The sequence below is a fragment of the Zunongwangia sp. HGR-M22 genome (assembly GCF_027594425.1).
Classification (GTDB): Bacteria; Bacteroidota; Bacteroidia; order Flavobacteriales; family Flavobacteriaceae; genus Zunongwangia.
In genome coordinates this window covers 2,294,457-2,352,127 of the sequence record NZ_CP115159.1, presented here as the reverse complement: position 1 = coordinate 2,352,127, position 57,671 = coordinate 2,294,457, and the positions used below count along the sequence as shown (strand labels likewise).

Below are 57,671 nucleotides of genomic sequence, written 5' to 3'. Positions count from 1 at the left end.
CGATAGTCCGGGCTATTTACTGGGTCAGCTCACATTGTTATGGCAACGCCAACAAAAAAAAGTGCTGGACCCTTTGAACTTAACCTCTACACAATTTGTTTTATTGGCCGCATTAGGTTGGCTTTCAAAAAAAAACAGCGCCGTAACACAAGTTGATATTGCCAATCAAAGCAATACAGATAGAATGATGGTTTCTAAAGTGCTAAGAACCTTAGAAAAAAAGGAATTTATAACTAGAACAGAACACCCTTCTGATACCCGGGCCAAAGTGATTCACCTGACAGCTGCAGGAGCAGAAATCCTTCAAAAGGCATTGACCGTTATTGAGAATATCGATATAGAATTCTTTTCTGTTTTAGGGGATCATTTGCCGCCATTTAATGAATATATGTCTAAATTGATCGAACTGAATAAAGAGGATTAACAACAAGATGATTTAGAAGTTAACTTCATTTACAAAAATGGTGTGATAGCTTTAGTGGTAAAGAAAAATAACTCTATTTTGTACAGAAAAGGATTAACATTGAAATACATAATTGCAAAGTGGTTAAACTTGATGACATTTTAAGAGAGAATTTTGGGCCTTTAACCCAAGAGGAAATAGAAATCCTCTCGGCTTATTTTCACGAGGAAAAACTCAACAAAGGTGAATTCTTTACAGAAACCAACAAATTTTGCAAAAAGCTAAGTATTTTAAAAACGGGGCTACTTAGAATTTATAGACTTTCAAATGGCCAAGAAATCACCCAATGGATTGCTACCCCGGCTTATTTGGTAACTGAAATTTCAAGTTTCTTTTTTGATGAGCCTAGCAGGTACGATATTCAGGCGTTAACCCCTGTAGCATTACTGACCATTGATAAAACAAACTATTCAAAATTAAGTAAAGAACTTCCTATGTGGAAAAACATTGAAGCCCGTTTTATTGCTAAATGTTTTATGACCTTAGAAGACAGGGTTTTTTCACACCTCTCAATGACGGCGGAAGAAAGATACAATCTGTACTTCAACAACAATAAGTATTTATTCAACCAGGTCCCATTGCAATATATTGCTTCTTTTCTGGGAATGACACCAGAAACGTTTAGTAGAATACGAAAGAGGCAAGCTGAAAACTCTTGATATATGTCAAGCGTTTAACGTGGTAAACTACTGAACTTTGTTTCAAAATAAGTAATGAGAAAAGAAATAAAAACAGAGATTACCATAAACGCGAATCCACAAAAAGTATGGGAAGTTTTAACAGAACTTGATCAATATCCTAAATGGAATCCGTTTATGAAAGAAATTTATGGGATATTGAGAGTCGGTGAAAGGTTGAAAGTTATAATCCAACCTGAAGGATCTTCAAAAATGACATTTAAACCTATAATCTTAGCCCTTGAAGAAAATAAAACTTTAAAGTGGATGGGTAAATTGGTGGTTACCGGTCTTTTTGATGGTACCCATCTATTCCATCTCATTGATAATGGAAATGGGACTACTACATTTAAACAGAGTGAAGTTTTTAAAGGTATCTTGGTTGGTTTATTCAATTTGGCAAACACCAAGACCGGATTTGACCGTATGAATATCGAACTTAAAAAGCGATGTGAGACAAAAGATCGAATTGCTGTTTAGGGTTAATTAATCATTCAATACTACATTACGGTGTTTCAATCCCCAATCAATAATATAGGTTATAATTTCCTTTATCGATTTTCCGTGTTCGGTTAATCCATACTCAACTGCTATGGGGGAAGAGGTGAGCACCTTTCTCTCTACAATCTTTATCTCCTCCATATATCTTAATTCCTTGGTGAGGGTTGAGGAAGTTATTCTATTCAGACTCAATTTCAATTCATTAAACCTTCTTGGCTTGTCGCAAAGTTTAGCAAGGATTTGTCCTCGCCATTTTCCACCAATAATCTCCAATACATCAGCTAAGACAATAGCACCTTGTTCCTTGGTTTTTACTTCCATATATCTGTTGCGGTATCTTTTTTAATACCTGTATTAATTTACTATTAAGTAGTAAACTAATACTTAATATTTAGGTTTGCAAAGAATAAATTAAAAAATGTATTCCCGTTATGAAACTGTCAGAAGAAGCTAAAAAAACTTTAGAATTTGGAAAACAAAATGGTTTGGATAAAATCCATTTGTATCCTCCTTCCCAAACAAGAGAAATGATGAAACATGCCTTCGATGAGCAAAATAAAACGAAGGTAGAAAACGTAATTGATGAAAATATTGGACTGGATAACATTCCCGTGAGGATTTATGTACCCCAGGGCAGAGAAATATTTCCGGTGATTTCCTATTTCCATGGAGGAGGCTTTACCTTAATGAGTTTAGATAGCCACGATGAGATTTGTAGAAAAATATGTAATTCTTCGAAAGCAATCATAATGTCTGTTGGATATCGTTTAGCACCGGAAAATCCATATCCTGCTGGACCTCTGGATTGTCTGAACGCAACTAAATGGATGATTGAAAATGCCCATAAGTATAACGGGAATGCTGAAAAATTAGCGCTTGCCGGAGACAGTGCTGGTGGTTATATGGCATTTTGGGTGGCACAACGATTATCAAAACAAGGCATAGATTTAAAGGCACAATTTGCAACGTATCCGGTGACGGATCATTACAGTGCAAATCATAATTCTTGGGAAGAAAATAAAGACGGTTATTTATTGACCGCAGAAATGATGAAATGGTTTTGGGACAATTTCACCACTGATTCCGATCAAATTGAAGAAGCTTCCCCTCTTCGATCTGAAGATTTTTCAGGACAGCCTCCGACAATGATTTTTACCTGCCATTTTGATCCTCTAAGGGATGAGGGGAAAGCATATGCCATTAAGTTGATTGAATCGGGTGTGGAAACTCATTATAAAAATTTCCCAAACATTCACGGCTTTTTCGGAACCAATGAAATGGGTATGGAAGCGATGGAAATGGCTTGCAAATTTTTGCACGATAAATTATATAGTTAGGTTATGAAAAAGGTGATTTTTAATGAATACGGAGGAGTGGAGGTATTACAATTGGTAGAATCAGAAATTCCCATCCTTGAAAAAAATACGATTTTGATAAAGGTCAAAGCTGTTTCTATAAATCCTTTAGATTGGAAAATACGAAATGGAGAAATGAAAATTATGACTGGCTCAAAATTGCCGAAAGGGGTAGGGATCGATTTTTCTGGGGTAGTTGAAACTTTAAATATTGCTACTACAAAATTCAAAAAAGGAGACGAGATTTTTGGATCATTAAATGCAATGCAGGGAGGAGCATTAGCCGAATATCTTTTAGTTCGCGAAGATGATATCCATTTAAAACCATCAAACTTAACGTTTGAAGAAGCAGCGGCCATTCCCATTGTTGGATCTGCTGCCCTCCAAATTTTTGATAAATTAATAAAACTTAAGAGCGATTCGGAAATACTGATCAATGGTGCCTCAGGGGGCATAGGAATGTTCGCAGTTCAGATGGCAAAGAGGTTGGGAGCAAATGTCACAGCTGTTTCAAGCAGTAAAGGGATTGCGCTATTAGAAAAATGGCAAGTTGATCACATTGTAGATTATACACAAAATAATATCCTGGATAAGGAACAACGGTTTGATGTGGTCATCGACTTTTCAGATAAACTTCCTTTTGATAAGGCAAAGATTTTGATGAAGCCCAAGTCAATATACATCAATACAATTCCTAGTCCTGTACAGATGATTTCTTCTTTTTTCCACAATATTTTTTCCCGAAAAAAAATAAAAATACTTTTTTCAAAACCAACACCGGGTTACTTAAGGCAGTTAGCTTCATTTACAGAACAAGGAATGGATGTTGTGATTGGAAAGAAATATCCAATATCAGACTATAAGCTGGCTTACGCTGAAGTCCCTAACCATAGCATTTTAGGGAAAGCCGTTTTTATACTTGAATAACGTGTTGAAAGCTTTCTTGAAGTAGTTGGAATAAAAGTTTCGCTATAGATTGTTGTTCACCTAAACTCATCCGATAGAAAGGAAGGTCATTTTCTAATTCAATTGAAGGAATTTCGGAAGGCACTAGGGGAACTATTGGTCTTGTTTTTAAACAGTTTACTAAAGGAAGCAGGGTATTCAAACCCGAATTGATAGGCAATCTCACTTACACTTAGATCTGTAGAGGATAATTTTTCTTTTGCCTTCTCAATGAGTTTATGATGTATGTGCTGTTGAGTACTCTGGCCACTACTCGTTTTTAGCACACCACTTAAGTAATTAGGGGAAAGATTTAAATCATTGGCAATTTGACTAACGGTCGGAATCCCATTCGCTAAAATCTCGGGGTTATTAAAATAGTAATTTAAACGTTCTTCCAATCGGGTGAGGATTTGGTGATTGGTGATTTTCCGGGTAATAAATTGTCTTTCGTAATAACGTTCAGCAAAGTTCAATAAAAGCTCAATCTGGGAAATGATGATGTTCTGACTGAATTTATCAATATTAGCTTGATATTCTTTTTGAATGTTCTGAAAAAGTTCCGCCAAATTGTGTTCTTCTTTTTCTGATAAAAACAGGGCCTCGTTAACAGCGTAACCGAAGAAGTCATACTTCTTAATGGATGATGCTAATGCGGTGTTCCATAAAAAATCTGGGTGGATCAATAATAACCACCCAGAAGCATTTGCTTTTACATTTTGATTTATTTGAATATTCAGGGTTTGTTGAGGTGCCACAAAAGACAAAACCCCTTCGTCAAAATCGTAATTTTGCTGTCCGTAATTGAACTTTCCGCTTACATTTCGTTTTAAACCAATGGAATAAAAATCCTGTACCCATTTAATTTCATTTACATCTGATGGATAGATCACTTTACTATAATCTACCAGGCTAATTAATGGGTGCTCTGGTTTGGGTAAGTTACTATAGCTGTGAAACTCACTCAGAGATTTAAATCGAACTATTTTTTTCATTCTTTAAATTTAGTAATTAAATTTCTTTGTAAAGAACCATTCCTGCGTGATACAAAACTCCGTCTTTAAATTCGCCATCAGCGGTAAACCCGGTATCGTCTTTATAATCAATATGATTTCCTGTAACCCAATATTTGCCTTGGTAGGCACTTTTTCGGTTTCCCCTGGCTTCATCATATCGGTTATTGGGCAATAACTCGTGGCGAATAGTGCCATCTTCGGTGACCCACATTCCAATATATTCCTTGGTTGCTTCTATGGTTTCTTGTTGCATACCTATTCGATAAATCCTGTTGACGTTCCTAGATCCCGGTTTTCTTCCATCGCTTTTTGAATGGTTTCAATTTTGAGATTTGCATAATGGTAGGCATCTTCTCCCATAAAGAAATGTACAGGTGGGTTTTCTTGTTGGCTTAAAGCAATAAATACTTCTGCTGCTTTTTCGGGGTCGTTGGGCTGATTCCCATTAATGTCGTTTAAATGAGCCTGTTCCATTTCCCGAGCAGCTTTATACTCTTCAATGGGATTTGCCGGCGTTTGAACCGAGCCTTCTGATAAAAAATTTGTTCTGAAATAACCCGGATATACCAAAGTGGTGTTCACGCCAAATGGTTTCATTTCTTCAGCTAAAGCTTCCGTAAACCCAGTAACTGCAAACTTTGTAGAGCAATAAATTCCAAAACCTGCAAAATTTCCCGTGTAACCACCTATAGAAGATATGTTAAAAAGATGACCAGATTTTTGTTGACGTAAGTATGCAGAAGCATTTCTAATAACATTGAGATAACCAAAAACATTCACCTTAAAATTACGTTCTACTTCCTTTTCGGAAAGTTCTTCCAACGTTCCAATTTGACTATAGCCTGCATTATTAACCAGAACGTCAATTTTACCAAAATGACCGATGCTAGCCTCTATAGCTTTCTTAACGTTTTGGTTATTGGTCAAATCCATTTCGATGGGGAAGAAACTTTCATTTTCTTCTCCAATTGCTGCAATCAGGGAATTTTTACTTCTTGAAGTTGCCGCTACCCTAAAACCTTGAGCGAGTAATTTTTTTGTAAGCGTCAATCCCAATCCTTTAGACGCTCCTGTAACAAACCATACTTTTTTCGTATTCATTTTCCTTAGATTTTAATTAGGAGACAAAGTTGGTTTAATAGAAAACCATTTACTTTTCCATATCTAAGAAGAGCATAGCAAAATCTACTTTTGGCTTAAACGGTACGTAATAAAGAAAAAGGCACTACCGCTGATTTTAAATAAGTGTCTGGATGTGCTAATACTTTAAGACACCGCTGGCATATAGAATAAATGAAGCAGGCAATCAAAAAACTTTGTAATTAATTATCGTCTTGTGAATACGGCAGGTAATGAATTGACTAAAAGTATGGCCTCTCGCTAAGCATTATTGATAATAGACTTTTTTAGTGGCTATCTTTCCTAATGCTAAAATTTTGTATCAGTCCGGCTTAAATGCGTATGGGTAAAACGATCTTTGTACTTTAAACCTATACCAAACATCCTGTCCATTGCTGAATGGCCCAATAAAATAATCCCTGCCAAAGTGATTACAGATTCATTCAGCCATAACCCAATACTAAAAGTAATAATGGCCACCAGTTTATGATGAAAAAAATTATAGATCCAGGCACCTGTTCTTGGATTCATCACATAACCAATCATAGAAATATCGGGTAGTAGAAGACAGGCAGGAAAAACCCACCAAGCATAGTCCAGTTGATTGAATAAAATAATAGAAAGAAGGAATATCCCTACCTCTTCAAGTTTTAAAAGAGTACGCATCGGTTTTGTCATTCGTATTGTATTTGATTATTGAGAAACAAAGGTCTTCAACTTTAATTTTGAAACTCTTGACTTTTATCAAGAGTTTCAAAATACATTTAACATCACTAATAATTTATTTGCCAGTAATTTCCTATTTGCTTGGCCGCTATCTTTATTAAAATAGATTTTAGTTAAAGTATAAATGAGTGATAGATGATACTAAGAAGTCCTAATTCATTAATAACTACCTAAGTTTTAAAAAATTATTTTCGGGCATACGTGGTATAGCCACCGTCCACTATTAATTCAGTTCCCATAATAAAACTAGCCTCCTCAGAAGCCAGGAACAACACCGTATTCGCAACTTCATCAGCGTTTCCTATTCTTTTTAATGCCGTTACCGAAGCCAGATAATCTTTAGCATCTTCACTAGGCATTACGCTGTCAAGACCTTCGGTTTGGATAGGACCGGGGCTAACAATATTGACCCTAATTTTTCTTTCTGCCAACTCGTTTGAGGCAACCTGAGCAATTTTATTAAGTGCTCCTTTGGTAGCCGAATAAACGGTTGACCCCAGTTGAGCGGCTGTTGCCACTGTTGATGAGGTAAATAGTACAGAGCCTCCATTCTTAATATTGGGCAGCAATTTTTGCAACGTGAAAAAACTTCCTTTTACATTGGTGTTGAATTGTGCGTCAAAATCGGCTTCCGTTACCTGGTCAATTGAGCTGAAAACGGCTGTTCCTGCATTTAAATAAAGAACATCAATGTTGATGTTATGCTCCTCAATGGCTTTTTGTAATACTTCAATCCCTGCTAAATTAGAGGTGTCTGAAACTACTGTTGTCAGTTTCGAGCTGTTAATAGTAGAAGAAGCTTTTTGAAGATTAGCAGCATTTCTTCCGGTAATCCATACATTGGCACCGTTTTTAATAAAGGCTTTTGCAGTGGAGAATCCTATGCCGGTACTTCCACCAGTGATCACTACGTTTTTGTTTTCGAAATTCATTTTTTAATATATTTTAAATTGAATCTCAAATGTAAACTGGTTTTATTTATTTTCGTTACTTTGTAACAAAAAGTAACAGTAACCTTGAAGTAACAAAGTAACCTATGATGGAGTGTAAAGAACGTAAGCAAGATGAGTACAAGAAGGAAATGATGGCGGTGCAAGACACCTTGGATGTACTAAAAGGAAAATGGAAAATAATTATTCTATCATCCATATGTTTTTACAATCAAAGACGATTTTCAGATATTTTAAATGATATAAATGGGATTTCCAATAAAATGTTGAGCAAAGAATTAAAGGAGCTTGAAATAAATCAGTTAATCAAAAGAACAGTGATAGATACGCATCCTGTAACCATTCATTACCAGCTAACCGAGCACGGGAAAACACTAAGAACAATAATAGATAATATGACCGATTGGGGAATTAGACATAGAAAAAAGATTATTGGGAATTAAATTTGCTTTAACAAGCTTTACTTTACTCTTAGATTTTTTTTTAAAACCTCCGAGTAAGAATGTCAAATATTGACCCCAATTTAAATGCTACTTTGCTTAGTGTGTAATGATAAATATGGAAAAATAAAGGACTATTTGCAGCAAGAAAGCCTTTTTAGATTATAAATAATTATGGTTTAAGCTGGGAAGTATTCAATTTGAATTCCTAAAACTTTCACGGAAAACCGAAGGGGACATTTTTGTTTTTTGTTTAAACAGTTTGCTGAACGACTGCGGATGTTCAAATCCAAGTCTATAAGCCACTTCGCTCACGCTTAACTCAGTCGTAGAAAGTTTCTCCTTGGCCTTTTCAATTAATTTATGATGTATATGTTCCTGCGTAGATTTTCCTGTGACATTCTTTAGTAAGCCGGTTAAATACTTAGGGGATAAGTTGATTTGATTGGCGACCTTTTGAACAGTAGGAAGCCCTTCTACAGATAATATATCTTCAGCAAAGTAATGATTCAATAAATTTTCGAGCCTGGAAAGTATTTGATGGTTTGTTTTTCGCCGGATGAGAAACTGCCTGTTATAATATCGCTCGGCATAGGAAAAAAGCAAATCTAATTGTGCAATAATAATTTTATGACTGTATTGGTCAATATTACCGTGATATTCCAGTTGGATGATTTTAAGGATTTTGGTTATCGAAACTTCTTCTTTTTTAGATAGAAATAAAGCTTCGTTGATGGCATAATCAAAATATTCATAATTGTGAATGCTGTTGGCCAATTTCGTTTTCCAAAGAAAATCAGGATGTAACATCAACATCCAGCCCGTGGGTTTTTCGTTGGTAGCGTTTTTTATGCCGAATACCTGTTCGGGGGCCATAAAAAGCATCACACCATCATCAAAATCATATTCCTGTTGTCCGTATTTTAATTTTGCTTTTGGGTGTCTTTTTAGCGCGATGGTATAGAAGCCGGAAACCAATCTATCGGGCTCGTTTTTATGTAATTTAATGTCATCAAAATTAATCACACTTATCAAGGGATGTTCCGGTGCCGGTAATCCCCTGAATGTATGATATTCGCTGATAGTGTTAAATCGATATGGCGATTTTTTGACCATTGCTAAAATTAATCATTATATTAAAACTCTTTGGCAAATTCTTGGGCAAAGTCCTTTAACTTTTTGTTTCCAAAGGTATGAGGTCTCTTGTTTTCAAAATCTTCTTGAAGCAATCCAGATTCCAATGCGGCATACATTTCGATAAGACCTTCTGCAATTTCAGGGTTCATTCCGGCTTTTTTAAGTGCATTCATAACAGTTTCATCATCCACTATCTGCCATTTTAAATTTGGTTTTCCAATGGCTTTTCCCAATATGTTCGCTGTTTCCTCCCCGTTAAGTTCATCGCTTACTATATAACGGACTTTTTCGTTGTTGTTGAAGGAGCTTAGTTCTTCTGCAACTGCTTTAGCGATATCTTCAGGCGCGACCCAGGGAATAGCGTGAGTGCCGTAATTTGCATAAATGGCGCTCTGTGCTTTGATGCTTTCAACATATCCGTATAGATTGTAGTAGAAAGAAGTAGGCCGTATATGTGTCAATGAAATGTGTGAAGGCAGGGCGTTAAGTATTTTTTCAACATAATGGGCACCTTTTAGAATTCCGTTTCCTTTTTCTAAATGGGCACCAAAAGTGCTTAGGTTTACCACTCTTTTTATCTCCGTGCCGGAAATTGCTTTTGCATAGTTTTCTCCAAGGCGCTTGTAATAAGCTATGAGGTCTAAATCGTGATCAAAATAATTATTGGGGGGAACCATTGTGAAAACAGCATCGGCATCTTTAAAATGTGTTTTTAAAAAGTCGACATCCGCTAAGCTACCAATGGCAGGGGTAGCTCCAAGTGCTATGATTTCGCTTGTTCTTTCTGTAGAACTACTTATAACCTTTACCTCGTTATTTGCCGCGAGAAGGATCTCGGTCAAGGGTCTTCCAATGTGGCCTAATGAACCCGTTACTATGATTTTCATAATTTTTTAATTTTAAATTATATAACAAAGTTCTGCATAAGTGTCTTTACTGAAATAACCAAATTTCAGCTTGTTGTAGCCAAAAGGTAGGATCAGCCAATGGTGTTATTCATTAGTTTGCTTTTCACCACTTTTATTACAAACGTCTTTGGCGTAACTGAAATTTGCGTTTCTCATTTCAGAAAAAAATAAAATCATCAGCTGCATTATTATTCTTCTCATAAAACTTCGAAATTAATTATCGTCTTTTGAATACGGCAGGTAACGAATTGACTAAAAGTATGGACTCTCGCTAACCATTATTGATAATAGACTTTTTTAGGGGCTACCTTTTTTATTCACTTTTTCTTTAAAGCTTGTCGCCCATTGATTCATATGATCAAGAACGGGCTTCATTGCAGTCCTTCCTCTGTTAAGCTATTCGACGGTTATCGGAACTGCAGCATAACTTTTAGTTAGTGAAATAGCTTACCAATAGGGATTCGAATACCCAGCCGTTGACAAACTATTTAAATTAAGATCATAATGCCACCTTTTGAATTCAGGAAATCTTTCAACTGAAAAAATGCTTACAATTCCAAGAAAAAAAGCAAGAAGGAATAATTTTGAGTCGCTAATTCCAAGCACTTATTTTATTAATAAATGCTTGGACAAATGGGCATCTTATCCGTTACTTTAAAATATTTCCATTTAAATTCCTTTAAAAAAAATTAATAGGTTTTAGGAGTATGCGTAAATTGCCATATGAAAGAGTTGAGAGAATATATACTGCAGTTTGGTTATCTTAACAAACAGGAAATTGAGCTTATAAACAGCAAAGTACAGGAATTGGTTCTTCATAAAGGCGATTTTTTTTCGGAAGCGGGAAAAATACCCAGCCAGGTGGGCTTTGTGGAGGAAGGCGTTATGCGGGGCTTTTACATCAATGAGGGAGAAGAAATTACGCGCTGCTTTATTAACGAAAATAATTTAGTGGTAGATTATATCAATTTTGAAGCAAATGCTGCCTCTTCAGAATACCTGCAAGCCTGTACAGATTGTAAACTTATCGTATTTTCAAAACAACATTGGGAAGAGCTTTCTCATACCATTACGGGCTGGGCGCGTATTAAAAATAAAATGGTGCAAACGTGTATGTACCAAAAATCCAGAAAGGGACCGGTGATTTCGCAGGACGCCACTACCCGTTATCGGGAATTTCTGAAGAATTATCCATCCCTTCTTAACCGGATATCACTTACTTACATTGCTTCTTACCTAGGAGTTACTCCTCAATCATTGAGCAGAATAAGGAAAAACGTCCGTTAGTTTCTTTTTTACCATTTGGTAAATTAATTCGTTTTTTATTTTTCCAACTTTGCTTCATCATTATTTTAAATCATTAAAATGAAAAAAGTATTAATTACCGGAGCAAACAAGGGAATTGGTTTTGAAACAGCAAAACAATTATTACAAAAAGGATATTACGTATACCTGGGAAGCCGGGATTTAAATAACGGACTCAAAGCGGTTGAAACTCTAAAATCTGAAGGCTTGACCAATGTGGAGGCTATACAGCTGGATGTTACAGAGGAAGATTCTGTAAAAACTGCCCGTGCAGCAATTGCCAATACAACAGATTCTCTTGATGTACTTATTAATAACGCCGGCATCAATGGAGGTAGTCCCTATACTGCCCTAGAAGCGAATACAGAACAATTTATGGCAGCATTTAACACCAATGTATTTGGGGTGGCAAGGGTTACACAAACATTTATTGATTTATTGCGAAAATCTCCTGAACCCCGGATTGTGAACGTGAGTACCAGCGTAGGCTCTCTTACGCTACAGAGCGACCCAAAATGGCCTGCTTATGATTACGCGAAATATGCGGTGTATGGTGCATCAAAAGCAGCTCTGAATATGTATACAGTCCATTTAGCTTACGAATTACGCGAAACGGCTTTTAAAATCAATGCGGTGTGTCCCGGATATACCAGTACCGACTTTACCGGACATAATGGTGGCGAAGTTAGAGAAGCAGGACAACGTATTATAAAATATGCATTGATTGACCAATATGGACCCACGGGTAAATTTTTCAGTGAAGAAACCAATCCTGAAACCGGAGAAATCCCCTGGTAGGAAAAATATTCCAGATTAGATATTCAAGCTATCTATAACAAGTAAGCATTCGTGAAATTAATTTCATCAGCAAATTCCACGGCTGTATTTGCAAAAACCTTCTCATCTATATTATTATTTGAAGAAGATTTGATAGCTGTTACCATTATAAATAAATTATTCTAAAGTAGCTTCTCCTGAAAATCAATTTTTTATTTGAGATTAAAATAAACCTCCAAATTGAAAGTTTTGACGTTTAAATTACTTCCAAAAAAAATAATTTTTTTTTAATTTATTAATCCGTGAAATTTGACGAAGAATGTCAATTGTTATGGAAAAAATGATTCCAATTTGGTGATCTTTTGAAATCTTATTTAAAACCTCGCGATTGAAAAGGTATACTAGAGATGGGGTGCGTCCTGTCGTGATTTGAACAAAAATAACTTGAAAAATTCAATAGCGAATAAATTCTTTTATTATTTACATAATTAATTAGATACTGATTTTTAGTTTATAAAAAAAATAGGATTTACAAATCCCGATTTTTTCTATTTACGAAGTCATTAGTATTGTTCGTTAAAATATAAGAACTTTTAAATTTTGGCAGAAATTCAGAAATCTGCCACCACTTACCGGAGAAATAATTAAAAGTGATGCTAGAGACCAACGTTAGAAAATGAAGTAACAGTCATTTTCTCGATAAAATTTTCGAAGTAAAACTTAGAATTTGATTTCAAATGCCATCAAATGAGATCATTCTAAACCACTTTTTTTAATTTATTTGAAATACGTAAAATTCTGTACTTATTCTGTACTAGGTATAAAAAGAAAAAGCTTCACATCTCTGTGAAGCCTTGATTTTCCTAGTAGCGAGACCGAGATTTGAACTCGGGACCTCCGGGTTATGAACCTATTCAAATAGCGATATAAAACACACTAAAATATATTTAATAATATGATTATCAGTTAATTATATATTTTATGGTTTTATTTAAATAGTGTTAAAATCAAATTATTCTGTACCTATTCTGTACCCATTCTGTACCCTTTTTTAAACTAATTAATTATATTTATATAGTTCTAATTAATTGAATATGTCTAATATAAAAATTGTTTTAAGGAAAAATAAGATAAGAAAAGATGGCAGAATTCCTCTTGCATTGAGAATTACTGAAAATTACAAAACCAATTACAAGTGGCTTGGACAATATGTTTTCGAGAAGGATTGGGATAAAAATGCAGGAAAGGCGAAGAGGAGTCATCCAAATTCACAAAAGCTGAACAATTTTTTAATGAAGAAGTTGAGCGAAGTGAATGACATATTTTTTGAATCTAAAGATCAGGTTAGCCCAAAGCAGGTAAAGCAAAAGTTAAAAGGAACCTATGGACAGAAATCCTTTTTTGAACTAGCCGCAGAGCGTATAATGGAAAAATATGAAAGAGGAACATTTTCCGTCGCTAAAGCTGAACTATCTATTCTTTATAACCTCGAGGAATTTTTAAATCTAAAAAGGAATAAGAATAAATCAGCCATTATTAAGTCAATCAATGAGCGCCGCTTGCACCGCATTAGTGAGGCAAGACTTAACAAATATAGCTGGTTAGATGGTGTTGCTTATTTTAGAAATAGTAAGGCTCTAGCGTTCCGGGATATTGATGAAGTTTTCATTAATAAATATAAAACATTTTGTCATTCTTATTTAGGGCAAAAAACCAGAACTATTACTAATCAACTTATTTTAATTAGAACTCTTTTCAATTTAGCTATTAAGGAAGGAATTATTGAACGAAAATTTTATCCCTTTGCCGGTGATAAGGAGAAAATTAGAATTGGTTCTGGTAATAAGATAGGACTAAGCACAGAAGAGATTGAAAAAATAGAAAAACTGAAGTTGGAGGAAAATAGTTCTATTTGGCACACTCATAATGTATGGCTATTTTCTTTTTATTTTGCTGGGATTCGTATTTCTGATGTTGTAAAAATAAAATGGTCGGATTTTAAGGATAGTCGACTTTATTATATAATGAATAAAAATGAAAAAGCACTCAGCCTTAAAATTCCTGCGAAGGCAAAAAAGATTTTGGAACATTATAAAAAAGAGAAAAAACTCAATAAAGGTTATGTCTTTCCATTCCTTAGAAATACTGATACTAATGATGCTGAACAAATCTATATACGAACAAAAAGTGTCACTAAAGTCTTTAATAAATGCCTAAAACAAATTGCAAAAGAATGTGAGATTGAAAAAAACTTATCTAACCACATCGCTAGGCATAGCTTTGGTAATATAGCGGGTGATCGTATTCATCCATTAATGTTACAAAAGCTCTATCGTCATAGTGATTTAAAAACCACTTTGAATTATCAAGCTAATTTTATTCATCGAGATGCGGATGATGCACTGGATGAAGTTATTAATTTTTAAATTATATTTCTGTTTTAAATACTGTTTTCATCTTTATAAATTTAAATTGATTACGCATTGCAAACTTATCGATGATTAAATGATAAAAAGTAGTTGATATACGCAATTTTGTAGCTAAATATATACTCTCGTTTTGCTAATGTCTTTTTTTCGATAAAAAGTAATGTATAAGTGAGTAAATTTGATAGCTAACTACTTACCCTTTGTTAGCATACTGGAGAAATGGAATTTTCATTATTTTATATTCCTCCTAATCCTGCTTAATGCATTAGGGGTAATCCCCAAAATACTAGCCAACTGTTTTACCGGCATTTTTTGAATAAATTCCCTGTTTTCCATTAGTTTTAAATAAACACCTTCCGCAGTTAAGGTCTGATAATTTACATTTTGTTCAATTTGCTGAATACAAATGTCTTCCCACATTTTACGCCCAAATTTTTGCCAGATAGGAAAACGCTCATAGAGTGCTTCCATATCAGCTCGCTCTATTACTAGTAAACTGGTTTTATCAATCGTCTCAATAGTAAAACGGGTAGGTTTTCTAGGAGCCAAACTACTAATCTCCGTAATGAATTCCCCTTCAAAAAAAGCCCAGGCCGTATGTTCATTTTCATTTTCATCCGAAAAAAAGCGTAATCCTCCGGAAATGATAAAATAATATTGATTGGCAATCTGTCCCCGTTTAAGCAACACCTGATGCGGCGCATATTCTTTTTCCTGAAATTTAGAAAGCACTTCCTGTAATATTTCCTCTGTAATAAAAACTTTTGATTGTATAAATTCAGTAAATGATTCCATAAGTTGAAAACCGCTTTATTCCATTTTTAATACGTCGAGGGATATTTCATCTGCCTGGCATTCAAAAATAGGGAAATCAATTGTCTTTTGTGATGCTAAGTTTAGTTTAAAATACGCTAAAGCCGATAGACTTACTTATAACTCAGGGTCATTTAAGAAATTATGGAACATAATCATTTATCGAGTTTACTTGAGAACATACAAAAGCTTTTAGGACTACTTCCTTTTAACCTAAAGAAGAAGGGAGTATTTTTTATACTCCCTTTTCAATACGTTATTTTATAAAATGAAGCACGGCATCAATGACGGCCTGTGGATTTTCTTCATTAAAATAGTGCCCAGAACCTTCTACCTTAATCACCTCTACATTTTTTGCAATATAGGGCAATCCCTGCTTCATAAACTCGTAGCTGCTTTCGCTGGCCATCCCCAGAACGGGCATTTGCAGGGTGCCGTAGGTATTCATATCCTTGATGTCCTGTTCAAAAGCCTGGTACCAGGCATTAGATGCCCTAATGTTTTCAGGTCGATTATAATGGTAGGCGGCAACTTCCCGGTCAAAATCACTCATTTTAGCATCATCCAACATTACGTAAGAAAACAGCCAATCTAATAGGTATCTAAACCGGCCTTCCAATAGCTGTTCTGGTAATTCCTTTACCTGATTAAAAGCCATCCACCATAAAAATGGCATTTTATCATTTATTTTATCTCCAAAAGTTCCCGGCATAGGGAGCAGGCGCATTTCCCGCATTGCTTCGCTCGGGTGGGAGCCATCCATCAGGATAAGTTTATCCACAGCCTGCGGATAATTAAAAGCAAGACTTGAAGCCACCATCCCACCAATATCGTGTCCCAATACGTGTGCTTTTTTAATCCCCAGTTTTTGGATCAGTTCAAAAATATCCTTGGCCATCGTTTTTTTGTCGTAGCCATTAAAGGGTTTATCTGAGCTGCCCATTCCCCGAATATCTACTACAATTACAGTGTATTTTTTTGCCAGTTCCGGCATTACCTTATGAAAAGAATACCAGGTTTGCGGCCAGCCGGGAAGGCAAATAAGCGGTTGCCCCGTACCTCCTGCTACATAATGTAACTGAATGTTATTTACCGTGATCAGATGGCTGGTAAATCCCAGTAATTGTTTGACCAATTCCTTATCTGAATATTGCGCTTGAGTTTCCATAGATTCTTATTTTTTGATTACTTGTGCTATAGATGTCCATTTAAGGTCTGGATAGCGGTTGTTGTCCAGTTTTAAATGATGCACCAAAAACATACTGTGCAGGTATTGCATTTGTTGCCAATCGGCATACAGTTCCTGTTCGCCCTGCGGATTGGCATTTCTCTTTTCCTGTATTACAGTAGCGAAATCTTCTAAGGATCCGCCATTGATCAGTTCAAAATCTTTATCAAAAAATTGTTTTCCAAGCGCTACAAAATCCTTTGGACTCGGACTAAAACTGGCAATATGCAGGTTTCGGGGAGTCTTATCGTCCAAAGCTACTTTGGCGGTGTATTGGGCGGTATCTTCTACCGTCGTAAAATCGATTGAAAAATCCTGTTTTTCCCCGTAAAAAAGTACTTTTTCTTCCTTTACATTGAATAACGGAAGGTTGTAGTTTAAGAGGTAGGCAAAAGCCCCGTTAAAAATAGAAGTCGACTGTATAGGTTGCTTATCCAAATAGACCTTAAATTCTTTCCTGAGATCGAAGTTTCGATTGAAACCTCTATCCATTTGCGTAAAATCTGTTGAAAAATCGGAAGGGATAAACCGGGGAACCTTAGCTGCAATGGCCGCATCTACCAGGCGCGATTGAAAATCGACAATGCTTTCCCGTAAACCGGCTACAGCTGAAATTACGCAGGAAACTCCTTCGCACGCCTTTTGGAGCGCCAGGCGATCATCCATTTGAAGAGGTATCACGGTTACCCCACTATTTTTTAAAGGGGTAATTTTTTCTTTATCGCCGGACTCCCTAACAATGGCGATGACTTCAGCTCCTTGTTGTAAAAGATAGTCAGCGATTTTACCACCAAGCATCCCGGTAGCACCGGCAATTAAAATTTTCTTTTTCATTACTATAGATTTTTTTGACACTATAGTTCAAATGTATGCCGGAATATCATTGCTAAAACTACCATTTGGTAGGAAAAAGTTACGATGAAAGTCGAGACTGATGAACTGGGAGAACTCCATAATTAATAAACTGAGAAAAAATAGAAAGTAAACTATTATAAAATCTAAAGTCTCTTTTTCAGCAATACCTTCCTGCTCCCATTTAACTCCTGCAATTCCAATTGCAATTTCTCCTTACTTCCTAATACAAATTTGGGCATCACATACACCAAGCGTACCGATTGGCGGTTAAAGATTTTCGAAGGCATATGGCAAGTATAGATCGGTTTTATTTCCAGTTTTTGAAAGGATGATTTTCTTTTTTTGTTGCCACTAACGCGGTATACCTTCAGAAAATCTATTTCGAACGTGATTCCCGAAGTATTGGTAAGTTCCATTACCAGATAGGTTTCTGATGCATTGTAGGCTATCCGTTGTAACTGAAGCCTGATACCTCTCTTACGTTTGGTCTTGGACTGTTTTGTTCCTGATTTCATTAGGTGTTCTGAAAACCGCTGAAAATATTCCTGTCGCTTTTCCAGACTATCCTTTTTTTCTTTTGAAGGCTTGGGAATTACTTTGGCCGGGATTTCCGTTCCAATACTTTCGTATGTGGAAATAAAATAATTCAGTATGGAAAGTTCTTCGGTATATTTCAGCATATATGAGTAGACTTTCCCATCATCGGTGACCACCAAAAGGTTACTTTCTTCTCCGGGTTGTGCCTTTAATAATCCAAAATATTGTCGTTTTTCCCGGTTATAGGTAAACACGAAATGGGATGCCCCGGTTATACCTTGTCGGATGGCACTCGGAAAAAACAAGGCTACGTTCTTTTTATCATTCGCATATAAGGTATCTAACGCCTTTTGGGCATTGACTGGACTTATCAAAGCCAGTAAAGCCATTATGAGTATCAATATATATTTTTTCATCGCTATAAAGATTTTAAGAATGTTCCTGTGGTATTTTTAATAGTAATTGATAGCCATCTAGTACGGTGACTTTAACCTGACGGTTACTTCTTCTAAAAAGCTGTTTGATACCGCTCACCTGTGGTACTCCCGGCACTTCGATTTCATCCACGACATCGCCTATTACCTGACGGCGCACCTCTTCCCGGAAACTGTTCTCGATATAGATACCTTCACTGCCATCGGCCAGGTCATAGGCCTCGAAGGAAACCGGTCTGCCTTTAATATGTTCGATAGTAAGTAGGGTGCGATTGGGTTTAAAACTCACAAAGCCATACAGAAGGGTATTTTTGGTAACTAATTTTCCATCGATCAGGGCAGCTCGCGAAAGCCGCATTCGAAGCCGATAATGTTGTTTGATGGTCTGTGTACCATCGACTTGGACATACAATTGCACGTCTGTGTTTTGGGATAGGGTATTTAGATTCTCTTTTGGCTCCGAGGCAAAAAAGAGCTGATGTTCCAAGCCCATTTCTTTGGCGGCTGCTTCCCGTTCTTTTTTATTGATTTTTTTGGATAACGTATCATTTTGGGATGGAGCAGAGGGTAGGGGAACTGATTGGTCTTGCAGGTAGGTGCTGCTGGCATAATCAATATTCCCTTGCGAATAAATACTGTGAATCATCCGTCTTTTTTCTTTATCCCTTAAGTCAGGATCATAATTTCCGGTAGCATCCAGTAACTCTTCATCATAGACGCTTGGTGCATTGATCTGACGTTCCTCTTTGATGCTTTCCAGGGCTTCCATTTTTGTTTCATATTGTTCTTGGTCGCCCCCTAATTTGGGAACCGGTACCTGATGGTTATCGATAGTGGTTTCTTCGTCCTTGCCAAAAGTGATGATGGAATAGGCAACAATAAACAGGACGACGCTGGCCACAATCAGTATCATTACGATTTTATTCTTTTGAATTTTCATACATATGGATTTAGTAATAAGTATTATTCAGGATTAATTTTGCGAAGGCTATTTTCAAAAAAGTCGGTAATGAGCAGTCCGTGCGGATTGTGCGGAAAATTGCGGTCGACCTGCAACAGTTTTCCAGCCGTTTTCAATTCATAGCGGTCAGTTACCGAACCACGGTTGATCTCAAAAACGGTGGTGGTGCTAAATTGGTAGGGTTGATTTTGAAGGTCAATTTGTGAATCAATAGTGATGACCTTTTGTACCAGGGAATACTGCAAAAGCCGGTTATAGACCCCTTCGGCCTGTTTTTGCTGATAGAGGTCGGATACGGAACTGTTTCCCAGCCATAGGCTCTTTTCGATATTACTTTTGTAATTGTTGGCATTAAGCCCATAAAAATAGCGATGGAACAGTTCCAGATGGGCCAGGGCTTCGACCTTCAGGTTTTCCCGTTGCTTCACCACTTTCAGGGGAATAACGCTACCGTCCCCATTAATCACAAAAGCATTGTTCTGAGATTCCCGGTGGAGTTTGATGACCATTGCTACGGAAATAATGCAGACCACGGCCGAGCAAATTACCGAGGAGAGGACGATAAAACGATTGGTCCGTAAGACCTTGTAAATATTTTGATAGGGTATTTTCATTTTGTGTTAGATTTATACGGTTCTTTAAAACATTAACCTCCGGTAAACAGTCGTAGGGTAAAAGTGCTTGCCTTGCGGTAGAGCTTAAATTTGAGCAGGACGATAAAACCGATGGAGGCACATTCGATGACCGGTGCAAAAAACTCGCCTCCCCAATCTGCCCCAAAGAGATCACTCCAAAAATGACTGTTGATTTCCGTATAGAGGTTATTGATAAAAATATTGACCAGAAAGAATGCCGGCACGAGCATATACACTCCAGCATAAAGCTTAAAAAAGGTATAGGCCAGCGAGCGGAATTTTTCAAATACGGCCAGGCTAATCACCAGCGGAAAAAAAGCTTGCATTATTCCCAACAGAAAATAGCGTTCGGCTAAAAAGAGCGGATAGATAAACAGATCCAACAGCCATAGGATTACCCCAATAATAAACGCAAGAATTTTAAGTCCGTATAGCGGGGTTACTAAGGCTTCGTATAAAAGTGCCAGTGCTTTTTTGGCGGCCTCCAGGGCACCCACATCCCGTTCAAGATCAACATCACTGAGCTGTAAGGGGAGGAGTGCCGGGGCCGTATCCCGATATTGGGCTTCTATGGCCACCAATATATTATCAAATACATCCAATACCTGTGTGGAGAAAATAACCAGCAGGACAATGGCAAAGTTTTTAAAAAGTTCGGTGGGGTGTAATCCCCAGGTATGTCCATCGGTAGCAGCCACCCCTTCATTATATTTTTTAAGGATATTGATCAGGAAAAACAAAACGGCCAGTGTTTTCATCCCGGTAATGGTATACTGGGAAAAATCACTGTCTTTGATCGTTTGAAAGACCGTATCTACGTATTCGAGTCCCATTCCCATCAGAATTCCGTTTCGCGGTTATTAATATGATCCTGCATTTTTCGAAAGGAAATAATTTCCTTGTACCGGCGTGTTTTGTTCTGTACCTCGGCAACCATCTCATTGGATCTCGTTTCATAATCTTTTAATACGGTAGCTCTTTCCGCATCGTTCATTTTTAGATAATCACTGGTCAGGATTTTGTTTACATAATCCACGCTCTCCATCGAACGGTCAATAATTTCCTCAAAGGAGGCTGTCACCCGGTTGATTTCATCGGGTTTGATATACGGGGAGTTAAGGATTTCTTGCAAATCGCCCTGCACCATATTAAAGAGGTACTGGTTATTCTGAATCAGTTTTCCTACGGCATCCAATTGCTGGATCACATTGCTTACCTGTTCGATCCGTTCTTTCTGTTGTTTAAGAAACTCGACGGTCTTGAGTAAGTTCGAGGTTTGTTTTGCGGATTCGATCAATTGTTTGGCCAGGCTGATAAAATTCGTATTGTCATACACCGGCATCCCCTGGGCCACAATGTGGCCTGTTGAAAAGAGGGTAATGGATAAGGTTACCAAGAATCTTTTGATGTTTCGATTTAGAGGATATTTCATAGAATGTTGATTTTGGATTATACTTTTTCTTTCAGGAAGCGTTCAATGGCCTTTTCCATATCATTGGTTTGATTATAAATGGCCATTATGGTCTCGTTCTCACTACCATCGGTCAGATAGGCTGCATAGACCTCTGGGGGGACTTCCAAACGGAACACGTTGCTTTCTTTCCCTATTTTGATAAACATTTCAGTGTATTTCCGTTCCCCAGTAAGGTTATTCCGAATGGAATATAACTGGTTCAGGTCGTGAGCCGAAAGGTTCAGGCGTTTCTGCAATTCGCCATAACCTTTTTCATTACGAAGGCTATAGATCACCTGGGTGTTTTCCAGAATACTGGCCGAAGTTGAATTGTTGGGCAACTGGTTGATGGATTGCAGGATAATCCCAATAGCCCCGTTTTGTTTTCGTATGGCCTGGTAGTAGAATTCCACACTTTCCAAAACATTGTCAAACTTCAGTTGCTTGGCAAATTCATCAAAAAGGATAATGCCTTTTTCCGACCGGTTTTGCCAGATGGTTCGCTGGATGGCCGATTTGATCAGTTTGAGCATTACCGAGAGGATTTCCTTATTGTCACGGACTTCATCCAGTTCAAAAACGATCATCCGTTTGTCTTCGATCTTATAGGTTTGATCGGCCCCCACGTTAAATAGAAAGCTGTAAAGGCCTCCCTCCACATATTCCGAAAGAATATGCAAGAAATCATAAGTACTGAAATGCGCCTCCCGGATTCCTAATCTTTGTATGAGCGTATCTTTATTTTCATCTACAAACTGGTATAAAGAAGCTAACGAATGGTTTTTACGGATTTGCTGGTAATACTGTAGGAGTACCTTTTTCATTGCTACTTCCTTGCCTTTAGATACTTTTTGACCTTCGGCCAATAGTTCTAAGAGGAATACCGAAAGATCTTCCAGACGTTCGGGAGTAAGGTCTGCTTCCCTGGCAATATAAAAAGGGTTAATCCCTAAATTTTTTCCCTGCTCGTAACGTAAAATACTATGATCGTTAGGATAAAGCTTGGCGAATTTCGAATAAGAACCGCCCAGATCGATGATGACCAGTCGTACACCGCTCTCAAAATATTGACGAAGGATGTTATTGGCTAAAAAGGATTTCCCTTCGCCTGTGGGAGCGAAGATGGCAAAGTTTCGAGCCTTAATGCGTTTCTTTTTTTCATCCCAGACGTCTTTTAGGACCGGGATATTATATTGGCGGTCATTAAATATAATGCCTGTACCATCTGAGCGGTAATTGGTATTATTTATGTATAGGCATAGGGCGTGTTTAAGATCGGTCACATAGAGATCTTCATTAGAAAAGTTGGAGGCAAAACAAGGATAGGAATTTAAAAAGTAATGCTTGCGCTCTTCTCCCTTGGGATAATATGGAAGCATATCCAGTTCCTTAAATTCTGTTTTTATTTTAGAAGCTATGCGACCAAGTTGTTCCGCTTCCTCAGACCAAAAAATAATGTTGAGATGGCCACGGATAATCCGTGAACTTTCATCTTCATTGATTCGGCTCACGATCTCACGGATTTTCTTTAATACCACTTTGTTTTGGGTTCCGAAGTTGGAACTTTTGGAAAGCTCCTCGATTTTCTTTTCCAATATTTTTCGCCATTTGTGCTTATCATCCAGGTAAAGGATGTGGTTAATGATATGGTCTTCCTCCAGATCCAATCCCAACCCATCGATAAAGCCCTGATGAAAAGTGAAATGATCAGAAGTGAATTTTTCATTGACCTTACTGCTTTGCAGGCTTTCCCCAAAGCACTGTTCACTATTGATTGCGAGTACATCAAAATGGTGATCACCAATGGCAATTCCGTTTTGATCCAGCCTGATATCCGTATCTACGTCCTGGTGGAACCCGTTGAAATAGGAGTGGGTGAATTCCAAAACTGCCTCTTGACCTAAAAGGGAAACCTTGATTTTTCTACTGTTATTGATAAAGGATACAGCATCCTTCACCCCTCCAATAAATTCCCTGACCTGATGATCGGGCTTTTTATGAATGCCTTTTTCGGTCTTCCGAAAAGGGTTGACATATTTGGAAGCTTTTAGATGCTTGTCCAGGGGAAGTACAAAGAACAGATAGCTTTGGTGCTGTAAGTATTCCCGATTTTTAAAATAATGATGGGTGGCTTTTTGCAGGAAGGTGTCGCACGGAAGTTCCTCAGCCGTATAAGTTGATTTTCGGTAACTATCCTGTTTTTGGATAACAGTTCCGGCCGGCAGTGATTTGAAAGCCTGAAACCAGCTTGCGTGCAGGTCTTCAAAATCTTTTTCCGAGAGGGAATAGATTTCGGGCAGCGATACTCGATATCCCATCACCACATTGCCATTGGAGGCAAAAACCATATTATCCTGAATATCCAGGATGGGATGGTAAGCCGAAAGGTTAATCTTTTTCATCATAGAACGGACTTAATTTCTTGTTGCTGATATTTTGAGGAAATACCTTCTGGAAATGGAACAGTCCCGGATTTAGGACAAGTTTATTCAGCAAAACGTACAAGGCTATATTCCATAGCACTATCGTTGTGATCATCCCAAGGCTAAAAGAAAAAATAATGAGCAGTAGGGAGGCGATCACCGAGATCATTTGCAGGGCAAAAAAGGAGAGGGGAAGCCCTAAAATCATTGCCCGCTTTCGAATGTTTTTATAAGGAATAAACTTTTTCATAAGGAAGTTTATTTTTATTGAATGGTAGAGGCTTACACCACTATTCCGATGAGATAAGTAAAGATGCCCACTACGGCACCGGCGATGAGTACAAACACCAGTACACGGGTAATCCCTTTTTTCAGATCGGCATTTTCCCCAAAGAAATGCCCGGCATTAAATAGGAAACCGACCAAAAAGATGACTCCTAGGATAATGGGAAATATGGACCGAATGGTGTTGGAAATATCATTAACGGAATCTTCAATACCGCCAATTTGCGCAAATAGGGAAGTGGATAGTAGCGAAAGCAAAGTCGTCAGGTAAATAGATTTTTTCATAACGGAACGTTTTAAATTTTAGATTCGTTTTCGTTATGAGAAAAGTACTGATTTAAGGGTTTAATCGTTTGAAAATCAAATAATTGTTAATAAAATATTATTTGTATCGAATTGATTTTCAATGGTGTTATTTGCCATCAAATTTTATGAAATTTGGAAGGAGGGTTGTTGATAACTTGAAATAGCAAAATGAAAAGAGTACCTAAAAACGTCAGATTTGGTGTTTTGGTTATGAATGTTTATCATTTTTTTTTTAAATGAAAAGATTTTAGTTGTGATTTTGAAGCTTTTCTGAAGCCTCTGTATTTAAATCTTGATCCAACTTCATAAATCTTCTCCAGAAGAAAGGAAAAGGTAATTCTCTGTGATATATACTGGTTATAGTAAATATATAATCAAAATCAAGTTTGGTAGAATTAAAATCTTTTTCGGGTGAAAATAACTTAAGTTCTTCGATGACTTCTTTTTTATAATCTTCAAATGAATCATAAAGTATAAGAGAGTGTTTAACCTTCCCAGATTTTCGACTATAGCTCTGATCTAAATAAAACCTTTCTGTTTCCGGTTTTGGGAACCAAATTTGGATATTTAGGTTATCCGCCAACAGTTTTTTAACCTTTTTAAGGTTTTGATAAGCTTTGTTGTCATCTAAAATAGCACACCAATCAGCAAGAAGCGACAGCAACATTGCGGATTTTTCATTTTGTTTTATATTTCCTAAATAATAATTGATCAAATTTTCATAATTTGCTCTAAAAAGGGGGAAAAAGTCTTTTATTACTTTTGAATCGTAAATGCCAACTATAAGTGTCCTCAACCAATTTTTACATTCATCTTTCTTTCCTGTTAAGTAGAGAAATCGTATAGCCGGTTCAATATCTATAAGGTGATCATCATACAGCGGGTAATGAGAGGGGGGATTCGTATTAATTAATGAAACTAAAGCATCCGAAATTGTAATGGCTGCCTCTTCATAGATAGCCGCATTTTTTGTATTTTTTGGATCAAAATGATATTTGTATTGTCTTATTTCAGTAAGACCGATATTTGCTATCAAACCTATCTCTTCCCACACTGTCAATCCATATTCAATCTGATTACGAGAGTATCGTTGTAAACTATGTTCAACAAAATAGTGGTCATTAACCTTGTTGAAATATGCTATTCCGATTTTACGTCTTATTAGATGGATGTTGTAAAATTCTAAATAAATATACCTTTTTTTAAAATGGTTCTGATTGCTAAGCCATTCAAAGGATTTTAAAATTACTTTATCAGCTGCATTAATAGCCGATTTAATATATCCATTATCTTCAGCCCATTTAAAAACAATATTCAAACAAATTTGAAGAAGCTTTAATCTTTTTAATAATGGCTTTTTCGTGTTAATTGGCTTGTCTAAAATTAAATCCACTAGCTTTTTAAAGTGATTTAAATCATATTCTTTAAGTTCAAGGAAAGCTAATGTTTTTTTAAGAAGAGAGCGCATTTCAGAATTAAAAAGTCTTTCTGAAAGTAAATTCTCAGAAACCATTTTTGAAATGTCGTCAATACCCCAAAATTCATATTCTAGATCATTTTCTTTATATTTTTCAGTGTATTGAGCCCAACTGGTTTGGCTGGTTTGTTCAAGAATACCATTGGTGGCTATGATAATTATTTTTGGTAATTTTTTCTGAAGTGCGGTAAGTGATACGTTAATATAGGTCTCCCTTATCTCATTTATTGACTGTCTTACACTATTCTGTCCTGAGTCCCAAACAGACCTCGAAATATTTCCTTGTTTTACAGTTATTAGAAATAGCTTTTCAATTCCATCTTTGTCCTTTCCAATAGCAGCAATATCCACACCGTACTGTCTTCCTTTTTGAGGTTTACTTATTGGAGTAATTCCTTTACTATTTAGAACATCCAAAAGTAATTTGTCAAGCTCACCATCTTCTTTTAATAATGCTATATATTCACTAGTCAGAAAATTCATCTCTTTTTCTATTTTGCCATATTAATCTCATTTTTTCCTGTCCGATTTCATCAATATATTGTACCCGAGCAACTTCAAAACTACTTTTGAAATTCTGCATTTCTGATTCCTGAGAATATTCGCCTCTATACTTTGAAAAGAAGGATTTTCCTGCCCTTAGATTTATATTGGTTAGCATATTTAGAAATGAATTTTTATTCTCTTCTGACTTATCCATCAATTTTTGTATTTGGATATTTTGTTGCTTTAAAAAGTATTGCATCCGTTTATCAGAAGGCTCAAATTCATTTATCATTTTCAAGTCAGACAATTGTTTGTAATAATTTTCAGAAGACTCAATTATTTGGTCTATGACGGATTTTATAGTTTTATTAGCTTTAGTCCTTTTTTTCTTTAAAATTTCAGTTACAGAATAATAATTGATAATCAAGTACTTTGCAAATAGCGATGATATATGACGTCTTATTCTAGCACTTTTATAATTAACTTCTAGAATTGAATAAAGCATTTCGGATGCATATTTTCTGTCTAAAATATATCCCATTATCATATAGATGATGTAAAGTGAGTCCTTTTCAGAAAATTTTTTTAATGACTCTTTAGGAAGATCTATGGCATCTACTTTGGAACTGATGTTACTTATTACAAATGACAATGCAAACTTATAATTACGATTATCAGAATTTAACCAGTCCAGAAACATCTCTTTTATAACTGAGGGATTTTCGAAATACAATTCTTGAATAATTCGCTCTAAAACGCTAATATTTTTTAGGTTTTGTTTGTTGTTGAGAACCCAATTCTCAATGAAGTCTCTGATTAATTTTGGATGAGATTTGATTGTTTCTTTTAGCCGAAAACTCAATGTATTATAAATACCTTTGTATTTCACATCGGTGTAAGTCAACTTGCTTAAACATTTCTGAAAAAAAATCATATTGTCTTCAGGTTTAAACTCCTTATTTAGGGACATTGCTACTTGACTTTGCACTTCAACACTTTTGATCTCTAATAATTCAAGTAAAATTTCCTTCGCGCTATCAATATTATTTAAGTTCTTGTTGTAAAACCTAGTAATAATTCCGAGACATTCTTTTTGCTCTTCAATTAATATCGGTTTTAATTTATTATGGATTTCTTTTAAGAATTTCTTTTCCTCTTCTTTGTCAGTAATAACACATTTATATGCGGCATCTATGCCTGAAGAAACCTTTGCCGTATTATTACTAGCTATATATTCTAAAATTTTTTCCTTGAAATCAAAGGTTGTTTCGGATTTGGATAATCCACTTAGAATTGAAGCACTGAATGCCAAAACTTCTTTTTTCTGTGTGCTTTCAATCAATTCCAATAATTCAACAGCATCATTGGGACTTTTAGTTGCGTATTTATGCAATCCTTCATAAATATCATAACCGGCCCCGTCATTCTGTATTCTTTTATATAGAATAGGTAATGTTTCAACAAATTGCTCCTTATTGGTTATATCTAAATCTTTTGAGTATTCTATTAGGTCTTCCCAAAATTCATAGTATTCGGGATTTTTTTTTAATTTATTCAGAAATTCATTAGACATTTTTAATTTGATATTTTATGCTAAACCAATGTATTTTAACTTTTCATAGTACTTAGGACTGTTCAACAAAATCATAGGGATTTCGAGATAAAAATTATTATTAAATCCAAATTCAAAAAATATAGCAAACCTTCCAAATTGAGGATTGAAAATTTCCATAGATTCAGCAAATAATTCTATTTTAAACTTAAAAGCTCTTTTTGGTGGAACTTCTAATTCATCTTTTAATTTTATTTCTTGTAATTCTCCATTTGAAGGCAATTTGATTTTGTATTTAATTGATGACCTAAGAATACTGGGTAATGGAGTATGAGGTCCTGACAAGCCAATAGGTAAATTTCTTGCTTTAACTCTGATGTTAGTAAGTAATAAAGTTTTACTAGAATTATTTATAAATGAAAAGATAAAAACCGGGAATAGCGATTGTAATTTTTCAGCCATAAAAGCATTTTTCGCATCTTTAATTTCTCGCCACCCACAGTTTTCTTCATCAATAGAAACCGATATAAATTGTATTTGGGAATTTATATTTCGGAGGTTTGTTTTTTTATCAATTACCTCTTGTTTTGAAATATCTTTTTTCGTTATTCTAGAATGACAATTAGGACATATTAATAATAGATTAATGGAGTCATTATTTGAAGGGTCTTCATCAATATGATGGATTTGAAAATGACCTACATCACTATTCGTACAAAAGGGGCAAACTGAACCTATTTCTTTTTGAAGTTCAGCCCTAACCTTATTTTTTTGTGGAATTGATATTCTTTTCTTTTTACTGTCCAAAATTTTGCCTATAGAATTGCAAATTACTAAAAAAATTACACTCTCTTATCCTTACTTTCCTTATCAAAAGCGATTAAATTAAATAGCTCCCGCATACGGCTACGAACGCGATTACCATAACGTTCTTCCAGTTCCTGTGCATTAAGATTGGTGGTGGCGTGGGTTTTTATTTTACGTTGGGTATCTAAATAAAGCTCGTAGCGCGATAACAGGACTTCACCCATTACATTGCAATCTTTTCCATAAAAGCGGCCGGGCGGTTCCACGCCCAAATCATCAAAACAGAAGAAACTGGAATTGCCATAATCCTCAATGGTTTTATAGCCTAAATGATTAAAACCGAATACCACATTTCGACAGGGAATCATTTCATAAGGGCGTTGATGCGGCACCATATACTTAAGTAGTTTCATTAGGCTTGTTTTTCCACAACCTACCGGACCCGAAATCAGGAGGCCTTTTTCAATATCTAAACCAAATTTCTCACAACTATCACGGTCTTTGATAAAATAGGAGCAAAGCTTATATAAAATGCTTCGATCTTCTGGATGAATTTTAAATTTCTTCCCGAACAGTAATTTCCCTTTAGCATCCAAATAGATCAGCATCTTTTTAAAATCATATTGGATCTCCTGGTTACGGAGTTTCCCAAGTTGGTAGGCAACGCCACCTTCGGTAATGATATGCGGAGCTTTATAATTCATAGCGGATCATCATAATTTTTATCTTTACTCGTCTTAAGGTTGTCCTGATATGGGACACTTGTGATTTGTTTGTTCCCATTTGAATCTTGAAAATTTAAATTTTTAAAATCTCGCTGTTTGTTCTTGTTTTTAGCGTTTTGTATAGTTTGTATATGTTTATTTATAGATACCACTGCTTGTCCATTACTTGTCTCGATATTGGTACAGCTTTGGTTCACTACTTGTCCAGAACTTGTCCCAAAATCGAACATCTTGATTTTACTCCCTTTAAAGGGATTGTGTGAAGGGATGTACAAAATGTAATTCCAATGGCTCAACTCTTTGATGCAACGATGGTAGGTAGATTTAGAACCAATCTTTGCATACTCCATTACTTCTTCCCGATTGATATAGAATTCTTGCCGAAAAAAATTACCGTTCCACAATTGAAATAAAGCAATGTAAAGGCTTATGTGGGTAGGGTTCAATCTGTTGTCTTTAGAAAAATGTTCAAACACTCCGTTTAGATGCTTGATGTAATTAATTTCTTCGGCCATTAGAATTTATGATGTACGCGGTTATTTTCCAGTACTTCCATTATGTCGGTGTATTCATAGTAAAGTACACCTCCCATTTTGGTATACGGAATAGTGCCGTTAATACGAAGGTTCTGTAGTGTTCCCGGGGAGATCTTGAGCAGTTCAAGAACATCGGTAGATTTTAGCCATTTCTTGGATGGCTGTCCATTATGGTTTTGTAGTAATTCTTTAATGTCTTCCAGTAATTCCATTTTAAATTCCCGAAGATCGTCGGTGGTAATAATAGATGTTGGCATAACAAAATGTTTTAAAAAGAAAGGGCCATCAAGGTTCATAGATTTTAAATGACAGCCCTTTCCATGATTTGACTTTCGTTTGGTAAAATTGCGTGGCTTTAATGGATTTTTCTCGGTAGATGGTTCGTAGTACGAAAAAGTTTAACTTTTCGTGTAAAAAAGGACGAATTGCCCTGTTTTAAGGTGGTGAAAAGAGGTATTCAGAAGAAAGGGAAACAAAAAATCGGTATACATGAAATTTTCGAAGTAACGGTTAACTACGAAAAACTACTTTTGATCATCTTCGCGCATTTTGGCCTCAAGTTTAGCGGCTATAGTATGAAGGTATTTGGTTCGCGGATCTTTACGCGATTTTATTTCTCCGTAGGTTTTGTAGAAGTTATCTATTTCAATATTAAAAAAATCTTCGAAAGCGGCGACGATGGTTTTTAAATCTACGGTACCGTGATTGATATCCCCTTTAAAATACAGAGCATAGATAATTTCCACCAGGCTTGTTTTAGTACCAGACCATACCAAAAGGTTAGGCTGTCGCTCCCTAAAATTACTACTGCTTCCCGGTTCTATTTTTTCCAGTTTTTCGCGGATATAATGAATATAGCGGTAGAGGGCCTGTACCTGTGACCATAGCATATCGTGTGACGTAGAGAATTCTGGATATTGGTAATAGTGAATATTTGGATTGAAGGAAAAATCCCTTTTTCCATGCCGGCTAAAGAACAGGTGATCCAGATAGGTATGGCCCTGTTCCATATAGCTTACGAAGCTGTTGTTTTCTGAAAAGAACTGATTGATTTTTTTAATCTCTTTCTCCAAAAAGCGTACTTTATGGGAATTCCCAATTTTAGGCAGGTTAATTTCACAATTACGGATTTGGGAGAAATAGATATGGTAGCTCATGGGAAGCGGCTTGATATTACGAAAGAAGTCTATCTCTGACTGAGGATCTTCAAAATCCTCTTTATTCACGTGTTTTTGAAGTTTCGATAAGGTTTTGACGGAAAGCTGTATCCCTGATTCCGCTTTTTTAAGATCGGAATCCCCGGAATGAATCAGGTTATCGATGTTTTCGCTAAAGGCCGACATAATTTTCTCGATCATGAGCTGAATATTTATGGATAACAAATAGTGGCGTTGCTGGGCTAGTTTCAAATTTGAATAGTATAAGCTTGATCAAATAAATTTTAAAGTTTATAAAAGGTATATGCTATTGATTTGTCCTTAACCATTCCATGGATTCCATTGGAAAATTGTCTTTGGCTTGTATATATGCACATTTTTCAATGATTTTCGCTCCGAGCTTTCTTTTTTCAAAACCTGCTGTCAGTCCAAAATCGATACGTTTATAATTTAGGACATTAGCTCTTTGTATGGTTTGAAACAATAACTGGCGATAGATGTTGTATTTATATGCATATTCGTAATCCATACCGATAATGGCAGGGGTGTAAATACCGGTTTTATTTTTATAGCAAAACATGACTCCTGCTAAAATTCGATTCTCATCATTTAAGTAAGTCAATATAAATTCCCATTGTGGAGATTCATTCATATGAGTAAATAAATTAAAGGGATAGCTAAAGGTATTTAGGCCCAGATTTTGTTTTTTTACATACTGGTATAATTTAAAACAATGAAGCAACTCCTCTGCACTAACAGATTTCTTATGGTCTATGATCAGATCTGCTTCATAAGCAAGGATATCTTTTCTAAAATGTTGACGGGATCGTTTACTTAAACTTTGCATGTATTCCTTTTTATCTTTCCATCCAAAAGAATCATATATTGCAGCTTCTGGCATGGTGACCTCAATGAATCCTTTTTTATGCAGGTATTGTTTAATTTTGGTCTCTTCCTTTTCAAAATCACGCAGGATGATATAAGCTGGATTTAATTTTTTTTCTAGGGTTTCTACATACTCCAGCAACAAATCGAAAGCTTGTTTCCATTCTTTATGCTCTTTTTCAAGAAATAGATGTTTGCCTTCAGTAACCATAGATCCCATGCAAAGACAATAGCTAGTACGAAAATATGGATTTGATTCCCTTTTCTTTTCTATTCGGTCGGAAACTGATTTTGGAGCAATCATATCTTCTTTCCATAAGCCATATGTAAAAAAGGTAGAAAGGATACATTTCTCATTTTGATCAAGAACGTTGCAATAAAAAAATTGAAGTTGATGCTCCGGCGTTTTTTCTCGTGTAAAAATTTCTTCTAAATTCTTTAAACCGTCCCAATCATAAAAACTATTATGTCCAACGCGTTTATTCCAAAAATCCATTGGAATTTCTTTTATGGTATTATAGGTGACCACCCTAAGTGTGGTAGCGGATTTATTAAATTTTTCAGACTGCTGTAAAGAGCGACCAAACGCCGAATATACACGGTCTAAAGTAGTACGTGTATCATTTAGAGCTTTTGGATATTCATCGTTTAAGACTGCTACAAAATTCTCAATATCCTCTTTTAGGTTATGCCGGGATATGCTAATGCGTAATCCGGTATTTTTAATAGGCACAGCTGGAAAAATACCAAGGTTCGTGTAAAACCCTTTTGCTATTAACCTGTTAATGAGGTTGAAGCCAGTTTCTGGCATGCCGGTGCCTATATAGAATATTGGGGAGTCATTATCGGTAATTAAAGGGAGAGCGGTTGTTTTAATACATTGATCCATATAGGCAATACGATCTGAAAGTTCTTGCTGCAATTGATAGATTTCCGGACTGAGATGAATTTTCGCGGAGGCGATAGCGGCGCCAACGGCTGCTGGATCTAATTGAATCGAAAAAGTGAGTGGTCCCCCAAAATTTTTAATTCTTTCTTGTACCTTCTGATCATTACAAATCATTACCGCACCACTAGCGCCAAAAGTTTTGCTTAATGTTGAAATGAGAATAACTTTTTCGGGTAATTCGTTTAAAATACTCATTATATACCCACTACCGTTAGTACCTTTCCAGCTCATTCCGTGAACATCATCAAAGTATAAATAAAGTTGTTTATACTGCTTTGAAAGAGCAATAAGGTCATTTATAGGGGCATAATCACCGAACATAGAGTACATCCCATCAGCCATGTACCATATTTTATTGCACCTGGATTGTAATTGCCTTATTTTTTCTTCAAGCATATTAAGATGATTATGGCGAATCATTTCAATAGGAACGGATCGCAATTTGAGCGGTTGTACGGCACTTTGAACGCTCCAATGTACCTGATGATCTAAAATGATCCCATCACCATCATCTACAACCGATGGAATAACCCCCAAGTGCCCGAGCGTACTATTCTTTGTAATGACTACATAATGATTATTATAAATTTTTGACATTAAGGATTCCAGTTCGCGATATAAAGGATGGGAAACATAGGACTTCGACATTGGAAATTCTGTTCCATAGGCTTGTATTGCATTAATCGCTCCTTGCTTTAAACGCGCATCCTGTTCAAGTCCCAGGTAACCCGTCGTACCAAAGTTAAAAAGTTCTTTGCCATCAATTTGAAGTTTTCTCCCATTGCTATAATTACCCTCCGCATAAAGGTGAAGCGCTCCAGATTCTTTGGCGCTGGTCATCACCGAGATTATGGTATTCAGTATGTTGTTATGTTTAATTTTAGCCATACGTCATCTTTTAAATTCCTATTAAGCTAAAAAAACAACAGCTTTATTTTCCAGTCAAAACATTTATATGGTCTTGTAGGCAAATCATAAAATTTAAAGTCAAATGGGGTTATTTGCCAAGGTTTTATATGGAATGTTATCATTTCTTGATTCTCAATGTTAAATTAAGGTTATCAATTTTTTATTATTTTTGTAGAGGAAATAGGGATACAAATGTTTAAAGGTGAAGATTATGCACACTTCTGGATTGAGGAGGGTATTCTAAATTTCATATATAAACCCAATATCATTCTGGATTTAAATGAAGCAAAGGCTGTGGTGAAAGCGAGATTGCGGCTTCAGCAAGGAGAAACATATCCAATTTTATGTGATATAAGACAACTGAAATTCTCGAGCAAAGCAGCACGGGAGTATATGGCCGTAACCGGCTGCCTGAAAGCATTAGCCATTGCATTTGTTATGGAAGAAGCGTATTCCGGAACTATGGTAGCAGCCTTTATGAAAATTAGTAAGCCTACAGTCCCCACCAGGGCTTTTACTACGACTGCGGAAGCTTTAAGCTTTTTGAAGCGATTTAAATAACTTAATAAAACCCCAGATTATGAATATCCCGACTTTTAAGGCAAGGGTAAAGGAGATTCTTAATTTTATTACAGAAATCACGCTTGGGAACTATACCTATATTTTGCCTCTTCGAAATCAGAAAGATGAACTCGAACAAATTGCGATATCCCTTAATATTATGGTTGAAGAAATAAATACTGTAGTGCATCAGATTAATCATGAAAAAAGTAAAGAAGTCATTGAAAATATGGTTATTAATCTCGATAAAAACTTACATATTACATCTTTTTCTGAAAATGTTGGAAAAATACTGATGTATAAAAATGAACATCTTTTGGAACAACCGTTGAAGTTTATACTGGGGGACCGTATTGGATTAAATGAGCAGTTGGATAAATTTATGAGTGACGTAGGGCAATACAGAATTCCAATTAAAATTGAGTTGAAGCATCATTGCGGGTATTCATGGTTAGGGTATGGCTATCTTCACCCTCTAATTTCAGAAGAACAATCTGGGTATTGTCTTTCTGTTTTTAAGGCGGTATATTGTAATGAGCGTCTCAAAAATGAGTTGAAAGACCATAAGGAGGGACAAATTAAATATCCAAGTGAATACCGTAGTCTTCTTTTAAAGGATCAACGGGATTTGGTTAGAAAACTCCATGCCTATATCACTAAAAGATTGGATCGTCCCCTACCAAAATTGTCTGTGATTGCCAGGGAGGTGGGAACCAGCGTAAGTAAAATGACCTTAATGTTTAGGAGAACCTACGATGAATCTATCAACGAATATCATCTTCGTAAACGTTTAGAGAAAGCCTATTTTCTTATCAGGGATACTTCATTATCCATAAGTGAAATTTCAGAAGAATGTGGTTTTATTAGTTTAGCCCATTTTTCCAGATCTTTCAAGAAACACTTTGGTATCCCACCAAGTAAAATTAGAGAATTATAAAAATTATAGTCCTTCGTTCAAATTGAAAATGGTTTCAGGCAAATGTTTTAGACATATTATAGGGAACTTTAACTCATAGAATTTAAAAATCTTTGAGAGAAATGACAGGAATACCTAATCAATATCATTGGCAATTCAATGGATCAATAAGAAACTTTTTTAGAGTTACTATTGCTCTATATTTAATTCTATTATTTGCATATACCGGTTTTTCAAAACTGTTAGATACCAATGCGCTTTTTACGACCTTAAGGAATGCTCCCTTATTTCTTTCGAAACAAAATGGCGAAGTATTTTCCTGGTTCATTCCTTTGGCTGAAATAGGTATTGCCGCTACCATTATATTTGAGGACTTTCGAAAAATTGGATTATTAAGTAGTATTATACTACTGGCCCTATTCACTGCTTATACGTTATGGATTGTATTTGTAAGTCCGCATCAACCCTGTACGTGTGGAGGTATCATAAGCCTTCTCAGCTGGAAGCAACATTTGCTACTGAATAGTATAAGTCTAGTATTGGCCTCTGGCGGATTATACCTTGAAAATAATCATAAGAAATAAAGATTTTATCGCGATGAAGACAGGAATGGAGGCCGAACACCTGAAAAAAAAAGTAGGCATTTTAATGAATTTTAAAACTTTATATTATGAAAAGTAAAAAGTTAATATTACCGTTAATGGCATTTATCTGTGCCATAGGAATGTCCTTTGCATCAAGTAATTTTGTTGCAGAACAATCTACCGGTTACGTGTTTAGGAATAATACCTGGGAACAAGTAAGCGTTAGTTGTGATACACAAGAAGAAAATGCTTGTTTAGTGAAGTTTTCTGAAAACGGACAAGAATATCAAGTCTATGATTCAGATTTAGAAACAGAACGTCCAGGAAGCGGCGAGGCCATTTTAATAGACTAATCAATTCATCTATTAGAAAAAGAATACCGGCAAACGCCGGTATTCTTATTTTTATCCTATTTACAGGTCATTGTTTTCTCGTAACACAAACTCATAAGTATTGTTATCCTGAAAATAGATTCCGGCTGTATTTATAAGATCTTTTTTACTAAGATCCTCTATAAAAGCAGAAACTCTTTCAAATTCTGGATATACTTGGTCATATCTATATTTAAGATATAATAATTCATTCATGTTTTTATTTTCATGGTTGTGATTTTTACTATGAAGTGATAGTACCTTTTTTTTAGCGTCCCTAAGATATTGCTCAGAAAAATCACCCTCTTTTAGTTGTTGATAATATACCTGGCATTTTTTTCTAATAATTTCAAGTTCTGAGGGCTTACAATCAATATAAACATTGACTTTTAGCATACCGGATTGCGGTTCATACTTACCGTTTGCACCACTAGAATATACGGCGAATTTTTCTTTATATCGAAGCTGACTTATTTTTTGATTGGTTAACTGTCCAAGAATTTGCAATAAGATTTCTTCTTTCCACACCGCTTTACTGCTTTTTATGGGGTTAATGAACCATGCGGCGTATTTTGCATTCGCGTAGGGAAGGGGAGTGTTCAGCTCTTTATAGACAGGTCCTTTTGGAAAATTAAATTCCATATGTTGTTTTTCCGAGAATTCGGATTCGTTTTTAGGGATCTTACCTATATAATTATTTAGTAATCCAATGATTTGTTTTTCATTAAAACTGCCAGTCACTATAAATGTAAATGCAGAGGGATCCCTAAATAGATTTTTATATATCTCATAAGATTTGTGAAAACTCGTACTGTCGATTCCTTCGAGTGCGCGATATCCTGAATAGTGATCTATTTGATGACCAAAAAAATCTATGATGCCATCGTTTAGATCTGAATAAAATCGGCTTGTAGGAGGATTTTGATAGAACTTTTTTTGTATTTTTTTCCAATTGGTGAATGCGCTATAATCCTTTCTTATATCATTGAGAGTAAGATATAGTAATTGAAGGAAGGTTTCCAACTCACTTAGTTTGACGCTTCCTTTTATCCCTGATTCATTGAAATCAATGTAGGGGTGAACTCCCTGCCAAAAGCTTGTATTTTTTAAAAAGCTATCCAATGTAAATTTATCGAATACCCCTACACCTGAATGTTTCACTATTTTTGGGGCATTTACAGCCGAAAAATAGTCTTTAGGCGAATAAGATGATGCCCCTTTGTTTCTAAAACCATGGATTATAATTCTTTCTTTATCATAGCCGTTGGAAGGCGTATAGTTTTTAAGAATGATATGAGCTCCGTTTGATAATTTATAGATCTTTTCTCCGGTTTTCTCGGTCTTTAATAACGTGTAATTTCCTGTATTAAAATTTGCTATGGTATCTGGATTTATTAAATGGCTGGGTATTTCTGGTTGTTTATAGGGAGCAACAGGTTTATCCCAGATATTTGCTATCTCTTGTATTAAATTTTCTCGAGTTAACGTAAAAGCTTTACTCGTTTTCATAGCCAAAATACCTATGTCATCAGGTAAAACAGGAATCATTTTTTTAATGTGACTGTTGGCTTCTTTAAGTTTGCAATGGTATAACCATTCTTCCTTGCGTAATAATTGTGTTTCCTCTAACACATCCCCTTGGGTCTCATGAGCCACAACTTGATTTTGCCAGTAAAATGATTTGGAACGATCTTCTCTATTCATTTCTTCGAGCAGATTTTTCTTTGCCAATTGCCACTCATTTTCAAGTATACCATATTCTTTTAATTGTTTTAATTGATGAATCACCTCTGTTAAAGCAACGAATTCTTGTCCTGATTGCGCATTTAGGTTTAATTCAAAGGCCGGTTTACCTCGCATGGTATGTCTAGAAAAGAGGTTGTATTTCTTTGCTGTATAAGAGTTAGAAGCTTCTTTAAAACGCCTATTCAAGACCTGGGTAATACTATTCCACAGCATTTTTTCTTTAGTGTTTTGAAATGTATTCGAATTTTCCAGCGTATTCTTAATTCGGTAATATAATTTTATCTGTACCCATGATTCGTTGTTTCTGTTTTGTGTCACACTATTATCCAGAACTATGAATTTTTCGGGTTGATTCAGGTAAATGGAATCACAATTAAGAATTTTTGGTTTCTTCCCCGGATTTTTCAGTTTCGAATAAAGTTCTTTTATTGTTTTCTTAATAAATTCGGAATCGCTACGCACATCTCCACTGGCTATAATTACTGCTAAATCGGGCCTATACCATTTTCTATAAAATGCTTTAAGTTTCCTCCTGTTCAGGTTTTGATATATGGACATAAGATTGCCGTTGTTCGAAATGCAAGGTGTTATTCTAGAACGCAGTTCAAAATTCAACGAGTCTTCTTTGTTATAATCATTGCTTCTGATAATGTGTTCTTGTTTGAGAACCTCTTTTTCCGATGCTATATCTTTTTTTCTAAAATAAGCTTCAAAGAGTATATCCCGATAAAATAGTAATGCTGTATAAATAGCTTCCCTGTTATTTGCGGGCACGATCAAGTTGTATTCGGTATGATTTGCTCCGGGACTTATGTGACTAATTTTAATGCCCTTCCCTTCTAATTTCTCATAATCTTTCATTCCTTTTGGGAAATGAGTGCTTCCCTTGGTGACTAAATGTTCTACAGCATGAGTTAATTGTCGCTCCTTAGGTTTTTCCTGAGAACCTCCACCTTTGATGAATAACTTTAAATGTATTTTTTTGCTATGCTTTTCAAGAGGTTTTACGTAAAAAGAAAAGCCGTTTTGTAATTTTTCATACATAAAGTTCGTATTCAGTGAATCGTTCTGGAAGCTGACTTCATTTGTAGTTTGAGCATTTGTCCCTAAAGCCATCAAGAGACTTAGAAAATAAAAGTATTTATATACGTTTAGATGCATAGTGAGAAATTTAATATCCAGGGTTTTGAGTCAGATTTGGGTTTTTACTTCTTTCAACGCTAGGTATAGGATATAGTCCATCCGTTGTATCCCAGTGTTCTTTTTCGTTTAGCACCTCATTAGTTTTATTTAGGCGATTAAGATCCAACCAGCGGTGGCCCCATTCCGCAAACAGTTCTTTTTTTCGCTCTTCCAGAATAAAGTCCACTAGAGTGTGTGAAGCATTAATGTCGCTTTCTTCAATATTCGTTAATCCAGCACGCTGCCTTATCGTATTAAGATCTTCCAGAGCTCCCGATATATTTCCCATTTGAGCACGCGCTTCTGCACGAATTAAAAATTGTTCCGCCAGGCGAAGTACCATCGCATATTCTGTGATATTATTTATGCTGGAACGATCTTTATATTTATATACATAGCTGTATTTATTAGAGGAATTCGAAAACTCACCGATCCAATTTAAAAGACGCAAATCATGATCTTTAAAGTCTGAAACAAAATTCTCGTTTAGTTTGATCCTGGTTGTAGAAGTGCCGATAAAGGTGTACCCCTCTGAAGTTGAGGTTAGTATATTTCCCCGGCCGGCTGGAGAAATTTGCCATATCGCTTCATCGGAATTGGCAAGAAAGGTTTCATTGAGCATCGTTAACTCATATTGGGAGCTGTTAATGACTTCAGTACTTAACCGCTCAGCCTCATTCCAGTTTTCCAGATATAATTGCACTCTTGCCAGCAGGGAAGTGGCTGCAAATTTATTGATTGTATATTTTTCGTTATCAAAATAATCTTCTTCTAAAATTTCTCGGGACCGTTCAAGATCTAACACAATTTGATGATAAATATTCTCTGATGATTCGCGAGGAATTAATGCGTTCTCTTGATAATCTGTGGTTAGGACCAAAGGGACATCTCCAAATAGATTAACCAAGTAAAAATGGCAAAAAGCGCGAATGAACAGTGCTTGACCTTCTAAACGAAGGCTTACATTTTCGGGAATAGCATCTGAATTTTGTAGTCCTTCAAGAAGGTTGTTGGCTAAATAGATGGTATTATAACTGCTGGACCAAATCCCTAATATACCGGGATTATCATTAAAAAGCTCATTTTCTGTAAACTGATCCAGTGTGGTATTATTACGGTTTATAGGTTCTAATACATCTGCTGAAAGTCCGCTTAAAACGGATATGCTATTTATAGTTCCTCCAGAAAAATCAGCATTAAATAGTTGATAATAAATACCCTGCATAGCGCTTTGAGCGGTCTTAGTAGACGAAAATACAGTTGTTGTGACCATTTTATCATCAGGAACGTCTATTTCTACAAAACTTTCACAAGCATATAGAAATGTACTTAGTATGGCAAGGATGATGATTTTTATATAAAATATTCGTTTCATTATAATGTTCTTTAAAAATTGAATTCTATTCCTGCTGTAAAGGTTCTAAGAACAGGAATATAGGTTCCAGATACCTGTGGATCTAATCCTTTATATGAAGTAAAGGTTACAAGGTTTTGTCCGTTTAAAAACAAACTACCCTTATCTATCCCGAGCTTTTGCGTAAGCGTCTGGGGCAGGTTATAGATGATAGAAATTGTTTTTAGTCTTAAAAATGAAGTGTCGGTCGTCGAAAAATCGCTGTTGGCAGCTAACGTATTTGCCCGTCCTGCCGCAGATAATTGAGAAGGTTTTTGAAGATTATCAATCTTTGTGACTTCATCGATTTGATTAATAATATTCCCAATATTACCGGTTTGAAATAGGGCTTTTCGACCGTTTTGTTTTACAAATTCCCACAGGAATTGCATTGTGACGTTTTTATAGATAAGTGTATTCCCCAAACCACCGTAAAACGCTCGGCTATTGTCTCTTATTGAAAGCCTGTCGGCATAATCGAAGCTTCCGTCTTCATTAATGTCCTCTACCTCGTATAAGCCTGTTTCACTATTAATTCCTATATAACGATAGAGCAAACTAACGTTTAACGGATGTCCTATCCTATAGATATTGGCGTATGACGTTTGTTCGATATCTGGAAACGCCACCAGTTTATTTTTAGGAATACTGATGTTAAAACTTGTTTGCCATTTGAAGGTATCGGTACTAATATTTTTTGTATCCGTTACCAGCTCCCAGCCGTAATTTTCTACTGTTGCGGGAAGATTTGATAAAATGGAATTAAAACCGGTTGTGCTAGGCAAAGGAAAACCGACAAGCTGGTTAGAAGAGCTGTTTTTGTACCAGCTTAATTCAAAATTCAACTTATTTTTAATAAACCCAACATTGATTGCCACTTCAGTTTTTCTGTTTTCTTCCCACGAATAGTTGGGATTGGTAAGCTGGGAGGGTAGCAATCCTCCGGGAGCCTGCGTAGCTTCGTAAGCATCAAGATATCCGTAATCTCCTATTTGATCATTTCCTGTGGTCCCGTAACTGGCCCTGAGTTTCCCAAAACTTAAAAAGCTTAGGTTGTCTAAAAATTTTTCTTCTGAAAAAATCCATGCAGCACCAATGGCTCCAAAGTTTGCAAACCGATTATTTTTACCAAATCTGGAAGAGCCGTCCCGGCGACCGGTAAGGTTTAAAAACAGCTTTTTGTCCCAATTATATCCCATTCTTGCAAACACTGCGCTATATCTATACTCAGCCGTACGATCATTGTTTACTGTAACATCTTGAGCATTCATTAAATTCCCAATTTGGGATTCGGCACTATATCCATATCCGCTTAGGCTAATTCTCGAATCTTTATTTTGCTGAAATGTGGTTCCTATAAGTATGTTTACTTCATGTTTTTTTATGGTCTTATGGTACGTTAACTGTGGTTCGATAATCCATGAATTTCGATCGATTATAGAATTAATGGATCGAGCTGCCAGGGATTCCCAACTATCGGGATTGTAAGCACGAAGCGGCATTTTTAAAAGCTCATCACTAGTATAATTGGTATAGCCCGCACTTGTTTTTACCTCTAATCCATCGAATAGTTTATAGGATAAACTTAGGTTTGAAATTAAATTACGGGATTTAATTGTACTGCTATTATTGAGCCCTGCAAGGGGATTATCCCTATTTGCAATGCTCCAATCCTCCCAGTTTAAGGATCCATCATCGTTATATATGGCGGGCGCATTAGGGGGAAGGTTTATGGCGGCAGAGGCCAGTGATTGGCCAAGGGAATGGAGCAGGTTGTTGGTATCTACGCCATAGTTTATTGAAAGGTTAATGTTAAACTTATTGTTATCTGAGTTATGGTTAACCTGTAAGGAATTAGAGAGTTTCCAAAAGCTTAAATCTCCCGGGTATATAGTACCTTCTCTATAAAAGTTGCTACCGAATCTAAAAGAGGTATTTTTTTCTCCGCCACTAAGGGTAACCTGGGCGCTTTGAATTTCAGCTTGTCCACCAAAAAATTCCTCTTGCCAATCTGTATCCCTATTTTTATCCCAAATTAATAGATCATAAGCGTTGGAGTTTGTAGGTTCTACATTATCATTTAAGAAAGCGCTCCTTCGGATGTCTAAATATTCTGTGGTGTTCAATAAATCCATTTTACCAGATGCCGTACCGATACCGGTATAAAATCTTGTATTAAGCCTCGTTTTACCGATATAACCTTTTTTAGTTGTAATCAAAACGACGCCATTAGCACCCCTGGAACCATAGATAGCCGTAGCATCGGCATCTTTTAAAATCTCAATACTTTCGATATTAGAAAGACCAATGGTGTTTAAAGGGTCTATACCATTAGTAGATATACTTGAAGAATAACTAAACACAGGCGAAGAATTGATAGGAACCCCATCAATAATGTATAGCGGTAGATTACCATTATCATCTTGTGTGTCTCTTAAACTATTTTGGCCCCTTATTCTTATTATCGGGGCACCACCCGGGGCTCCCCCTCTTTGCGTAATTTCTACTCCCGCCATTCTTCCCTGAAGAGCCTCTATAGGACTAATAACAGTTTGACGTTTTAAATCGTCACCTGATACCCTTGCGATATTTCCCGTGCGTTCTCGCTCGGTGGTATTATAATAGCCGGCGTTAATAACGACCTCAGATAAGGCATCGTTAGCAGGTTGCATTCGTACGTCTCCCGTAAGATAAGGAGTAAGTTCTTTTTCTACTGTTTGGTAACCCATATAGGAGTAGAGTAGAGTATCACCAATGGACGCCCGAATACTGTACTTCCCATCCAAATTGGTCATCGTGCCGGTTGAGGTTCCTTTTACGATCACATTAACGCCGGGTAGGGGTAAGCCCTCTTTATCGCTAATGGTTCCCGAGATGATTTGTTGTTTTTGGGTGTTTTGGCTATAGACTTTGCCTGTCCTTACCAGAAAAAAAAGGGATAATAGGGATATGAGCACTGCAAGATTGCAGCACTTGTAATTATTTTTCATAATTTCGCTGTGGTTTTGTTTGTCTTTAATAAGTTAACAAGCCATAAGCCTTCCATTGCTGATCCTACTCGAGCCGGAAGGCTTATTTAGTTTAAAGCCCGTAAATACGGTACTAATTCAAATTGTGTGGTTTTGTTTTCGCTCTTATAGATATGTGTTTTAAAGGTTACATTAATAGTTTATAGTTAAGGGTTTACAACTCCAAATAATTCAAAATTTAATATTCAAGATTCAAGGTTTGAACTGATTACTAGTTCTTGATTATCACCTCTCACTTTCTACTTTTAACTTTTAAACTTTCCAACTCATTTTTTAAAAACCGGCCCAGCTTGCCTGTATCAGCAAATTTTAGATTTGCACAACTTAGGAAAACCCTGTATTTTTAGCATTGCGAGTACTAAAGAATACAATGGTTATCCCTGTGCTATGCCTATGTGGTTTGCACAGGCGCCAGGCCGGTAACACCGGGCAAAAGGCAGGGCTTTTTGCTACCGGCTACGCCCAAATTATTCTGGCGCGCATTTAATGTTTTTTGAAATATGTTGTAAGATTTAGGTTGTGCAATCTGGTTTAATGAGATAGCTCCCATTAGAAATTTAGAATGGTTGTAATTTGTTAAATGACGAATGGTCGTTCTCATAACCTTCATGCTTATATGAACGAGTTCCCAAAAAGAGTAAGGGGCAAAACCTTACATCAATCCACTCTTCTCACAAGAGTCAAGACTCTAGTGCAGACCTAAAGCTTTTGCTTTAGGTGGTACCTGGAAGCGGACTTCAGTAAGGCTCACCCCTACGCTATTATATTACAAAGATATAATATCCGTAGGAAATGAGCTGACCATACCGCCTCCTTCCCAGGTACCAATTGAGAAGTTGGAGACTCGTTTATTACTAAATGCTAGATCAAACTCAGACTGATATGATTTACTAAAAATCATTTCATACACAAATATATAAAAGTTGATTTTAAAAATCAACATTATTTAAATAAAATCATGTCTAATAATAAACTTAACCGTATAGCAGAGGTCCTTGATGAAAAAGGAATGAAGAATAATGATCTTGTTATTAATTTAAAAGTAAAGAAAGAGACTGTTTCTCGGTGGGTCAATAACAAACAGCAACCGACTCTCAACACACTTAATGATATTGCCAAATTTTTAAAAGTTGACATTAGAGAATTGCTTAATCAAAGTGAATGGATGAAAATGAAATAATTTTTGTATTCAAACCAATTAATTTCTATAAAAATGAAGTAATAATAAATTAAATCAAAGTTTCAGTCTAGTATACTTATCCATAATTTCACCTGTCACAAAACTTTTAAGGCTAATGATTTTATTTTCCTTATTATTATATTCTACTTCTACAAAAAACTTGAAAAGCGCGTAAACGGCAAAACGAGAATTCCCCTCTATAACCATATCCAAGAAATCCCCCTGGGTAAATAATAAATCGTATTGCTCATGATCTGATAATAGTTTATATTGGTAAAGTGTCAAAACCTTCATAATCAAAAATCTATTAAAAGTAAAAGTAATGAAGCCTTTCTACCTTATTCTATTTTTTGGATGTTTTATTTCAAATACCAACGGGCAAAAGTATCATAGCAAGACTACCGCTCATATAAAAAAAGTTGTACAGGTAGAATTTATTGAACGCGATATCGAGATTAAAGAAAAGCAGATCGTAATTACCTCTTATGATAATGAGAAAATAGATATCCAGACTTTAAATATCTTAGCACAAGGAGAGCGGGATTATAAGAACTCTGGCATCTGTATCTGGTACCGCTGCAATACCCGTGGACTTCCTGATACCGAGAAATTAATCTTAATCCCAAAAGATTCTGCTAAATTTAATCAAATTGAGATTTTTCAGTATAAGGATAACGAAATCGCACCGGAAGAAATAAAGTTTTTGATTGATAAGTAATTTTTGGTTTTACGGTAAACCGTATTAATGTCTTAAAATATTTAGATATATTTAAAGTGTTGATATCCGGAAAATAAGTACTATAAATGATTATTTTTATATGGATATAACGAGTTGTAAGCAATACCAAAAAAATGGACCTTTATTACAAATATCGTTCATAACGATAGAACTGACTATCTTGAAAATGAAAAATTACGTTTCACACAACCATTAGATTTGAATGACCCATTTGAATGTTTACCACAAAAACCTTCATATAAGGAATATGAGCTTGCTATTGACGAAGTTTCTAAAATGCTAATTTCTCAAAATGAAAATATTGACATCTCAAAATTTCAGGCGATTGTTGATAATCTCAAAAAACAACTCAAACAGCAATCTAAAGAAAATATACGTGATACGAGTTTGAGCGATGCGCAATCAAATGTCAATAGAGATATTGGAATTTTATCGCTAACCAAAAAATGGAACAATACTTTAATGTGGTCTCATTATTCTAATTCTCACAAAGGTTTTTGTGTGGGATTTGACCCAACAAATAAATATTTTGATGACTATATAAATGATGACGGAACGAAATCAAGAACTAAAAAGGACGTAATCTATTCCAAAGAACGAGCGAAAATTCCAATGACTTTAGCTAAAAGAGATGAATTAGGAATTGAGCCATTTATTACCAAATCATTGGATTGGTATTATGAAGACGAAATACGTGTAATTGCTTCATTAAATCTACACGATGATATTATAAGAAAAGAACCAATGGATATATATCTCTTCAAGGTGCCACATAGTTTAATAAGAGAAATTATTATGGGCGTTAACATAAATGAACAAGACGAAAAACTGATAACGGATTTTTGCGAAAAACGAAATATTAATCTATATAAAACAAAAGTTTCGGATACAAAATTTAATATGGAAAGAGCGTGAAAGTACTGCTTACAACAACGTATATAGCTCATAGCTGGGCAGTTACTTAATCGAAGTTAGGGCATATTTGCAAGTCCGCCAAATTTTTTAATTTGGCTTATTGAAAAGAAAAGGTAATAAGAAAATTAAAAAATTCGGCTCGTGCTTAACCGAAAAATAATCGCTAATTTGCACGCTACGAGCCATATACAATACCGTTAGCAAATATTAATACCCATGAAGAAAATTACTATAATTTTTATTGCCCTTTTATTTTTCAACGCTTTAAAAGCACAAGAAAAACGAACTGTTGATGAAATTTGGAAAAATACAGAAAGTCTGATTGCTAATAAAAATTATAAAAAAGCTATCAATGAACTAAATAAAATAATTGAGTTAAATGAAAAGGATGCAAAAGCATACTTCCTTAGAGGAAAATTAAATGCAACTCTAAAAATTTCAAATGGTTGTGAGGATGCTAAAAAAGCTGCTGATTTAGGACATAAAGAGGCAAAATTAGTATATGATCAATATTGCAATAAGACTGATAAACGAGATTTAAAAGAAAAAATAAACAATCTTGAAAACATAGCTAAACAATTCCCTGAGAAACCTGAGCCATTTTATAATATAGGAAATATATACTTTGATAACAGAGAATATAAAAAAGCAATCGCATATTACAACAAAGCTATAAATATTGATGAAAATTATTCAGCTGCAATTTTTAATAAAGGTGTATGTACAATCAATTTAAAAGAATTTGAAAAAGGATGTGAACTAATTGAAAAAGCTGCTGATTTAGGATATAAACAAGCAATGAAGGTAATAGGAAAATGTAATGATTTAATTGGAAAATAACATTTGCTAACAACGCGTATGGTCAATTGCGGCTAAATACTTAATCGATATTAGATGTTTTTTAGCTATATTTATTTTAAGCGGACACAACCTGGCTAACAAGCCCGCAACTGTCCATACTCGAAACCGTCAGACTGTCTCAAAACCTAAGAATTTTGTATTTTTAGGATATGGAATACCAACAAGGACAAGACCGCGAACAGCTCAGCCTTTATTCGACCTGTTTGGATGATATGATCCCAGAGGATAACAGCGTACGGCTTATTGATCAATTCGTCAACTTGATCGATTTATCACAGATGGGCTTTCAAACTATAGGAACTCAAGGGAGGCCGCCTTATGACCCCGCAGATCTGCTCAAACTCTTTATCTATGGCTATATGAACCAGATGCGATCGTCCCGAAGATTGGAGAAAGAGGCTTATCGTAACATTGAAGTGATCTGGCTGATTAAAAACTTAAAACCCGATCACAATACCATTGCCCGGTTTAGAAAAGAAAACCCAAAAGCCATCCGAAAGGTGTTCCGGCAAAGCGTGGCTATCGCCCGTAACTTCAACCTGATCGGGGGAACACTTATTGCCGGGGATTCTACCAAGCTAAGGGCGCAAAACAGCAAAAAAAATAACTACAACAAAAAGAAAATACAGCGGCACTTAGAGTACATCGATAGAAAGCTCGAAGAGCATAACCAAGAACTGGCCAAGGCTGATGGCGATCAGAAAAAAACCGAAGAAATTAAAGAGCAAATTAAAGGGCGCAAACAGCAACAGACCAAATACCGGGCTATACAAAAACAATTAGACAAGGATGCTTCTTCTGAAAACCCACAACGATCGACCTCTGATCCTGATAGCAGACATCAAATTGTAAGGGGAACCGTTACCGAGGTCTGCTACACCGCGCAAACGACCGTAGATGCCAAACATAAGTTACTGATCGATTATAAACTCACCAATCAGAATGATAAAAAAGCAATGGGCTTCATGCTCAGAAGGGCCAAGTCCATTTTACGATCAAATTCCTTTACTGCACTCTATGATAAAGGCTATCATACCGGGAGCGAGTTCCATATTGCCGATAGTCTGGGTATCGATACCCTGGTGGCCATTCCGGCCATTGGACGTAAAAGTCAGGCGCCAGATCCTAAATACAATGCTGAAAACTTCATTTATAATACTGATGATGACGCCTATACTTGCCCCCAGGGAAATACTTTATACAGCAATGGCTCCTGGTACAAAGCCCGAAACTATACGTTTAAACAATACAAGACCAAGGCCTGTAAGGAATGCCCGGTACGCAGCAAGTGTACCACGGCCAAAGCTAACGGTAAGATTATACAGCGCACTCAATTTACCCAGAACATCCAAGGCAACGCCAAGCGGGTCGAACAAAGCGGAGAGCTTTATAAAGAGAGGCAGGCGCTGGTCGAGCATCCCTATGGCACTATGAAGCGCCAATGGGGTTTTGATCATATCATGACCAAAAGGGGCATCAAAGCAGCTTCGGCCGATTTTGGACTCATCGCACTGGCCTATAATTTAAGGAGATTGTTCAACAATAAAATCGACCTTAACGAACTAATATTCAACCTCTTTTTAAGCTTAAAGAAGCATATAGAAGACTATATAGGACTGAATAAAGCTTTTAACCAATACAAAACAAAAAATACTGATCATAGTATAAATTTTGTTTTCAATCCTAATTTCAACTATTTTTAAAATCAAATATGGTAGTTTTGAGACAGACTGCCGTTGGGCATAATTTATAAGAAAGCCAGAGTTAATTGATTAATAAGGAATGAAAAAAATCTAAACATAAGTTGATGTAACAAATAAAAAAGAAAGGTGTCTTTATAATAAATCCAGAAGAAATGAAAAAAATCTTTCTAGCTCTTTCACTATTATTGCTAAGTAATTCAAGTTTTGCACAAATTGCAGTAGATACTTTAAAACTAACATATGAACATTTAAAACTAAAAAACGGGTTAGAAGTTATTTTACAACCTGACGACAAATTTAGCGAAGTATCTATCGAATTTTGGATACGAACAGGTTCAAAAGACGAATCTTCACAAAAATATGGCCTTGCTCATTTTTTTGAACACGTTACACCTTATGGCTTAAGAAATAATGAAGAAAAATTAAAGTTTTTAAATGAAAATTTCTACAATGGGAGTAATGCACAGACAAAAAAGGATTACACGCGGTATAATTTAAAAGTAAAACCAAAGGGAATTGATTTAGCCCTACAGTATACCGCTGAGCGTATAAAAGCTAAACCTTATGACATCAAAGAAAAGAAGATTGAACAAGAACGAGTACGTGTCCTCAAGGAAATAAAGAGAAATTCCGTAAATCCATTTTGGAGTATAGAAGGAGGAATGGCTTTAGAAAAAGCAACTTATGGAAAGGACCATCCCTATGGACACAGCGGTTATGGTACCATAGAGAACAACAAAAAATTTGAAATAAACGACTTTAGGAAATGGTTTTCGGATTATGTTTATCCCGAAAACATAATATTAATTGTAGTTGGAAAATTCGACCCAGTAGAAACCGAAGAATTAATAAAATTTTATTTTGATGATATTCCAGCTTCGGCAGGGAAAGAAAATAAAGAAATATCCTTCCCTAAAAATATAAATGAATATGCAAAGGTAAAAACGAAATCAGATGAGAATTATTTAAATTTAGTTTGGGTAATTCCCGGATGGGGTTCGCCAGAGGATGCTAGTTTCAGACTTCTTGCAAACATCTTAGATGAAAGATTAGAAAATAAAAAAAAGAATTTCTCAATCATCAAAAATGCCAATTCATCAAAACTATTAAATATTCATAAAGAAACTGGACAATTTGGAGTGTATGCATCTTTTTCATCTTTAAAAGATAGTATTTCAACTGAGCATTTTTTAACTGTTACAATTGATGAGTTAGTAAATAATGGTGTAACAGATGCAGAACTTTCTCGAGCTAAACAAAAGAATATACTTAAAATTAGTAAAATGGAAAAAAACATTGGGTTTCAAAATAGTAGATCAGAACTTTTAGGAGAAAGCTTAATTTTTAAAAATGACCCAGATTTCTACTTCTTTAGATTAAAAAGACAAATAAATTTAGATAAAAACGAAGTAAATAAATTAACCAAAAAGTGGTTGAGTAAATTGAATTCCAAAATTTTATTTATTGCAAAATAATTATAAAAAACTATGCCCAATAACTAAGTATTCGGCCCGCCGATAGGCCAGGGCTGAATATCTTGTTGACGGATCCGTTTCCTCCTTTATGGGGAATACCTTTTTACCCTGTATTATTCTGGAATTTTATTGGGGCAGATGAGCCACAATTTTTGTTGAGTTTTTTAGGCTCCAACATTTTTCTAGTTACTTAAATCTAGTTACGTATCGATTAGCCTCCTTTTCCGGTCCCTTTTTGAATAAATCCTTGGCTTTAGGACATAACTCTCCCGCCCCGCATGGTGCAGGCCAGTTTTTAAAAGCTATTAATGGATAAAAGTAGTTTTCTCCATTTATCTGGCGGTCCACGCTTATCGAAAGTTAGAGCGGTGACTAGTTTTCCCTTTTTGCAACTTGGACATTTGCCCAAGAGCAATGGAGGCTTTTTTTCGACAGGTTTTACTGGCACCCCTGCAAGGATATTTTGTAGGGCCGGTAGTTTATGCTTTTTCCAACTGCTGCTTAGGATGCCGTAATGCCTTATCCTTGTAAAACCTTTGGGCAGTACGTGCAGTGCAAATCGGCGCACGAACTCACGGGTATCCAGTATTAGTTGTCCTTTTTGGCCCGCTTTCCTGTAGTCCTTAATCTGGAAGGTTACCCTCCTTTGGGAGTTGTTTATTTGTTTTATCCGGTGATTGCTTATTGCGATCTTATGGGTGTAACGGCCCAGATATTCTACTACATATTTTGGGGTGTGGAATTGCTGCTTTGCATAGACTACCCAGTTTTTAGCAAAGAGCTTATCATAGATTTCCTGTGGTATGGCTATCTTTTGCTCTCGAAGCAGTGCACTATATTTTGCGCGGAATACCTTCCCCATGGATTTCACGTTGAACAGGTATTTTCCCTTGTTCCTTGCAGGTTTCCATTTGCCTGACCTCTTTACCGCACCTCCAGGAACAATACAATGCAAGTGCGGGTGCAGGCTCAGGTTTTGGCCCCAGGTGTGCAGTATGGCTATCATGCCCATTTGCCCGCCCAGGTGCTTGGGGTTCTCCCCGAACTGTCTAAGGGTGGACCAGGCCGCTTTGAACAAGCTCCCATAAATTATTTTGGGATGGGATAAAGCAAACGCATTCAGTTCCGAAGGGAGTGTGAAGACTACATGAAAATAAGGAACATTGAGCAGTTCACTTTCCCGTGCCTGTATCCAATGTTCGCGTTTATGGCCTTGACAGGTAGGGCAATGCCGGTTCCTGCAACTGTTGTAACTGATGTGGAGTTTATCACAGCAATCGCACTTATCGATATGTCCGCCCATAGCAGGGGTGCGGCATTTACGGATGGCATGAAGGGTACGCCTGTGCCAGCTCGTAAATGCCCGTGAGGAGATATAATCCTGCTCCATCTCCAGCACATCGGCCACCTTAAGGTGACTGCGCATTATTGAAAAAGGGTATCCAGGGGGCTAAACTTGCGTGAACTCCCAGTGTTGGCAACGTGTAAATATACCAGCGTTGTCTCGATAAAGGCATGTCCTAAAAGTTCTTTCAGGCTCATAATATTGAGTCCTGCCTCCAGCAAGTGCGTGGCGTAAGTGTGACGCAGGCAATGGGCGGTAATAGTCTTGTGGGTATTTACTTTACTTCGGTTCTCTTTGATGACCCATTGTATTGCGGTGGGGGTTATGGGCCGGGGGGCGCCATCATCGGTTACCTGGCTGTTGAAGAGGAAGGTTTTTGGAGATTCCGTTGCAATGTATTTTTTAAGTCCACGTGCCAAGTGCTTGCTAAGTGGCACATAACGGTCTACTTTGCCCTTCTGCTTTTTTACAAAAACAGTCTGTCGGTCAAAGTCTACATCGCAGAGCCGTAGGGCACAGAGTTCATAGCTCCTTAGTCCACACCCATACAGCATCCCCAGGATCAATCGGTGTTTGAGATATTTGGGTGCTTTGAGCAAGGTACGTACTTCAGCTTTGCTAAGCACTACAGGGAGTTGGTTCTGTCGCTTTATTTGGGGAAGCTTGACCTGCTTATCATTCAAGCCCAGGATCTTGTAGATGGCCCGCAGGCCGAAAATAGTGTGCTTGAAAAAACTTTCGGATGGGGTTTTGTGCAGGTTTTGGCAATGAAAAAGATAATCATTGATCATTTCAGTAGAGAGGGTCTCCGGGCTTTGCTTGTAGTGCAGGCCCAGGTGAGCCAGGCATCGCTTGTAGTTGTTCAGGGTACTTGCGGCTTTCCCATTGATCGAAAAGCTCTTACCAAGTTGTAAGCATAGGTTTTCAAAGCCAGGAACTTCTGCGATAGCGGTCTCTACTATCGTTTTACTTTTTTTTATACATAACGGTAAATTTTAGTTTATCTTAAATATAAGAATTGTTGTATTTTGGCTTAGTAAGCTTCCGACCGGTAGGGAGGATTCGTTCAACACTGTATAACAACAATTGCGGCTTTGTGTCCTGCGGACACAACCGCGCAAGCATAAAAGTCGGTAATTTTAGCTATCTTAGTTTCAAAGCAATCCGCAACTGATTGTTATACAAGACCGTCAGACTGTCTCAAAACCTAAGAATTTTGTATTTTTAGGATATGGAATACCAACAAGGACAAGACCGCGAACAGCTCAGCCTTTATTCGACCTGTTTGGATGATATGATCCCAGAGGATAACAGCGTACGGCTTATTGATCAATTCGTCAACTTGATCGATTTATCACAGATGGGCTTTCAAACTATAGGAACTCAAGGGAGGCCGCCTTATGACCCCGCAGATCTGCTCAAACTCTTTATCTATGGCTATATGAACCAGATGCGATCGTCCCGAAGATTGGAGAAAGAGGCTTATCGTAACATTGAAGTGATCTGGCTGATTAAAAACTTAAAACCCGATCACAATACCATTGCCCGGTTTAGAAAAGAAAACCCAAAAGCCATCCGAAAGGTGTTCCGGCAAAGCGTGGCTATCGCCCGTAACTTCAACCTGATCGGGGGAACACTTATTGCCGGGGATTCTACCAAGCTAAGGGCGCAAAACAGCAAAAAAAATAACTACAACAAAAAGAAAATACAGCGGCACTTAGAGTACATCGATAGAAAGCTCGAAGAGCATAACCAAGAACTGGCCAAGGCTGATGGCGATCAGAAAAAAACCGAAGAAATTAAAGAACAAATTAAAGGGCGCAAACAGCAACAGACCAAATACCGGGCTATACAAAAACAATTAGACAAGGATGCTTCTTCTGAAAACCCACAACGATCGACCTCTGATCCTGATAGCAGACATCAAATTGTAAGGGGAACCGTTACCGAGGTCTGCTACACCGCGCAAACGACCGTAGATGCCAAACATAAGTTACTGATCGATTATAAACTCACCAATCAGAATGATAAAAAAGCAATGGGCTTCATGCTCAGAAGGGCCAAGTCCATTTTACGATCAAATTCCTTTACTGCACTCTATGATAAAGGCTATCATACCGGGAGCGAGTTCCATATTGCCGATAGTCTGGGTATCGATACCCTGGTGGCCATTCCGGCCATTGGACGTAAAAGTCAGGCGCCAGATCCTAAATACAATGCTAAAAACTTCATTTATAATCCTGATGATGACGCCTATACTTGCCCCCAGGGAAATACTTTATACAGCAATGGCTCCTGGTACAAAGCCCGAAACTATACGTTTAAACAATACAAGACCAAGGCCTGTAAGGAATGCCCGGTACGCAGCAAGTGTACCACGGCCAAAGCTAACGGTAAGATTATACAGCGCACTCAATTTACCCAGAACATCCAAGGCAATGCCAAGCGGGTCGAACAAAGCGGAGAGCTTTATAAAGAGAGGCAGGCGCTGGTCGAGCATCCCTATGGCACTATGAAGCGCCAATGGGGTTTTGATCATATCATGACCAAAAGGGGCATCAAAGCAGCTGCTGCAGATTTTGGACTCATCGCTCTGGCTTATAATTTAAGAAGATTATTCAATAGTAAAATCGCCTTACAGCAACTCATCGTAGCCCTGTTTTTAACCTTCAAGAAGTGTATAAAAGCCTCTATAAGACGGAATAAAGCTTTTACCGAATGCAAAACAAAAAATACTGATCAGAGTATAAATTTTGTTTTCAATACTAATTTCAACTATTTTTAAAACCAAATATGGTAGTTTTGAGACAGACTGCCGTTGTGTGTAAGCTTAAATGAAAATTGTGCATCAAATGTTTAAAAAAATATTCTCTTCATTTAATAAGAAATCAGAATATAAAAACGATACAAAACAGATCGAATTTAATTCTTCAATTGATAAGTCAACAGATGTTGAAAGTGTTAATAATAACTTCTCATTTTCAGAAAAAGAAATTCAAAGATATATTAATAAGGAAGTACATTTTAGGTTAAATAAGAATGAAGAAATTGATTTTAATTCAGATCAATTTGATCCACTGTTTAAAGAGTCAGCTTATTTAATAGTGGCACATCAACAGGGATCAGCATCTTTACTTCAGAGAAAACTTCATTTAGGATACAATAAAGCTGGAAAAATAATTGACCAACTAGAAAGTGTTGGGATAATTGGAGCTTTTGATGGAAAAGGAGCTAGAGAGGTCAAAATCACTTCAGAATACCAATTGGATTTACTTTTTCAGAAAACTAATATTGAGGATAGCAAACACCAATTTTTTCAAGAAACAATCCTTCCTAAATATGAAGAGACTATCATTAAGAAAATCAATAAGATCCGTCAAAAAGAAAAAGTTGAAGAAGAGGATTTGATAAAAAATAATCTCAGAAAAGAAATTCTAGATAAAGAGAAGGAGAAAAAAGAAAACGAAAGATTAAAAATTCTAAAAGAGGAAGTTAAGCGAGAATTAATTGAAAAAGGAGAAATTTTAGATGATTCAGAACTAAAAAGAGAAACCATTCCACAAGAAATTCTTGACAAGGTTTGGAACAGAGATGGAGGAAAATGTGTAAAATGTGGAAGCCAAGAAAAAATAGAATTTGACCATATAATTCCCTTTTCAAAAGGTGGTTCAAATACATATAGAAATATTCAAATTCTATGTGAAAAATGTAATAGACAAAAATCTGACAAAATTGGATAATCCGTGTTTAAGCCTACACACAACAACGGTTAATCGCAAATAACGGGTATTGTCAAAAAAGTGTAATTTTAGAAATCAGGAAAGAAAATCATTAATCCGACAATTCCGCGTCCCTACTCCCGCAACTTGCGATAACCGAGACCGTTGTGCGTAATTTGAAATCATATGAATCAATAAAATGGGTGGAGCTAAACACAGAATGATGGAATTAGAAGAGCAAAATTTGATGTCAATTCCAGATAAAAATGTTTGCGTAAAGCATATTAATGATAATGCAATAAAAACTTTCATTAAAAAAAATTATAAACCAGGATACTGTGATTATTGTGAGAAAGACCTAAAAGTTGTTAGCCTAGAAGAGTTGTTAGAATTTATGATGCGGGGAATATCAAATTTCTTTGAAGATGCAGGAAATTATATGAGTTATAATGGTCGTGAAGGAGGTTATCTAGGCCAAATTTATACGCCTGATGAATTAATTCAAGAACGAATTGGTTTAGAAACAGAACCATTTAGATTAACAGAAGACATTGTAAATTCTATTGAAGATATTGCGTGGTCCGAACCAGATCAGTATTATGATACCGAACGTGATGAGTTAATGTATCAATGGAGCTACTTTAAAACATTAATTAAACATAAATCAAGATATCTATTCCAACAAAATAATACTTCAAAGGATAGCAAGGATGCTTATAAAATTTTAAAAGAAGTTGGACGTCTTTCTACTAAACTGAATTTAATTAAAAAAATTGATAAAGGAACTTTTATTTACAGGTGTAGACAGCATGAAAAAACTAAAGAAATTAAAGAAAAAGCTAGATTAGTTGCTCCTCCAGAAAAGAATGCTATATATCCAAATAGATTTAGTCCTTCAGGAATCTCAATGTTATATTCCGCTTTTGATCCAACTACAGCTATTCTAGAAACTATCAGTAGAGAAGATCCTAAAAAAACGCACATTACAATTTCAAAATTTGAAATAACAAAAGATATATACGTAATTGATTATAGTAGACTTCCAAAGCTACCAAGCATTTTCGCTCATAACAAAACGAGGAATTTCTATTTAATTAAATTTTTGAACGATTTGGTAAAGGATTTTACCAAAGACATCAAAAAAGATGGAAAAGAACACATTGAATATGTCCCTACTCAAGTAGTAACAGAATTTCTAAGATACCCATTCAATAAGAAAAGAAAGAATTTAATAGAAGGCTTAATTTATCCATCATCAAAAAAGCCAGGTGATTCGTCATCCGTAATTTTTTGGAATAATGAAGATTGTTTAGAAAATTTAGAACTCCTAAATATAAAAATAGATAAAGTATCAAACTACGCACAACACCGCTTCATCGCAAATAACGGGTATTCGAGAAAAAGTGTAATTTAGAAAATCAAGAAAGAGAATGGTTAATCCGACAAGTCCGCGTCCCTACTCCCGCAACTTGCGATAAGCGAAACCGTTGTGTGCAAGCTGAAAACCGAGAATAATTGAGAAAAACGATTTACATAATTGCCTTAATTTTACTATTAATTGGAATTCCTCTATTTGAATTTATGGCTTTTAATTCAATGGTAAGTTTAAAGTACGAAACTCGAGAATTGACTGATTGTATCTCACTCGTCTCTAGAATTGACTTATGCAAAGCAATAAGGACTTTTCACATTTTGGCAATTCTTTGCGGACTGACATTTATTGGACTTTTGATTTATCGAAAACGGATTTCAAAAACGACTGAAAAATTATGATTTCAATTCTCTTATTAA

At 36.1% G+C, this 57,671-nt stretch carries 58 protein-coding genes (2 of these 58 cut by a window edge); 24 read left to right on the top strand and 34 right to left on the bottom strand.

The window, feature by feature from the left end:
• The 3 genes from PBT91_RS10290 to PBT91_RS10280 form a co-directional block, all read left to right on the top strand.
• Positions 1-424: the 3' portion of a MarR family winged helix-turn-helix transcriptional regulator gene (locus PBT91_RS10290; RefSeq protein WP_270058383.1), read on the top strand. The gene continues 38 nt to the left of window position 1, outside the view; 424 of the gene's 462 nt are visible here — the last part of the coding sequence; its start codon lies beyond the left edge, outside the window; it ends in the stop codon at positions 422-424.
• 119 nt (positions 425-543) lie between these two features.
• A complete protein-coding gene (locus PBT91_RS10285) occupies positions 544-1,122 on the top strand; it encodes a Crp/Fnr family transcriptional regulator (RefSeq protein WP_270058382.1) in 579 nt (192 codons plus the stop codon).
• A 54-nt stretch (positions 1,123-1,176) separates the two neighbouring features.
• Positions 1,177-1,620, top strand: coding sequence for an SRPBCC domain-containing protein (locus tag PBT91_RS10280; RefSeq protein WP_270058381.1), 444 nt, complete (start codon positions 1,177-1,179; stop codon positions 1,618-1,620).
• Between the two features lie 6 nt (positions 1,621-1,626).
• Here PBT91_RS10280 and PBT91_RS10275 read toward each other — a convergent pair whose 3' ends face one another.
• Entirely contained in the window at positions 1,627-1,962 is a 336-nt protein-coding gene (locus PBT91_RS10275; protein WP_270058380.1) for a winged helix-turn-helix transcriptional regulator, read from the bottom strand.
• A gap of 110 nt (positions 1,963-2,072) precedes the next feature.
• On the opposite strand from PBT91_RS10275, the gene PBT91_RS10270 reads away from it, so the two are divergent.
• Both PBT91_RS10270 and PBT91_RS10265 read left to right on the top strand, forming a co-directional pair.
• The gene (locus PBT91_RS10270) at positions 2,073-2,978 is read left to right on the top strand and encodes an alpha/beta hydrolase (protein WP_270058379.1); all 906 of its coding nucleotides are present in this window, start codon (positions 2,073-2,075) and stop codon (positions 2,976-2,978) included.
• 3 nt (positions 2,979-2,981) lie between these two features.
• Positions 2,982-3,923: an NAD(P)-dependent alcohol dehydrogenase gene (locus tag PBT91_RS10265; protein ID WP_270058378.1), complete on the top strand. Its 942-nt coding sequence runs from the start codon at positions 2,982-2,984 to the stop codon at positions 3,921-3,923.
• 98 nt (positions 3,924-4,021) lie between these two features.
• Here PBT91_RS10265 and PBT91_RS10260 read toward each other — a convergent pair whose 3' ends face one another.
• From PBT91_RS10260 to PBT91_RS10240, 5 genes are all read right to left on the bottom strand, one after another.
• On the bottom strand, positions 4,022-4,936 hold the full coding sequence (locus PBT91_RS10260; RefSeq protein ID WP_270058377.1) for a helix-turn-helix domain-containing protein: 915 nt from the start codon (positions 4,934-4,936) through the stop codon (positions 4,022-4,024).
• Positions 4,937-4,952: 16 nt separating this feature from the next.
• Complete coding sequence (locus PBT91_RS10255; protein WP_270058376.1) at positions 4,953-5,210, bottom strand: Atu4866 domain-containing protein; 258 nt, start codon at positions 5,208-5,210, stop codon at positions 4,953-4,955.
• Between the two features lie 2 nt (positions 5,211-5,212).
• Positions 5,213-6,058, bottom strand: a complete 846-nt coding sequence (locus tag PBT91_RS10250) for an SDR family oxidoreductase (RefSeq protein WP_270058375.1) — start codon at positions 6,056-6,058, stop codon at positions 5,213-5,215.
• 327 nt (positions 6,059-6,385) lie between these two features.
• Entirely contained in the window at positions 6,386-6,754 is a 369-nt protein-coding gene (locus tag PBT91_RS10245; protein WP_270058374.1) for a DUF4260 domain-containing protein, read from the bottom strand.
• A 233-nt stretch (positions 6,755-6,987) separates the two neighbouring features.
• Complete coding sequence (locus PBT91_RS10240) at positions 6,988-7,734, bottom strand: SDR family oxidoreductase (RefSeq protein WP_270058373.1); 747 nt, start codon at positions 7,732-7,734, stop codon at positions 6,988-6,990.
• A gap of 104 nt (positions 7,735-7,838) precedes the next feature.
• Here PBT91_RS10240 and PBT91_RS10235 point away from each other — a divergent pair, with 104 nt between their 5' ends.
• On the top strand, positions 7,839-8,195 hold the full coding sequence (locus PBT91_RS10235; RefSeq protein ID WP_270058372.1) for a winged helix-turn-helix transcriptional regulator: 357 nt from the start codon (positions 7,839-7,841) through the stop codon (positions 8,193-8,195).
• 192 nt (positions 8,196-8,387) lie between these two features.
• On the opposite strand, the gene PBT91_RS10230 is transcribed toward PBT91_RS10235, so the two are convergent.
• Together PBT91_RS10230 and PBT91_RS10225 are read right to left on the bottom strand one after the other, a co-directional pair.
• On the bottom strand, positions 8,388-9,308 hold the full coding sequence (locus PBT91_RS10230) for a helix-turn-helix domain-containing protein (protein WP_270058371.1): 921 nt from the start codon (positions 9,306-9,308) through the stop codon (positions 8,388-8,390).
• A 20-nt stretch (positions 9,309-9,328) separates the two neighbouring features.
• Positions 9,329-10,216, bottom strand: coding sequence for an NmrA family NAD(P)-binding protein (locus PBT91_RS10225; protein ID WP_270058370.1), 888 nt, complete (start codon positions 10,214-10,216; stop codon positions 9,329-9,331).
• Positions 10,217-10,960: 744 nt separating this feature from the next.
• Here PBT91_RS10225 and PBT91_RS10220 point away from each other — a divergent pair.
• From PBT91_RS10220 to PBT91_RS10210, 3 genes are all read left to right on the top strand, one after another.
• On the top strand, positions 10,961-11,524 hold the full coding sequence (locus PBT91_RS10220; RefSeq protein ID WP_270058369.1) for a Crp/Fnr family transcriptional regulator: 564 nt from the start codon (positions 10,961-10,963) through the stop codon (positions 11,522-11,524).
• Between the two features lie 78 nt (positions 11,525-11,602).
• Positions 11,603-12,340, top strand: coding sequence for an SDR family oxidoreductase (locus PBT91_RS10215; RefSeq protein ID WP_270058368.1), 738 nt, complete (start codon positions 11,603-11,605; stop codon positions 12,338-12,340).
• Positions 12,341-13,413: 1,073 nt separating this feature from the next.
• Positions 13,414-14,745 carry a tyrosine-type recombinase/integrase gene (locus PBT91_RS10210; RefSeq protein ID WP_270058367.1) on the top strand — a complete coding sequence of 444 codons (1,332 nt, stop codon included), beginning with the start codon at positions 13,414-13,416 and terminating at the stop codon, positions 14,743-14,745.
• Positions 14,746-14,979: 234 nt separating this feature from the next.
• Here the strand turns inward: PBT91_RS10210 and PBT91_RS10205 are convergent, their stop codons facing one another.
• The 19 genes from PBT91_RS10205 to PBT91_RS10115 form a co-directional block, all read right to left on the bottom strand.
• Entirely contained in the window at positions 14,980-15,543 is a 564-nt protein-coding gene (locus PBT91_RS10205) for a Crp/Fnr family transcriptional regulator (RefSeq protein WP_270058366.1), read from the bottom strand.
• 274 nt (positions 15,544-15,817) lie between these two features.
• Complete coding sequence (locus PBT91_RS10200) at positions 15,818-16,729, bottom strand: alpha/beta fold hydrolase (RefSeq protein WP_270058365.1); 912 nt, start codon at positions 16,727-16,729, stop codon at positions 15,818-15,820.
• A gap of 6 nt (positions 16,730-16,735) precedes the next feature.
• A complete protein-coding gene (locus PBT91_RS10195; RefSeq protein WP_270058364.1) occupies positions 16,736-17,623 on the bottom strand; it encodes an NmrA family NAD(P)-binding protein in 888 nt (295 codons plus the stop codon).
• A 164-nt stretch (positions 17,624-17,787) separates the two neighbouring features.
• Entirely contained in the window at positions 17,788-18,597 is an 810-nt protein-coding gene (locus PBT91_RS10190; protein ID WP_270058363.1) for a DUF4138 domain-containing protein, read from the bottom strand.
• A gap of 13 nt (positions 18,598-18,610) precedes the next feature.
• Entirely contained in the window at positions 18,611-19,555 is a 945-nt protein-coding gene (gene traM / locus PBT91_RS10185; RefSeq protein ID WP_270058362.1) for a conjugative transposon protein TraM, read from the bottom strand.
• A 23-nt stretch (positions 19,556-19,578) separates the two neighbouring features.
• Positions 19,579-20,190, bottom strand: coding sequence for a conjugal transfer protein TraK (locus PBT91_RS10180; RefSeq protein WP_270058361.1), 612 nt, complete (start codon positions 20,188-20,190; stop codon positions 19,579-19,581).
• A 32-nt stretch (positions 20,191-20,222) separates the two neighbouring features.
• Positions 20,223-21,050 (bottom strand): hypothetical protein, encoded by an 828-nt coding sequence (locus tag PBT91_RS10175; protein ID WP_270058360.1) that lies wholly within the window; start codon positions 21,048-21,050, stop codon positions 20,223-20,225.
• The gene (locus tag PBT91_RS10170; protein WP_443089623.1) at positions 21,050-21,643 is read right to left on the bottom strand and encodes a conjugal transfer protein; all 594 of its coding nucleotides are present in this window, start codon (positions 21,641-21,643) and stop codon (positions 21,050-21,052) included. Before PBT91_RS10170 ends, PBT91_RS10175 begins: the two co-directional genes overlap by 1 nt.
• A gap of 17 nt (positions 21,644-21,660) precedes the next feature.
• On the bottom strand, positions 21,661-24,066 hold the full coding sequence (locus tag PBT91_RS10165) for a TraG family conjugative transposon ATPase (RefSeq protein ID WP_270061452.1): 2,406 nt from the start codon (positions 24,064-24,066) through the stop codon (positions 21,661-21,663).
• Positions 24,053-24,337 (bottom strand): hypothetical protein, encoded by a 285-nt coding sequence (locus PBT91_RS10160; protein WP_270058359.1) that lies wholly within the window; start codon positions 24,335-24,337, stop codon positions 24,053-24,055. Before PBT91_RS10160 ends, PBT91_RS10165 begins: the two co-directional genes overlap by 14 nt.
• A gap of 32 nt (positions 24,338-24,369) precedes the next feature.
• Positions 24,370-24,657, bottom strand: coding sequence for a hypothetical protein (locus PBT91_RS10155; protein ID WP_270058358.1), 288 nt, complete (start codon positions 24,655-24,657; stop codon positions 24,370-24,372).
• A gap of 268 nt (positions 24,658-24,925) precedes the next feature.
• The gene (locus PBT91_RS10150; RefSeq protein WP_270058357.1) at positions 24,926-26,638 is read right to left on the bottom strand and encodes a hypothetical protein; all 1,713 of its coding nucleotides are present in this window, start codon (positions 26,636-26,638) and stop codon (positions 24,926-24,928) included.
• Complete coding sequence (locus PBT91_RS10145) at positions 26,622-28,214, bottom strand: hypothetical protein (RefSeq protein WP_270058356.1); 1,593 nt, start codon at positions 28,212-28,214, stop codon at positions 26,622-26,624. Before PBT91_RS10145 ends, PBT91_RS10150 begins: the two co-directional genes overlap by 17 nt.
• A gap of 15 nt (positions 28,215-28,229) precedes the next feature.
• The gene (locus tag PBT91_RS10140; protein ID WP_270058355.1) at positions 28,230-29,000 is read right to left on the bottom strand and encodes an HNH endonuclease signature motif containing protein; all 771 of its coding nucleotides are present in this window, start codon (positions 28,998-29,000) and stop codon (positions 28,230-28,232) included.
• Between the two features lie 35 nt (positions 29,001-29,035).
• A complete protein-coding gene (locus tag PBT91_RS10135; protein ID WP_270058354.1) occupies positions 29,036-29,704 on the bottom strand; it encodes an ATPase in 669 nt (222 codons plus the stop codon).
• Complete coding sequence (locus PBT91_RS10130) at positions 29,701-30,240, bottom strand: hypothetical protein (RefSeq protein ID WP_270058353.1); 540 nt, start codon at positions 30,238-30,240, stop codon at positions 29,701-29,703. The genes PBT91_RS10135 and PBT91_RS10130 overlap by 4 nt, the downstream gene beginning before the upstream one ends.
• Positions 30,240-30,518: a helix-turn-helix domain-containing protein gene (locus PBT91_RS10125; RefSeq protein ID WP_270058352.1), complete on the bottom strand. Its 279-nt coding sequence runs from the start codon at positions 30,516-30,518 to the stop codon at positions 30,240-30,242. Before PBT91_RS10125 ends, PBT91_RS10130 begins: the two co-directional genes overlap by 1 nt.
• A 267-nt stretch (positions 30,519-30,785) precedes the next feature.
• Positions 30,786-31,619, bottom strand: a complete 834-nt coding sequence (locus tag PBT91_RS10120) for an RteC domain-containing protein (RefSeq protein ID WP_270058351.1) — start codon at positions 31,617-31,619, stop codon at positions 30,786-30,788.
• 106 nt (positions 31,620-31,725) lie between these two features.
• Positions 31,726-34,140, bottom strand: a complete 2,415-nt coding sequence (locus PBT91_RS10115; protein ID WP_270058350.1) for an aminotransferase class I/II-fold pyridoxal phosphate-dependent enzyme — start codon at positions 34,138-34,140, stop codon at positions 31,726-31,728.
• Between the two features lie 213 nt (positions 34,141-34,353).
• Between PBT91_RS10115 and PBT91_RS10110 the strand changes: the two genes are divergently transcribed.
• From PBT91_RS10110 to PBT91_RS10095, 4 genes are all read left to right on the top strand, one after another.
• Entirely contained in the window at positions 34,354-34,722 is a 369-nt protein-coding gene (locus tag PBT91_RS10110) for a DUF7793 family protein (protein WP_270058349.1), read from the top strand.
• Between the two features lie 19 nt (positions 34,723-34,741).
• Complete coding sequence (locus PBT91_RS10105) at positions 34,742-35,659, top strand: helix-turn-helix domain-containing protein (RefSeq protein ID WP_270058348.1); 918 nt, start codon at positions 34,742-34,744, stop codon at positions 35,657-35,659.
• A gap of 101 nt (positions 35,660-35,760) precedes the next feature.
• Positions 35,761-36,222, top strand: coding sequence for a MauE/DoxX family redox-associated membrane protein (locus tag PBT91_RS10100; RefSeq protein ID WP_270058347.1), 462 nt, complete (start codon positions 35,761-35,763; stop codon positions 36,220-36,222).
• A gap of 86 nt (positions 36,223-36,308) precedes the next feature.
• Positions 36,309-36,575: a DUF6520 family protein gene (locus PBT91_RS10095; RefSeq protein WP_270058346.1), complete on the top strand. Its 267-nt coding sequence runs from the start codon at positions 36,309-36,311 to the stop codon at positions 36,573-36,575.
• Between the two features lie 60 nt (positions 36,576-36,635).
• Here the strand turns inward: PBT91_RS10095 and PBT91_RS10090 are convergent, their stop codons facing one another.
• The 4 genes from PBT91_RS10090 to PBT91_RS10075 form a co-directional block, all read right to left on the bottom strand.
• Positions 36,636-39,500, bottom strand: coding sequence for a M16 family metallopeptidase (locus PBT91_RS10090; protein WP_270058345.1), 2,865 nt, complete (start codon positions 39,498-39,500; stop codon positions 36,636-36,638).
• Positions 39,501-39,510: 10 nt separating this feature from the next.
• Entirely contained in the window at positions 39,511-40,896 is a 1,386-nt protein-coding gene (locus PBT91_RS10085) for a RagB/SusD family nutrient uptake outer membrane protein (RefSeq protein WP_270058344.1), read from the bottom strand.
• 11 nt (positions 40,897-40,907) lie between these two features.
• Positions 40,908-43,904 carry a SusC/RagA family TonB-linked outer membrane protein gene (locus tag PBT91_RS10080; RefSeq protein WP_270058343.1) on the bottom strand — a complete coding sequence of 999 codons (2,997 nt, stop codon included), beginning with the start codon at positions 43,902-43,904 and terminating at the stop codon, positions 40,908-40,910.
• Between the two features lie 430 nt (positions 43,905-44,334).
• Positions 44,335-44,544, bottom strand: coding sequence for a hypothetical protein (locus PBT91_RS10075; protein ID WP_270058342.1), 210 nt, complete (start codon positions 44,542-44,544; stop codon positions 44,335-44,337).
• 357 nt (positions 44,545-44,901) lie between these two features.
• Between PBT91_RS10075 and PBT91_RS10070 the strand changes: the two genes are divergently transcribed.
• The gene (locus PBT91_RS10070; RefSeq protein ID WP_270058341.1) at positions 44,902-45,123 is read left to right on the top strand and encodes a helix-turn-helix domain-containing protein; all 222 of its coding nucleotides are present in this window, start codon (positions 44,902-44,904) and stop codon (positions 45,121-45,123) included.
• Between the two features lie 54 nt (positions 45,124-45,177).
• Here PBT91_RS10070 and PBT91_RS10065 read toward each other — a convergent pair whose 3' ends face one another.
• A complete protein-coding gene (locus tag PBT91_RS10065) occupies positions 45,178-45,417 on the bottom strand; it encodes a hypothetical protein (protein ID WP_270058340.1) in 240 nt (79 codons plus the stop codon).
• 28 nt (positions 45,418-45,445) lie between these two features.
• Here PBT91_RS10065 and PBT91_RS10060 point away from each other — a divergent pair, with 28 nt between their 5' ends.
• From PBT91_RS10060 to PBT91_RS10040, 5 genes are all read left to right on the top strand, one after another.
• Positions 45,446-45,841, top strand: coding sequence for a hypothetical protein (locus tag PBT91_RS10060; RefSeq protein WP_270058339.1), 396 nt, complete (start codon positions 45,446-45,448; stop codon positions 45,839-45,841).
• A gap of 219 nt (positions 45,842-46,060) precedes the next feature.
• Complete coding sequence (locus tag PBT91_RS10055) at positions 46,061-46,777, top strand: DUF2971 domain-containing protein (RefSeq protein WP_270058338.1); 717 nt, start codon at positions 46,061-46,063, stop codon at positions 46,775-46,777.
• A 216-nt stretch (positions 46,778-46,993) separates the two neighbouring features.
• A complete protein-coding gene (locus PBT91_RS10050; protein WP_270058337.1) occupies positions 46,994-47,617 on the top strand; it encodes a tetratricopeptide repeat protein in 624 nt (207 codons plus the stop codon).
• A gap of 170 nt (positions 47,618-47,787) precedes the next feature.
• Positions 47,788-49,341, top strand: coding sequence for an IS1182 family transposase (locus tag PBT91_RS10045; protein ID WP_270058225.1), 1,554 nt, complete (start codon positions 47,788-47,790; stop codon positions 49,339-49,341).
• 152 nt (positions 49,342-49,493) lie between these two features.
• Positions 49,494-50,816: a M16 family metallopeptidase gene (locus tag PBT91_RS10040; protein WP_270058336.1), complete on the top strand. Its 1,323-nt coding sequence runs from the start codon at positions 49,494-49,496 to the stop codon at positions 50,814-50,816.
• A gap of 295 nt (positions 50,817-51,111) precedes the next feature.
• Here the strand turns inward: PBT91_RS10040 and PBT91_RS10035 are convergent, their stop codons facing one another.
• Entirely contained in the window at positions 51,112-52,242 is a 1,131-nt protein-coding gene (locus PBT91_RS10035; protein WP_443089620.1) for an IS91 family transposase, read from the bottom strand.
• Positions 52,242-52,787: a tyrosine-type recombinase/integrase gene (locus PBT91_RS10030; RefSeq protein WP_270061448.1), complete on the bottom strand. Its 546-nt coding sequence runs from the start codon at positions 52,785-52,787 to the stop codon at positions 52,242-52,244. The genes PBT91_RS10035 and PBT91_RS10030 overlap by 1 nt, the downstream gene beginning before the upstream one ends.
• A 27-nt stretch (positions 52,788-52,814) precedes the next feature.
• Between PBT91_RS10030 and PBT91_RS10025 the strand changes: the two genes are divergently transcribed.
• The 5 genes from PBT91_RS10025 to PBT91_RS10005 all read left to right on the top strand — a co-directional run.
• Positions 52,815-53,075, top strand: a complete 261-nt coding sequence (locus tag PBT91_RS10025; protein WP_270061489.1) for a hypothetical protein — start codon at positions 52,815-52,817, stop codon at positions 53,073-53,075.
• A 317-nt stretch (positions 53,076-53,392) separates the two neighbouring features.
• Positions 53,393-54,946, top strand: a complete 1,554-nt coding sequence (locus PBT91_RS10020; protein ID WP_270058335.1) for an IS1182 family transposase — start codon at positions 53,393-53,395, stop codon at positions 54,944-54,946.
• A 67-nt stretch (positions 54,947-55,013) separates the two neighbouring features.
• The gene (locus tag PBT91_RS10015) at positions 55,014-55,901 is read left to right on the top strand and encodes an HNH endonuclease (protein WP_270058334.1); all 888 of its coding nucleotides are present in this window, start codon (positions 55,014-55,016) and stop codon (positions 55,899-55,901) included.
• 178 nt (positions 55,902-56,079) lie between these two features.
• Positions 56,080-57,294 (top strand): HEPN-associated N-terminal domain-containing protein, encoded by a 1,215-nt coding sequence (locus PBT91_RS10010; RefSeq protein ID WP_270058333.1) that lies wholly within the window; start codon positions 56,080-56,082, stop codon positions 57,292-57,294.
• 355 nt (positions 57,295-57,649) lie between these two features.
• Positions 57,650-57,671, top strand: the 5' portion of a protein-coding gene (locus PBT91_RS10005; protein WP_270058332.1) for a hypothetical protein. 380 nt of this gene lie beyond the right edge of the window; only the first 22 of its 402 coding nucleotides appear in the window; its start codon is at positions 57,650-57,652; its stop codon lies off the right edge, out of view.

Coding starts and splice junctions, on each gene's coding strand:
- PBT91_RS10195 (WP_270058364.1), bottom strand. CDS start 17,623: ATGAAAAAGAAAATTTTAATTGCCGGTGCTACCGGGATGCTTGGTGGT.
- PBT91_RS10070 (WP_270058341.1), top strand. CDS start 44,902: ATGTCTAATAATAAACTTAACCGTATAGCAGAGGTCCTTGATGAAAAA.
- PBT91_RS10200 (WP_270058365.1), bottom strand. CDS start 16,729: ATGGAAACTCAAGCGCAATATTCAGATAAGGAATTGGTCAAACAATTA.
- PBT91_RS10015 (WP_270058334.1), top strand. CDS start 55,014: ATGTTTAAAAAAATATTCTCTTCATTTAATAAGAAATCAGAATATAAA.
- PBT91_RS10090 (WP_270058345.1), bottom strand. CDS start 39,500: ATGCATCTAAACGTATATAAATACTTTTATTTTCTAAGTCTCTTGATG.
- PBT91_RS10145 (WP_270058356.1), bottom strand. CDS start 28,214: ATGTCTAATGAATTTCTGAATAAATTAAAAAAAAATCCCGAATACTAT.
- PBT91_RS10270 (WP_270058379.1), top strand. CDS start 2,073: ATGAAACTGTCAGAAGAAGCTAAAAAAACTTTAGAATTTGGAAAACAA.
- traM (WP_270058362.1), bottom strand. CDS start 19,555: ATGAAAATTCAAAAGAATAAAATCGTAATGATACTGATTGTGGCCAGC.
- PBT91_RS10265 (WP_270058378.1), top strand. CDS start 2,982: ATGAAAAAGGTGATTTTTAATGAATACGGAGGAGTGGAGGTATTACAA.
- PBT91_RS10210 (WP_270058367.1), top strand. CDS start 13,414: ATGTCTAATATAAAAATTGTTTTAAGGAAAAATAAGATAAGAAAAGAT.
- PBT91_RS10260 (WP_270058377.1), bottom strand. CDS start 4,936: ATGAAAAAAATAGTTCGATTTAAATCTCTGAGTGAGTTTCACAGCTAT.
- PBT91_RS10225 (WP_270058370.1), bottom strand. CDS start 10,216: ATGAAAATCATAGTAACGGGTTCATTAGGCCACATTGGAAGACCCTTG.
- PBT91_RS10060 (WP_270058339.1), top strand. CDS start 45,446: ATGAAGCCTTTCTACCTTATTCTATTTTTTGGATGTTTTATTTCAAAT.
- PBT91_RS10255 (WP_270058376.1), bottom strand. CDS start 5,210: ATGCAACAAGAAACCATAGAAGCAACCAAGGAATATATTGGAATGTGG.
- PBT91_RS10100 (WP_270058347.1), top strand. CDS start 35,761: ATGACAGGAATACCTAATCAATATCATTGGCAATTCAATGGATCAATA.
- PBT91_RS10130 (WP_270058353.1), bottom strand. CDS start 30,240: ATGGCCGAAGAAATTAATTACATCAAGCATCTAAACGGAGTGTTTGAA.
- PBT91_RS10245 (WP_270058374.1), bottom strand. CDS start 6,754: ATGACAAAACCGATGCGTACTCTTTTAAAACTTGAAGAGGTAGGGATA.
- PBT91_RS10165 (WP_270061452.1), bottom strand. CDS start 24,066: ATGAAAAAGATTAACCTTTCGGCTTACCATCCCATCCTGGATATTCAG.
- PBT91_RS10040 (WP_270058336.1), top strand. CDS start 49,494: ATGAAAAAAATCTTTCTAGCTCTTTCACTATTATTGCTAAGTAATTCA.
- PBT91_RS10170 (WP_443089623.1), bottom strand. CDS start 21,643: ATGAAATATCCTCTAAATCGAAACATCAAAAGATTCTTGGTAACCTTA.
- PBT91_RS10075 (WP_270058342.1), bottom strand. CDS start 44,544: ATGAGAACGACCATTCGTCATTTAACAAATTACAACCATTCTAAATTT.
- PBT91_RS10155 (WP_270058358.1), bottom strand. CDS start 24,657: ATGAAAAAATCTATTTACCTGACGACTTTGCTTTCGCTACTATCCACT.
- PBT91_RS10215 (WP_270058368.1), top strand. CDS start 11,603: ATGAAAAAAGTATTAATTACCGGAGCAAACAAGGGAATTGGTTTTGAA.
- PBT91_RS10150 (WP_270058357.1), bottom strand. CDS start 26,638: ATGAATTTTCTGACTAGTGAATATATAGCATTATTAAAAGAAGATGGT.
- PBT91_RS10190 (WP_270058363.1), bottom strand. CDS start 18,597: ATGAAAAAATATATATTGATACTCATAATGGCTTTACTGGCTTTGATA.
- PBT91_RS10280 (WP_270058381.1), top strand. CDS start 1,177: ATGAGAAAAGAAATAAAAACAGAGATTACCATAAACGCGAATCCACAA.
- PBT91_RS10080 (WP_270058343.1), bottom strand. CDS start 43,904: ATGAAAAATAATTACAAGTGCTGCAATCTTGCAGTGCTCATATCCCTA.
- PBT91_RS10035 (WP_443089620.1), bottom strand. CDS start 52,242: ATGCGCAGTCACCTTAAGGTGGCCGATGTGCTGGAGATGGAGCAGGAT.
- PBT91_RS10045 (WP_270058225.1), top strand. CDS start 47,788: ATGGAATACCAACAAGGACAAGACCGCGAACAGCTCAGCCTTTATTCG.
- PBT91_RS10160 (WP_270058359.1), bottom strand. CDS start 24,337: ATGAAAAAGTTTATTCCTTATAAAAACATTCGAAAGCGGGCAATGATT.
- PBT91_RS10125 (WP_270058352.1), bottom strand. CDS start 30,518: ATGCCAACATCTATTATTACCACCGACGATCTTCGGGAATTTAAAATG.
- PBT91_RS10220 (WP_270058369.1), top strand. CDS start 10,961: ATGAAAGAGTTGAGAGAATATATACTGCAGTTTGGTTATCTTAACAAA.
- PBT91_RS10095 (WP_270058346.1), top strand. CDS start 36,309: ATGAAAAGTAAAAAGTTAATATTACCGTTAATGGCATTTATCTGTGCC.
- PBT91_RS10175 (WP_270058360.1), bottom strand. CDS start 21,050: ATGGGAATGGGACTCGAATACGTAGATACGGTCTTTCAAACGATCAAA.
- PBT91_RS10020 (WP_270058335.1), top strand. CDS start 53,393: ATGGAATACCAACAAGGACAAGACCGCGAACAGCTCAGCCTTTATTCG.
- PBT91_RS10050 (WP_270058337.1), top strand. CDS start 46,994: ATGAAGAAAATTACTATAATTTTTATTGCCCTTTTATTTTTCAACGCT.
- PBT91_RS10230 (WP_270058371.1), bottom strand. CDS start 9,308: ATGGTCAAAAAATCGCCATATCGATTTAACACTATCAGCGAATATCAT.
- PBT91_RS10180 (WP_270058361.1), bottom strand. CDS start 20,190: ATGAAAATACCCTATCAAAATATTTACAAGGTCTTACGGACCAATCGT.
- PBT91_RS10275 (WP_270058380.1), bottom strand. CDS start 1,962: ATGGAAGTAAAAACCAAGGAACAAGGTGCTATTGTCTTAGCTGATGTA.
- PBT91_RS10135 (WP_270058354.1), bottom strand. CDS start 29,704: ATGAATTATAAAGCTCCGCATATCATTACCGAAGGTGGCGTTGCCTAC.
- PBT91_RS10105 (WP_270058348.1), top strand. CDS start 34,742: ATGAATATCCCGACTTTTAAGGCAAGGGTAAAGGAGATTCTTAATTTT.
- PBT91_RS10240 (WP_270058373.1), bottom strand. CDS start 7,734: ATGAATTTCGAAAACAAAAACGTAGTGATCACTGGTGGAAGTACCGGC.
- PBT91_RS10085 (WP_270058344.1), bottom strand. CDS start 40,896: ATGAAACGAATATTTTATATAAAAATCATCATCCTTGCCATACTAAGT.
- PBT91_RS10115 (WP_270058350.1), bottom strand. CDS start 34,140: ATGGCTAAAATTAAACATAACAACATACTGAATACCATAATCTCGGTG.
- PBT91_RS10235 (WP_270058372.1), top strand. CDS start 7,839: ATGATGGAGTGTAAAGAACGTAAGCAAGATGAGTACAAGAAGGAAATG.
- PBT91_RS10120 (WP_270058351.1), bottom strand. CDS start 31,619: ATGATCGAGAAAATTATGTCGGCCTTTAGCGAAAACATCGATAACCTG.
- PBT91_RS10010 (WP_270058333.1), top strand. CDS start 56,080: ATGGGTGGAGCTAAACACAGAATGATGGAATTAGAAGAGCAAAATTTG.
- PBT91_RS10110 (WP_270058349.1), top strand. CDS start 34,354: ATGTTTAAAGGTGAAGATTATGCACACTTCTGGATTGAGGAGGGTATT.
- PBT91_RS10065 (WP_270058340.1), bottom strand. CDS start 45,417: ATGAAGGTTTTGACACTTTACCAATATAAACTATTATCAGATCATGAG.
- PBT91_RS10250 (WP_270058375.1), bottom strand. CDS start 6,058: ATGAATACGAAAAAAGTATGGTTTGTTACAGGAGCGTCTAAAGGATTG.
- PBT91_RS10205 (WP_270058366.1), bottom strand. CDS start 15,543: ATGGAATCATTTACTGAATTTATACAATCAAAAGTTTTTATTACAGAG.